54 protein-coding genes (2 of these 54 only partly in view) are annotated in these 56,350 nt (G+C 65.5%); 16 read left to right on the top strand and 38 right to left on the bottom strand.

What is annotated here, in order from left to right; all coding sequences use genetic code 11:
• The 6 genes from menD to ACIP90_RS09945 form a co-directional block, all read right to left on the bottom strand.
• Positions 1 to 373 carry the 5' portion of a 2-succinyl-5-enolpyruvyl-6-hydroxy-3-cyclohexene-1-carboxylic-acid synthase gene (gene menD, locus ACIP90_RS09920; protein ID WP_400579375.1) on the bottom strand. The gene continues 1,364 nt to the left of window position 1, outside the view, so 373 of the gene's 1,737 nt are visible here — the first part of the coding sequence; its start codon is at positions 371 to 373; its stop codon lies off the left edge, out of view.
• A 116-nt stretch (positions 374 to 489) separates the two neighbouring features.
• On the bottom strand, positions 490 to 2,580 hold the full coding sequence (locus tag ACIP90_RS09925) for a PhoX family protein (RefSeq protein WP_400579019.1): 2,091 nt from the start codon (positions 2,578 to 2,580) through the stop codon (positions 490 to 492).
• Between the two features lie 139 nt (positions 2,581 to 2,719).
• Positions 2,720 to 3,766: an o-succinylbenzoate synthase gene (locus ACIP90_RS09930; RefSeq protein WP_400579021.1), complete on the bottom strand. Its 1,047-nt coding sequence runs from the start codon at positions 3,764 to 3,766 to the stop codon at positions 2,720 to 2,722.
• 73 nt (positions 3,767 to 3,839) lie between these two features.
• The gene (locus tag ACIP90_RS09935; RefSeq protein ID WP_400579023.1) at positions 3,840 to 4,499 is read right to left on the bottom strand and encodes a class I SAM-dependent methyltransferase; all 660 of its coding nucleotides are present in this window, start codon (positions 4,497 to 4,499) and stop codon (positions 3,840 to 3,842) included.
• A 135-nt stretch (positions 4,500 to 4,634) separates the two neighbouring features.
• Complete coding sequence (locus ACIP90_RS09940; protein ID WP_400579025.1) at positions 4,635 to 6,083, bottom strand: sensor histidine kinase; 1,449 nt, start codon at positions 6,081 to 6,083, stop codon at positions 4,635 to 4,637.
• A complete protein-coding gene (locus tag ACIP90_RS09945) occupies positions 6,076 to 7,656 on the bottom strand; it encodes a response regulator (RefSeq protein ID WP_400579027.1) in 1,581 nt (526 codons plus the stop codon). Before ACIP90_RS09945 ends, ACIP90_RS09940 begins: the two co-directional genes overlap by 8 nt.
• A gap of 535 nt (positions 7,657 to 8,191) precedes the next feature.
• Between ACIP90_RS09945 and ACIP90_RS09950 the strand changes: the two genes are divergently transcribed.
• The 4 genes from ACIP90_RS09950 (at position 8,192) to ACIP90_RS09965 (ending at position 11,544) form a co-directional block, all read left to right on the top strand.
• Positions 8,192 to 9,790: a sensor histidine kinase gene (locus ACIP90_RS09950; protein ID WP_400579029.1), complete on the top strand. Its 1,599-nt coding sequence runs from the start codon at positions 8,192 to 8,194 to the stop codon at positions 9,788 to 9,790.
• The gene (locus ACIP90_RS09955) at positions 9,787 to 10,533 is read left to right on the top strand and encodes a response regulator transcription factor (RefSeq protein WP_400579031.1); all 747 of its coding nucleotides are present in this window, start codon (positions 9,787 to 9,789) and stop codon (positions 10,531 to 10,533) included. The genes ACIP90_RS09950 and ACIP90_RS09955 overlap by 4 nt, the downstream gene beginning before the upstream one ends.
• Positions 10,534 to 10,676: 143 nt before the next feature.
• Entirely contained in the window at positions 10,677 to 11,174 is a 498-nt protein-coding gene (locus ACIP90_RS09960; RefSeq protein ID WP_400579033.1) for a hypothetical protein, read from the top strand.
• Between the two features lie 49 nt (positions 11,175 to 11,223).
• Positions 11,224 to 11,544: a hypothetical protein gene (locus tag ACIP90_RS09965; RefSeq protein WP_400579035.1), complete on the top strand. Its 321-nt coding sequence runs from the start codon at positions 11,224 to 11,226 to the stop codon at positions 11,542 to 11,544.
• A 36-nt stretch (positions 11,545 to 11,580) separates the two neighbouring features.
• On the opposite strand, the gene ACIP90_RS09970 is transcribed toward ACIP90_RS09965, so the two are convergent.
• The gene (locus tag ACIP90_RS09970; RefSeq protein WP_400579036.1) at positions 11,581 to 11,976 is read right to left on the bottom strand and encodes a hypothetical protein; all 396 of its coding nucleotides are present in this window, start codon (positions 11,974 to 11,976) and stop codon (positions 11,581 to 11,583) included.
• A 62-nt stretch (positions 11,977 to 12,038) separates the two neighbouring features.
• A complete protein-coding gene (locus tag ACIP90_RS09975) occupies positions 12,039 to 12,251 on the bottom strand; it encodes a hypothetical protein (protein ID WP_400579038.1) in 213 nt (70 codons plus the stop codon).
• Between the two features lie 182 nt (positions 12,252 to 12,433).
• Between ACIP90_RS09975 and ACIP90_RS09980 the strand changes: the two genes are divergently transcribed.
• The 3 genes from ACIP90_RS09980 to ACIP90_RS09990 all read left to right on the top strand — a co-directional run bounded on the left by ACIP90_RS09980 (position 12,434) and on the right by ACIP90_RS09990 (position 15,636).
• Entirely contained in the window at positions 12,434 to 13,354 is a 921-nt protein-coding gene (locus tag ACIP90_RS09980; protein ID WP_400579039.1) for a phosphatase PAP2 family protein, read from the top strand.
• Positions 13,355 to 13,480: 126 nt separating this feature from the next.
• Positions 13,481 to 14,362 carry a class I SAM-dependent methyltransferase gene (locus ACIP90_RS09985; protein WP_400579041.1) on the top strand — a complete coding sequence of 294 codons (882 nt, stop codon included), beginning with the start codon at positions 13,481 to 13,483 and terminating at the stop codon, positions 14,360 to 14,362.
• Positions 14,362 to 15,636 (top strand): aminotransferase class I/II-fold pyridoxal phosphate-dependent enzyme, encoded by a 1,275-nt coding sequence (locus ACIP90_RS09990; protein ID WP_400579043.1) that lies wholly within the window; start codon positions 14,362 to 14,364, stop codon positions 15,634 to 15,636. Before ACIP90_RS09985 ends, ACIP90_RS09990 begins: the two co-directional genes overlap by 1 nt.
• A gap of 36 nt (positions 15,637 to 15,672) precedes the next feature.
• Here ACIP90_RS09990 and ACIP90_RS09995 read toward each other — a convergent pair whose 3' ends face one another.
• The 6 genes from ACIP90_RS09995 to ACIP90_RS10020 all read right to left on the bottom strand — a co-directional run bounded on the left by ACIP90_RS09995 (position 15,673) and on the right by ACIP90_RS10020 (position 23,606).
• Positions 15,673 to 17,016 carry a GntP family permease gene (locus ACIP90_RS09995; RefSeq protein WP_400579045.1) on the bottom strand — a complete coding sequence of 448 codons (1,344 nt, stop codon included), beginning with the start codon at positions 17,014 to 17,016 and terminating at the stop codon, positions 15,673 to 15,675.
• 103 nt (positions 17,017 to 17,119) lie between these two features.
• A complete protein-coding gene (locus tag ACIP90_RS10000) occupies positions 17,120 to 18,880 on the bottom strand; it encodes an ATP-binding cassette domain-containing protein (RefSeq protein ID WP_400579047.1) in 1,761 nt (586 codons plus the stop codon).
• The gene (locus ACIP90_RS10005) at positions 18,873 to 19,718 is read right to left on the bottom strand and encodes an ABC transporter permease (RefSeq protein ID WP_400579048.1); all 846 of its coding nucleotides are present in this window, start codon (positions 19,716 to 19,718) and stop codon (positions 18,873 to 18,875) included. The genes ACIP90_RS10000 and ACIP90_RS10005 overlap by 8 nt, the downstream gene beginning before the upstream one ends.
• Positions 19,711 to 20,652, bottom strand: coding sequence for an ABC transporter permease (locus ACIP90_RS10010; RefSeq protein WP_400579050.1), 942 nt, complete (start codon positions 20,650 to 20,652; stop codon positions 19,711 to 19,713). The genes ACIP90_RS10005 and ACIP90_RS10010 overlap by 8 nt, the downstream gene beginning before the upstream one ends.
• A gap of 43 nt (positions 20,653 to 20,695) precedes the next feature.
• Positions 20,696 to 22,243 carry an ABC transporter substrate-binding protein gene (locus ACIP90_RS10015; RefSeq protein ID WP_400579052.1) on the bottom strand — a complete coding sequence of 516 codons (1,548 nt, stop codon included), beginning with the start codon at positions 22,241 to 22,243 and terminating at the stop codon, positions 20,696 to 20,698.
• Between the two features lie 148 nt (positions 22,244 to 22,391).
• Positions 22,392 to 23,606: an MFS transporter gene (locus ACIP90_RS10020; RefSeq protein ID WP_400579054.1), complete on the bottom strand. Its 1,215-nt coding sequence runs from the start codon at positions 23,604 to 23,606 to the stop codon at positions 22,392 to 22,394.
• A gap of 263 nt (positions 23,607 to 23,869) precedes the next feature.
• Between ACIP90_RS10020 and ACIP90_RS10025 the strand changes: the two genes are divergently transcribed.
• A complete protein-coding gene (locus tag ACIP90_RS10025; protein WP_400579056.1) occupies positions 23,870 to 24,127 on the top strand; it encodes a hypothetical protein in 258 nt (85 codons plus the stop codon).
• A gap of 2 nt (positions 24,128 to 24,129) precedes the next feature.
• Positions 24,130 to 24,558 (top strand): hypothetical protein, encoded by a 429-nt coding sequence (locus tag ACIP90_RS10030; protein ID WP_400579057.1) that lies wholly within the window; start codon positions 24,130 to 24,132, stop codon positions 24,556 to 24,558.
• Between the two features lie 13 nt (positions 24,559 to 24,571).
• On the opposite strand, the gene ACIP90_RS10035 is transcribed toward ACIP90_RS10030, so the two are convergent.
• The 4 genes from ACIP90_RS10035 to ACIP90_RS10050 form a co-directional block, all read right to left on the bottom strand.
• On the bottom strand, positions 24,572 to 25,249 hold the full coding sequence (locus ACIP90_RS10035) for a DUF6766 family protein (protein WP_400579058.1): 678 nt from the start codon (positions 25,247 to 25,249) through the stop codon (positions 24,572 to 24,574).
• Between the two features lie 81 nt (positions 25,250 to 25,330).
• Positions 25,331 to 25,756 (bottom strand): hypothetical protein, encoded by a 426-nt coding sequence (locus ACIP90_RS10040; protein WP_400579059.1) that lies wholly within the window; start codon positions 25,754 to 25,756, stop codon positions 25,331 to 25,333.
• Positions 25,757 to 25,877: 121 nt separating this feature from the next.
• Entirely contained in the window at positions 25,878 to 27,074 is a 1,197-nt protein-coding gene (locus ACIP90_RS10045; protein ID WP_400579061.1) for a type II toxin-antitoxin system HipA family toxin, read from the bottom strand.
• Positions 27,074 to 27,271: a helix-turn-helix transcriptional regulator gene (locus tag ACIP90_RS10050; protein ID WP_400579063.1), complete on the bottom strand. Its 198-nt coding sequence runs from the start codon at positions 27,269 to 27,271 to the stop codon at positions 27,074 to 27,076. Before ACIP90_RS10050 ends, ACIP90_RS10045 begins: the two co-directional genes overlap by 1 nt.
• Before the next feature lie 490 nt (positions 27,272 to 27,761).
• Here ACIP90_RS10050 and ACIP90_RS10055 point away from each other — a divergent pair, with 490 nt between their 5' ends.
• Both ACIP90_RS10055 and ACIP90_RS10060 read left to right on the top strand, forming a co-directional pair.
• Positions 27,762 to 29,135: a TrkH family potassium uptake protein gene (locus ACIP90_RS10055; protein WP_400579376.1), complete on the top strand. Its 1,374-nt coding sequence runs from the start codon at positions 27,762 to 27,764 to the stop codon at positions 29,133 to 29,135.
• Positions 29,128 to 29,820 (top strand): potassium channel family protein, encoded by a 693-nt coding sequence (locus ACIP90_RS10060; RefSeq protein ID WP_400579065.1) that lies wholly within the window; start codon positions 29,128 to 29,130, stop codon positions 29,818 to 29,820. The genes ACIP90_RS10055 and ACIP90_RS10060 overlap by 8 nt, the downstream gene beginning before the upstream one ends.
• A 3-nt stretch (positions 29,821 to 29,823) precedes the next feature.
• On the opposite strand, the gene ACIP90_RS10065 is transcribed toward ACIP90_RS10060, so the two are convergent.
• Complete coding sequence (locus ACIP90_RS10065) at positions 29,824 to 30,150, bottom strand: hypothetical protein (protein ID WP_400579377.1); 327 nt, start codon at positions 30,148 to 30,150, stop codon at positions 29,824 to 29,826.
• Positions 30,151 to 30,306: 156 nt separating this feature from the next.
• On the bottom strand, positions 30,307 to 30,720 hold the full coding sequence (locus ACIP90_RS10070; protein ID WP_400579066.1) for an SRPBCC family protein: 414 nt from the start codon (positions 30,718 to 30,720) through the stop codon (positions 30,307 to 30,309).
• 311 nt (positions 30,721 to 31,031) lie between these two features.
• On the opposite strand from ACIP90_RS10070, the gene ACIP90_RS10075 reads away from it, so the two are divergent.
• On the top strand, positions 31,032 to 31,259 hold the full coding sequence (locus ACIP90_RS10075; RefSeq protein ID WP_400579068.1) for a hypothetical protein: 228 nt from the start codon (positions 31,032 to 31,034) through the stop codon (positions 31,257 to 31,259).
• 51 nt (positions 31,260 to 31,310) lie between these two features.
• Here ACIP90_RS10075 and ACIP90_RS10080 read toward each other — a convergent pair whose 3' ends face one another.
• Entirely contained in the window at positions 31,311 to 32,345 is a 1,035-nt protein-coding gene (locus tag ACIP90_RS10080) for an NAD(P)-dependent alcohol dehydrogenase (protein WP_400579069.1), read from the bottom strand.
• Positions 32,346 to 32,446: 101 nt separating this feature from the next.
• Here ACIP90_RS10080 and ACIP90_RS10085 point away from each other — a divergent pair, with 101 nt between their 5' ends.
• Entirely contained in the window at positions 32,447 to 33,148 is a 702-nt protein-coding gene (locus ACIP90_RS10085; protein ID WP_400579071.1) for a TetR/AcrR family transcriptional regulator, read from the top strand.
• A gap of 314 nt (positions 33,149 to 33,462) precedes the next feature.
• On the top strand, positions 33,463 to 35,055 hold the full coding sequence (locus tag ACIP90_RS10090) for a phytase (protein WP_400579073.1): 1,593 nt from the start codon (positions 33,463 to 33,465) through the stop codon (positions 35,053 to 35,055).
• A gap of 157 nt (positions 35,056 to 35,212) precedes the next feature.
• Here ACIP90_RS10090 and ACIP90_RS10095 read toward each other — a convergent pair whose 3' ends face one another.
• The 8 genes from ACIP90_RS10095 to ACIP90_RS10130 form a co-directional block, all read right to left on the bottom strand.
• A complete protein-coding gene (locus ACIP90_RS10095) occupies positions 35,213 to 36,097 on the bottom strand; it encodes a hypothetical protein (RefSeq protein WP_400579075.1) in 885 nt (294 codons plus the stop codon).
• A 331-nt stretch (positions 36,098 to 36,428) separates the two neighbouring features.
• On the bottom strand, positions 36,429 to 37,232 hold the full coding sequence (locus ACIP90_RS10100; RefSeq protein WP_400579077.1) for an SRPBCC domain-containing protein: 804 nt from the start codon (positions 37,230 to 37,232) through the stop codon (positions 36,429 to 36,431).
• On the bottom strand, positions 37,229 to 37,807 hold the full coding sequence (locus ACIP90_RS10105; RefSeq protein WP_400579078.1) for an ArsR/SmtB family transcription factor: 579 nt from the start codon (positions 37,805 to 37,807) through the stop codon (positions 37,229 to 37,231). Before ACIP90_RS10105 ends, ACIP90_RS10100 begins: the two co-directional genes overlap by 4 nt.
• 403 nt (positions 37,808 to 38,210) lie before the next feature.
• Positions 38,211 to 40,376: a S8 family serine peptidase gene (locus ACIP90_RS10110; protein WP_400579080.1), complete on the bottom strand. Its 2,166-nt coding sequence runs from the start codon at positions 40,374 to 40,376 to the stop codon at positions 38,211 to 38,213.
• A 187-nt stretch (positions 40,377 to 40,563) separates the two neighbouring features.
• Complete coding sequence (locus ACIP90_RS10115) at positions 40,564 to 41,007, bottom strand: hypothetical protein (RefSeq protein ID WP_400579082.1); 444 nt, start codon at positions 41,005 to 41,007, stop codon at positions 40,564 to 40,566.
• 69 nt (positions 41,008 to 41,076) lie between these two features.
• Entirely contained in the window at positions 41,077 to 41,688 is a 612-nt protein-coding gene (locus ACIP90_RS10120; RefSeq protein ID WP_400579084.1) for a signal peptidase I, read from the bottom strand.
• A 78-nt stretch (positions 41,689 to 41,766) separates the two neighbouring features.
• Complete coding sequence (locus tag ACIP90_RS10125) at positions 41,767 to 42,387, bottom strand: hypothetical protein (RefSeq protein WP_400579086.1); 621 nt, start codon at positions 42,385 to 42,387, stop codon at positions 41,767 to 41,769.
• Between the two features lie 513 nt (positions 42,388 to 42,900).
• Positions 42,901 to 46,698 carry a S8 family serine peptidase gene (locus ACIP90_RS10130; RefSeq protein ID WP_400579378.1) on the bottom strand — a complete coding sequence of 1,266 codons (3,798 nt, stop codon included), beginning with the start codon at positions 46,696 to 46,698 and terminating at the stop codon, positions 42,901 to 42,903.
• 398 nt (positions 46,699 to 47,096) lie between these two features.
• Here ACIP90_RS10130 and ACIP90_RS10135 point away from each other — a divergent pair, with 398 nt between their 5' ends.
• The gene (locus ACIP90_RS10135) at positions 47,097 to 47,606 is read left to right on the top strand and encodes a GNAT family N-acetyltransferase (RefSeq protein WP_400579088.1); all 510 of its coding nucleotides are present in this window, start codon (positions 47,097 to 47,099) and stop codon (positions 47,604 to 47,606) included.
• 55 nt (positions 47,607 to 47,661) lie between these two features.
• Here ACIP90_RS10135 and ACIP90_RS10140 read toward each other — a convergent pair whose 3' ends face one another.
• The 8 genes from ACIP90_RS10140 to pdhA form a co-directional block, all read right to left on the bottom strand.
• Positions 47,662 to 47,874 (bottom strand): hypothetical protein, encoded by a 213-nt coding sequence (locus ACIP90_RS10140; RefSeq protein WP_400579090.1) that lies wholly within the window; start codon positions 47,872 to 47,874, stop codon positions 47,662 to 47,664.
• A 45-nt stretch (positions 47,875 to 47,919) separates the two neighbouring features.
• Positions 47,920 to 49,158 (bottom strand): MinD/ParA family protein, encoded by a 1,239-nt coding sequence (locus tag ACIP90_RS10145; protein WP_400579092.1) that lies wholly within the window; start codon positions 49,156 to 49,158, stop codon positions 47,920 to 47,922.
• A 220-nt stretch (positions 49,159 to 49,378) separates the two neighbouring features.
• Positions 49,379 to 49,525 carry a hypothetical protein gene (locus ACIP90_RS10150; RefSeq protein ID WP_400579094.1) on the bottom strand — a complete coding sequence of 49 codons (147 nt, stop codon included), beginning with the start codon at positions 49,523 to 49,525 and terminating at the stop codon, positions 49,379 to 49,381.
• A gap of 409 nt (positions 49,526 to 49,934) precedes the next feature.
• Positions 49,935 to 50,216 (bottom strand): hypothetical protein, encoded by a 282-nt coding sequence (locus ACIP90_RS10155; protein WP_400579096.1) that lies wholly within the window; start codon positions 50,214 to 50,216, stop codon positions 49,935 to 49,937.
• Positions 50,217 to 50,303: 87 nt separating this feature from the next.
• Positions 50,304 to 51,119: an MBL fold metallo-hydrolase gene (locus ACIP90_RS10160; protein ID WP_400579098.1), complete on the bottom strand. Its 816-nt coding sequence runs from the start codon at positions 51,117 to 51,119 to the stop codon at positions 50,304 to 50,306.
• A 125-nt stretch (positions 51,120 to 51,244) separates the two neighbouring features.
• Positions 51,245 to 52,678, bottom strand: a complete 1,434-nt coding sequence (locus ACIP90_RS10165) for a dihydrolipoamide acetyltransferase family protein (RefSeq protein ID WP_400579099.1) — start codon at positions 52,676 to 52,678, stop codon at positions 51,245 to 51,247.
• A gap of 4 nt (positions 52,679 to 52,682) precedes the next feature.
• Positions 52,683 to 53,795: an alpha-ketoacid dehydrogenase subunit beta gene (locus ACIP90_RS10170; RefSeq protein ID WP_400579101.1), complete on the bottom strand. Its 1,113-nt coding sequence runs from the start codon at positions 53,793 to 53,795 to the stop codon at positions 52,683 to 52,685.
• A complete protein-coding gene (gene pdhA / locus ACIP90_RS10175; RefSeq protein WP_400579103.1) occupies positions 53,792 to 55,054 on the bottom strand; it encodes a pyruvate dehydrogenase (acetyl-transferring) E1 component subunit alpha in 1,263 nt (420 codons plus the stop codon). The genes ACIP90_RS10170 and pdhA overlap by 4 nt, the downstream gene beginning before the upstream one ends.
• A 159-nt stretch (positions 55,055 to 55,213) precedes the next feature.
• Between pdhA and ACIP90_RS10180 the strand changes: the two genes are divergently transcribed.
• Positions 55,214 to 55,678: an Lrp/AsnC family transcriptional regulator gene (locus ACIP90_RS10180; protein WP_400579105.1), complete on the top strand. Its 465-nt coding sequence runs from the start codon at positions 55,214 to 55,216 to the stop codon at positions 55,676 to 55,678.
• A gap of 50 nt (positions 55,679 to 55,728) precedes the next feature.
• Here ACIP90_RS10180 and ACIP90_RS10185 read toward each other — a convergent pair whose 3' ends face one another.
• Positions 55,729 to 56,350, bottom strand: the 3' portion of a protein-coding gene (locus tag ACIP90_RS10185) for an SGNH/GDSL hydrolase family protein (protein ID WP_400579107.1). It continues 215 nt past the right edge of the window; only the last 622 of its 837 coding nucleotides appear in the window; its start codon lies off the right edge, out of view; the stop codon is at positions 55,729 to 55,731.

The following is a 56,350-nucleotide window of genomic DNA, read 5'->3' on the forward strand; positions in this document are numbered from 1 at the left end:
CGTCCGGCCGGTCGGCGGACAGCACCACGAGCGGGACGGCGGCGTGATTGGCTTCCATGACGGCCGGCAGAAGATTCCCGACGGCGGTCCCCGAGGTGGTCAGAACCGCCACCGGAGCGCCGGTCACGAGGGCCAGGCCGAGCGCGGTGAACCCGGCGGAGCGCTCGTCGATCCGGACCAGCAGCTCCACCCGTCCCGCCGCCGAGGCCTCGGCCAGTGCGTATGCCATGGGCGCCGACCGCGATCCCGGGGCCACCACCACGTACCGGACCCCGGCGGCGAGCAGTCCCGTAACGGCGATGCGTGCGGCCGCGATCGAGGTCAGCGTTCCCTCTGGATCAGGGCCCGCGGGGGCGGGCGCCGGGGCTGACACGGTGTGGAAAGCAGGCACGGAAGGCTTGGTCGGGTCCTCGGAAGTCACCGAACCAGTCTGCCACCATCCAGCCCTCCCTCACCTCCGGCAGAAAGGTGAGGGAGGGCTGGTGAGACTTAGGCGTCGGCGCGGAAGACCTGAATGACGGACGGGCGCGGCGCGCGGGCCTGGCCGCTCTTCACCGGGGCTCCGGCGCGCACATAGTCCGGGAAGTACGAGTTCGGCGCCTCGAAGGTGCCTTCCTCGCCCGGGTGCTGGACGGAGACGAACACGTGGCCTTCGGTGTCGTGGACGATCGGCCCGCACGTCTCCGCGTCACGGGGAACCGCGAGGAACTGCTCCACGCGGCCGCGCTCGGCTCCTTCGAGGGTGACCTTGAACAGGCCGTCGTTCTTCCCGATGCCCGAGGGGGCGCCATCGGTGGAGATCCAGAGGTTGCCCACGGAGTCGAACGCCAGGTTGTCCGGGCAGGAAATCGGCGAGACCTGGTCCGCCGGGAAGCCGGAGAAGTAAGTGACATCTCCCTGGGCAGGATCGCCGCAGACCATGAGGAGGTTCCACGTGAACCTCGTGGACGTCTGGTCGCCTGTCTCGGTGATCTCCACAATGTGTCCATCGCGGTTTAGGTTGCGGGGGTTGACCTCGGTGGCGCCTTCCTTGCCCACCTTGCCGCGGTCCGAGTTGTTGGTGCAGGCCACGTACACCTTGCCGGTGTGCAGGCTGGGCTCCACGTCCTCACAGCGGTCCATCTTGGTGGGGCCAACCTTGTCCGCGGCCAGGCGGGTGTAGACCAGGACCTCCTCGACGGACATGCCGCTGACCTTCGACTTGCCATTGACCACGAGAGGCAGCCATTCGCCCTTGCCGTCGAACGACCCGTCGGCAGGCACCTTGCCGGATCCGTCGATCTCGGCGGCGGGTGAGTCGCCGGTGAACTTAGCCACGTAGAGGTCGCCCTCGGACAGGAGAGTCATGTTGTGCTTGCGGTCGCCCTCGCGGTACTTGCCCTTGGAGACGAACTTGTAGAGGTAGTCGAAACGCTCGTCGTCGCCCGAGTAGGCCACCACGTGTCCGGACTTCGCCACGATGACGTTGGCGCCCTCGTGCTTGAAGCGTCCCAGGGAGGAGTGCTTTTTCGGAGTGGAAGTGGGATCGAACGGGTCGACCTCCACGATCCAGCCGAAGCGGTTGGCCTCGTTCTCGTAGCCGGGGTTGTTGGTGTTGAAGCGGGGGTCGTCCAGTTCCCACTGGCGTGCGGTGGGCTTGCTGGTGAGGCCGTAGCGCTTGTCCTCGGCGGAGGTTCCGGGCGCAACGAAGTAGCCGTTGAAGTTCTCTTCGCCGGACAGGATGGTGCCCCACGGGGTGGTGCCGCCGGCGCAGTTGCCCAGCGTGCCGTTGATCCAGCGGCCGTCGGGATCGGCAGTGGTTTTGACCAGCGGGGAGCCTGCAGCAGGCCCGGTGAGTTCGTAGCGCGTGCTGTTCAGGTAGCGGCGGTTCAGCGTCGCGCCCTGCACGTACTTCCACGGCGAGTTCTTGTTCGCGCGCTCCAGTTCGACCACGGAGAGCCCGTGGGCTGCCTGGCTGACGGCGCGGACGTCAGCGGCAGGCATGGACGGCGGGAACATGATGGCGTCGTTCGTGTACTCGTGGTTGGCGAAGAGCACCGCCCGGCGGCCCTTGCTGCCGGGGATTTCCAGGATGTCCGTGTAGTCGTTGTTGTAGCCGAACTGGCGTTCCTGGGCCGCGGCGGTCTGCTTGGCGAGGTCGAACGCGGGGGCATCCTTGAAGATGGGGTCGCCCCAGCGGATGACCGGCTGCCAGGTAAAACCCGCGGGCACGGTCACGGCATCGACGTCGGCTGGCACCGAGGGGATGGCGGTGAACTGCAGCTTGGAGGCGCCAGGGACGTAGCCGGTCTTGGCTGCGGCCGAAAGGCCGGTTCCGCCGTCCGCTACCGCGCTTTCCGGGGATGCCAGGGAACCGCCGAGGACGACGGCGAGGGCACCGGCGGCGCCGAAGCCCAGGGCGGCGCGGCGGGACAGCGTGGTGGACGCGATGTCGCGGAAGTAGCTGTTGGCGCTGGTGTTGCAGACGTCGCCCGAGCAGGCGTTGTCGCACTTGAGTGCGCAGGTGACGGGGCTGCGCTTGCCTTTGGTATGGCCAAGCATGGGCAGCAGGGCAAACTTGCGCCCGGGGGTTTCAGACATGGAGGGACCTTCCAAGGGGTGTGATGCGGTCCCGCCCACCCTGTCAGCGACACCTAAAGACGAGAGGTCACTCCGGTTAAGATCCCGTGAACTTACAGGCCTGTAAGTTCACTTGGCGACCCACGTGGAGATGCAGGCCCTACGGCAGCTCCGCGTAGACCCGGCGCAGCCGGGCCAGCCACCACTCCTTCCGCTCGGCCGGAGCGGCATACTGCTCCAGCAGCCCCTCGTCGGCGACGGCATCGCGCAGCCGGATGGCGCCGTCGTCGGGGACCAGCGGATCGGCCGTGACGTCCCCGGCGAGCAGCGACACGGTGCCCAGCCCGCAGGCGAAGGGCAGCTCGGGCAGGGCTGCGGCGAGCGCCAGCCCCGCGCGGATCCCGACCGACGTGTCCAGCGCGGAACTCACGACGGCGGGCAGCCCGGCCTGAGCCACGATGTCCAGAGCCCGCCGGACTCCGCCAAGCGGCGCCACCTTCACCACGATCAGGTCGGCGGCACCGGCGCGGGCCACCCTGAGGGGATCGTCCTCCTTGCGCACGCTTTCGTCGGCCGCAATCAGTACAGGAATGCCGGCCCTTCGCAGCTGCCGGCGCACTTCCGCCAGGCCGTCAATGTCCGGCACCGGCTGCTCCGCGTATTCGAGCCCTGCACCGGCCAGCCGGGTGAGGGCTTCCACCGCTTCCGGGACGCGCCAGCCTCCGTTGGCGTCCACGCGGATGGCGGCGTCCGGCAGTTCGGCGCGGACGGCGGCGACCCGGGCGGCGTCGTCGTCGAGGGACTGTCCGCGTTCCGCCACCTTGATCTTGACCGCATCCACCCGGCCAAAGCGGGCCAGGATTTCCGGCACGCGCCCAGCGGGGACGGCCGGCACCGTGGCGTTGACAGGGATGCTGGTCCGGAGCGGCTCAGGGAATCCGTGCCAGCCGGCCTCGATGGCGGAGGCGAGCCAGCGGGAGGCCTCCGCATCGCCGTATTCCGGGAACGGACCAAACTCTCCCCAGCCCGCGGGACCCTTGAGCAGCAGGGACTCCCGTTCCAGGATGCCGCGGAACTTCACCCGCATGGGCAGCGCCACCACCCGCGCGGCACCGAGCAGCTCCTCGACCGGCGGCAGACCGCCCCACAGCGTCTGCCCTGAAGATGTCGGAATCTCGGAAGCCACGGGAGGCGGTTCGGCAGGCATGACTTCACTGTACCGGCGCCTGCACAAGCCCGGGCGGCAGGGGTCCGGCTATGTGGACAACCCGCCCCGGCGATCAGTCGGGACGCGTGGCATGCCCCAGGATATGCGCCACCGGCGGCGCCAGCGCGTGGGGCGCGAAACCGAAGCGCTCGTTGTCGGTCACTTGGAATCCTGCGGCCCGGACGGCTTCCAGAGTGTCCCTGTTGAGGTGGCAGCCGCCAGCCATCCGCTGCCAGACCGGCGCCATCACATCCTCCGCTGCGGCGAGCAGGCGGCTGGCCGAGCGGACATGCTCGTAGTAGGCCAGCGTTCCGCCGGGGCGGAGGACGCGGAAGATTTCCGCGAGCGTCGCGCCCTGATCGGCAACACTGCAAAGAACCAGGCTGCAGACCACTGCATCTGCGCTGGCGTCGCGGGCCGGGATCCGCTCGGCCGAGCCCGCCACCACCACCACCGGGACAGGGGCCGACTTGGCCCGGAGATCGGCAAGGCTGCGCAGGTAGTCATCCGGCTCAACGGCCAGAACGTCGGCCACCGCGGCGGGATACAGCGCGAACGACGATCCCTCGCCGGCGCCGACCTCGATGACGTTGCCCCGCAGACCCGACAGCAGGCGGCGGCGGTGTTCAGCGCCGCCGCGGCGGTTCATGCCGACGATGGCTCGTGCGTAGGCGCGGGCGAACCGCGGGTGCTGCAGTGCGGCGGGTCCTTCAGGGCTCTGCGGTGACGTCACGGTGTTCTCCCTTAAAGGACGCCGGCCCCTACGTCATTGGAGGGGCCGGCGGTATTGGGGGCGGCACCTTGAGGTACCGCCGGTTTTGTCATAGAGGTCGTGGCGGCGGACCGCCCGGACCTGTTCCTCCGTTCGCTAGCGTACCGGCTGCGGCACTTCCTGAGCGCCGCTGAGCTCGCCACTGCCCGAAAGCTGACGTGCAGCGCGTCGTGCGCCGCCGCGGGGCTCGTCGTCAACCTTGTCATCCTCGATCCCGGTCCCGAACCGTGCAATCACGGTTGTCCCCTGCCCAGGCGTCGAGAGGACCTGCAGGGATCCGCCGGCTTCACTGATGGTGTCCTTCATGATCCGCAGACCGAAGTGCCCTTCAGGCGATCCCAGGCTCTGGTCGAAGCCGCAGCCGTCGTCCGAGATGCGTATTTCAGACCGCTTCCCCGACTGTCGCAGCAGCAGCTCCGCCCTGGTCGCCTTGGAATGCTTGGCCGTGTTCGCCAGGGCCTCCCGCGCCACCCGGTAGAACAGGGCGGCACGGTCGCGGTCCAGCTCGAACGTGGGCGGGAGGTCCAGGGTGAGGCTGATCCCGCGCTCCTCCAGCGGATCGCCCAGCCTCGCCAAGGCCCCGGACAGGCCCAGCCGGCTGAGATCCGGAGGGTACAGTTCGCTGGTCATGGCGCGCAGGTTCCGCACGTTGTCCTGCAGGATCCGCCGGGCCTCAGAGAACAGCCGGCGCTGGCCCACGGGGCGGTGCAGCTCCTCGGACTCCAGCACATAGGAGAGTCCGGAGAGGTCCTGGATCACTTCGTCGTGCAGGTCGCGGGCGATCCGCTGGCGCTCCAGCTCCGAGGCCTCGATGGCACGGTGGAGCAGGCGGGTCCGGCTCGCCTCATAGGCCTGGATCCTGCGGGCCAGCCGCACTGCCGGCAGGAGCTGCGCCAACTGCAGGACGGCCAGCGCCAGGAGGAAGGGCGGAACCATGTCCAGCAGGACCGCAGCCTGTTCCTGGCGGACGGCGTCGTCGTCGTAGTACGCCTCGAAGGCGAGCCGCTCGCCGTTGGGCGCCGTGACCGGGACGTAGACTTCGACCAGCTCGCCGGTGTTTACCCCTTCCTGCACCTCGTCTGCCTGCAGTTCCAGCGTGGCTTTGACGGGCTTACCGGCCAGAACCTCCAGAGCGTCATGGGGCAAAGTGAACTTCTGACCGATGAGTTTCTCGTCGTCGGAGTAAACCATGCGCCCGTCCGCATCCCAGAGCCTGATCTCGAACACGGACCGTTCCCCAACCCAGGGGAGCAGCCGCTCGTCCAGCCGTGCGATGCCGGCCGGATCCCCGGACAGCACAGCCTCGTCCAGAAGCGGCGCCACCACGTTTTGGGCCAGGTTCTCGGTGGCCAGCTGCGAGTTCTCCAAGGCATGGTGTTCCGCCTCAGACCAGATCCAGAAGGCCACCGGGGTGGTAACCACTACCAGAGCCGCGAGACCCATGACCAGGAACTGCCGCACCGCATTGAAGACCTCGGAACGCTCGGCCTGCGCGAGATCAAATGCGTAGAACAGGGCCGGCCTCCGGAAAGACGGCCTAGCCATCGGACGGCTGCTCGAGCATGCCGCGCCGTGAAGCTTCCATGACCGATTCGAGCTGCGAGTGGGTTCCGAGTTTGGCGAAGATCGCTTTCACGTATCCCCGGCAGGTGTTGAGCGAGATGTCCAGCTTGCTGGCCACTTCCTTGGATCCGTGGCCGCCCGCCATCAGCCGGAGGACATCCAGCTCCCGCGGCGTAAGGACCGGACCGCCGGGCTCGACTTCCCGGACGGCAGGTGCCGGCTTCGGGGTGCTCATGCCCAGCTGTGCCACCAGGGACGGGTGGACCACCATGTTCCCGGCCCGCGCGTACCGGAGTGTGTCCAGCAGCGTGGACAGCGAGCCGCCCTTGGGAAGGAAGGCGCAAATGCCCATCGAGGCGGCGGTGCGCAGGGCTTCCGGAGTCGGATCTCCGGTGAGCATCACGATCCGCGTCTGCGGGGCATCCGCCAGGATCCGGGCGGCTGCGGTGAGGCCGTCGCCGTCAGGCAGGTGGTAGTCCATGATGACGACGTCGGGCTTGAGCGCCATGCTCTGTTCCACGCCGCTCTTGGCGGTGGTGGCCGACGCGACACTGCGGAGGTCCGGCTCGCGGTCCAGGGCGGCGGTCAGCAGTTCCGTGAAGGTGCTGTGGTCGTCGATGGTCAGGATGCTGATTTCGCGCATGCTTTGTGAACTAACGGGAGGAAGCGGTGAGTCGGTGTCGGACAGCTCGGCCGCTTCGTCGTCGCTGGCGGCCGTGGCCTGAAGCAGCCTGGCGTGTGCGTCGCGGAGCGCCCGGCCGGGAAGGCAGCCGATCTCCTGGTCCATGACCCGGCGGCACCGTCCGTAGGCGCGCAGCGCCTCCATGTACTGTCCGGATTCTTCGAGCCCGAGCACCAGGGCGGTCCAGGCCCGCTCGTTAATGGGATCGTCAAGCAGCAGCTCGCTGGCCAGGGCCACGGCGCGTTCCGGCTGTCCCACGGCGACGGCGGCTTCGGCGGCGCGGGCCTTGATGCCGGCCACCCGGGCTGCATGCAGTGCCCGTTCTTCTTCGGCCCAGCCGGCCAGGAGTTCGTCGCCGAGCAGTGGCACGGATGCGATCTCCAGTGCCTTCTCGAGCATCTTGTAGGATTCCTGCGGGCTGGCGTGTCCTGCCTGCTTGAGGAGGTCGTCGAACCGGTCAAGGTCCAGGTCAACCATGCTGCGGTCCATCATGTAGCCGCCGGTGACCGTCCGGAGGGCGCCGCCCTTGCCGGAGCCGGGCTGCAGGTGGCGGCGCAGCACGCTGACGTAGCTTTCGAGGGTGGAGAGCGCCTCGGCCGGAGGCTGCCCGTTCCACAGGACATCGATCAGGTGGTTTTTGGAAACCGGTGTGCCCAGCTTGAGCAACAGGATCTCCAGCACCTGGCGTGGCTTGGGGCCGCCCAGCTCGTGTGATCCGATGACCACGTTTCCGCGGCGGACCTTGAGCGGACCCAGGATGCTGATGGAGAGCTTCGTCGCCGCTCCACCTGCACCATCTCTGGCTGTCGGGAGGAACTCGTCGTCTTGTGCCCTGCGCGACCAGCGAGTGTCCTCTGCAACTGTCTGAACCATGTGTGCACCTACTATCCCCATGAACTGCATTCCCCATGAATGGCGTGACCCTCATATTTGTCACTTGTGCAAGTACGGGCACGAGTAGCGAGTACTCGATTTTTCGGGGAAGGACTACTTGGATGCGTCGCAGTTCGGGGCGGCCCACCCGGCTCGCCGGCCCGGCGGTCATGCCACGCCACCCCTCCAACCGCGGGGAGGAAGCCCCATCGACGGAGGACATCACCAAGTTTTTCCCAAGAATGCAGGCCTATCTTGGTATTGCCGCAGTTCCCAGCGGCTTTATGCGATCCTCGCCCCCCTGAGGACCGCCGGATAAGCATGGAATGAGTGACCCGATGACGCGGAGCGTGGCAGTAGAGGGTGCAACCAAGTACTCCGAGTACCCCGCTGTGAGTATTGTGGCCGGCGCGTCAGGGAACCAAAAATTTTTTGTGGCCGGCGGGAAAATGTGTGCTGCGTTACACGAACGGTGTCGGAACGTAGGGCGGCCAAGTCACTTGCGGCGGCCATGGCACCTGCGACGGGCAAGGCAATGAAGTCTGCCAGTGTCCTGCGGGCGGAGCTGCGGAGTGAAATCCGTTCCGTCCGGTTCCGGGTGCTGGCCACACTCCTTGTTTTCATGGCGGTGGGCCTTATGGTCTCCGGTGCAGTCACGTATGCGGCCCAACTCAGGAGCCTCGATGACCGTGTTAATGAGGAGCTGCAGCAGCCGAGGAAGAACCTGAACGCCCTCGTTCAGCCGGCCCCGGGTCCTGGGTTCAGGTCGCTGGACGAACTATTCACACTGTTCCTGAGATCGGAGACGCCCGGCGGGCACGAGTCGCTGATAACACTGATCCGGGATGGCAACACGATCCTGCCGGGCGGCCAGCAGGCCACCAACCTGGGCTCGCTGGCGATCAGGGAGCAGATCTGGGCCTGGAGCCGCCCTGACCGGACCGTGGTGCAGGACACCGTGATCGATGGCCGGGAAGTGCGCCTGTCCATCACGCCGGTGAAGCTGCAAGGCAAGCCGCAAGAGGGGCTCCTGGTGGTGGCCAATGAGATCGGCCGCCAGCGCGACCAGATCGTCAATTCCATGTGGACCTACGCCCTGGCGGCCCTGGTGACACTCGCCATCGCCGGTTTCATGGGGTACGTGTTCATCGGGCGGCTGCTCAGCCCCATCCGGCGCTTGCGGGAAGCCACCCAGAACACCACGTTCGAAGACCTGACGAAGCGCGTGGATGTCACAGGGAGCACGGACGACGTCGCCCAGCTGGCCATGAACTTCAACCACATGCTGGAACGGCTCGAGTCCGGCTTCGAGAACCAGCGCCGCTTCGTCCACGACGCCGGCCATGAACTCCGCACGCCCATGACGGTCATCCGCGGTTATCTGGAACTGCTGCGCGCGGGCGACCCCGAGGACGTGGACCAGACCCGCATCCTGCTCCTGGATGAGCTGGACAGGATGCAGGTGCTGGTGGAGGACCTGCTGATCCTTGCCCGCAGCGGCCGGCCCGACTTCGTGTCCCCGGAGTGGATCGAAGCCGACATCTTCCTGGAGAACATCCTGAACCGCATCAAGGTCTTCGCTCCGCGCCGCTGGGAGCTGGAGGCCAAGCCGGGCGGCCTCATCCGCGCCGATCGGCACCGGCTCATGCAGGCGCTGGAACAGCTCGCGGTCAATGCCGTCAGGCACACGGCCGAGACGGACCGGATCTCCATCGGGGCCGCCTGGGCAAAGAACGACGACGGCGGCGCACCTTTGGGTGCGCGGCCGCACCAGTCGACGGACCTCGAAATCTGGGTCTCGGACACCGGCACCGGCATCCCCGCCGAGGATCACGAGCGCATCTTCGAACGGTTCGCGAAGGGCCGCAATGCCGCGGGATCGTCCGAAGGCTCCGGACTGGGCCTCTCGATCGTCAAGGCCATCGCCGAAGCGCACGGCGGAACCGTCCGGCTGGAATCGACCGTAGGCCAGGGAAGCCGGTTTGTGCTGACCATCCCGGCAGGGGGTGGGGACAGCGCCGAGGAGGACTCACCCGGCGCGGCGAAAAGAGCGGCCGGCCCGCACGCAAAATCCCGGCTGACCAAGCCGTCGTCGGGCACTGCCGTCCTCTCAGGTCACGGAGGCAGCCTGTGACCCGGATCCTCATCGCCGATGACGAGCCCCGCATTGCGGCCTTCCTCGTTAAGGGCCTCACGGCGGCGGGATACACCACCACCCAGGTCTCCGACGGCGTGAAGGCGCTGGACTACGCCACGTCCGGGGAGTACGACCTGCTCATCCTGGATATCGGAATGCCCCGCATGGACGGGCTTACCGTCCTTCAGAACCTCCGGGCCATGCACTCCGCCATCCCGGTGATCGTCCTCACCGCCGCGGACAGCCTGGAAAGCACGGTATCCGCGCTCGAGGGCGGCGCCGATGACTACATGACCAAACCCTTCAGGTTCGAGGAACTGCTGTCGCGCGTGAAGCTGCGGCTCCGGGGCACGTCGCCCGTCACGGCAGCACCCACGCTCGTCTGCGGCGATTTGACGCTCGACATCAACCTGCGGACCGCGCAGATCGGCGGACGCATCATTGACCTTTCGGCCAGGGAGTTCGTCATGGCGCGGACCCTCATGGAGAACGCCGGCCGGGTCCTCAGCCGGGAGCAACTGTTGAGCCGGGTGTGGGGTTACCACTTTGAAGGGTCCTCCAACGTGGTGGACGTCTACGTGCGGTATCTGCGGCACAAGCTCGGCCAGAACCGCATCCAGACAGTCCGGGGCGTGGGCTACCGCCTCGTGTGCCTGCCCGAGGAAGCGTCCCCCGCCGGCGACGCTCCGGACAGCCCCCGCAACGGGGACCCGAACGGCCAGGAGCCAGCCCCGGTCTGAGCTGTTCCGGATTAGGGCTGTTTTGGATTTAAGCAGCGGCGCCGTGCCCGCCGCGGGCTGGATGAGAGGATTCTCATCCACGTCTCATTTTTGCCTCACCTTCGCGCCTCAGAGTGGAATCACCAACGAGGGAAGGCAGGCCGGTGAAGAAGTTATCCGTGCTGAGCGTTCCCCTGATCGGACTTGCCGGTCTTGCGGTCTGGACACAGTCGCTTGCAGGTGCGCCTACGGACCAGCCTGCCGGTGTGGTGGTGGTCGATACCGTCCGGCAAGGCGCCGTGCCCGGGGCGAACGACGCGGCGTCGCCCGCCGAACTGTCTCCCCGCAGCAAGCCCCTGACGACTGCCGAGGCCACGTCCCCTTCCCGCAAGTCCATGCCCCTCAATACCGCCGCTCCCGCCAGTTCAGCGCCGGATGCGCCCGGTTCAGCGCTGGACTCCCCGCCGGTCCAGATGGCCCAGACCCAGGCCACCGACACGCCCGCCGGCGTATCCGTCGGTGATGACCCGGGCGCTGTCCAGCACGTCGCACCCACGCAGGTGACTTCTCCCGCCGTGGCAGCAACAGGAGATTCCTCATCCCTGGTAAAGCCCGACGACAAGGGCGGCCTGGACGGCAGCGGAGATGCCAGCGATGAATGAGCGCCAGCGGGACGGTACCCCAGAGATTTCCCCAAAGAAGGAGTCCGTGATGCACAGGAACTTCCGTGACCTGCATGAACCCATTCCGCCGGAACGCCGCGGTTACACAATCGGCGTGCCGAACAGCCAGCCCTCCACGATCACCATTGACGATTCCGAACTGCACCAGCAGGTCCTGGACATTATCCAGAACGTGCTTACCACAGCAGACCCGCGGTCAGACGTGCGGCGCCGGCTGCTCCGGCACCTTGCGGAGAACCCCGGACATCCTGAGCAGGCGCTGCTGGATCACCTGAAGGAACGGAACAAGCGCAGCGGCACTCCACAGCCGGCACGCGGGCACGCGGTCCGGCCCAGCCCGGGCCATTAGCCGGGCCTTTAGAAGGAGTCCGCCAGAGGGGGACCGTTAGAAGAGCAGCAGCACGAACCCGCCCACCGTGCACAGAAGCCCGAGCCCGGTGAAGATCCAGCCGAGGATCAGGACGGTGTTGTCGTGCTTGGGAGGCTCGAGGCCCCAGCGGGAAGGGTGGCAGAGGTCGTAGTGGAGTTTCACTTCGTTGCCTGCCACCAGTCCGCGCGCCACTTCCGCGTCCACGAGTGTCTGCCGGGGCACGTTTTCCTGGTCGATCCAGCGGAATCCGGTGAAGCCGCCGGCTGTGTACACCTCGCCGGACGTGCTCGTCCACTGGCACCGCCGTCTCCTGATGACCAGGCCCCACACGAGCAGCGGCACACCCGGAATGAACCCCACCCAGGACATCAGTTCCAGAATGGGGCCCAGAACATCTGCGAGTCCGGCCATGCTCAAACTCTATCCGCCTGCGGGCCACCGGATGGTCAATATGTCCTGGGCCGAAAAGCCGCTCAGCTGCCGGTTTCCTCCGGGTGCTCCCGGGTCCGTTCCACTTCGGGGGTATCGCCCTGCTGCGGGATGAAGTCGGGGTCCAGTTTGCTGCTCAGGTCACCTGCGGGCGAGCCGTGAGCGGACTCGTTTGCGCCGCGGTCGAGTCCATCATCTTCTCGGGCAGTGCCGGTGTCTTCGCGGGCAGTACCGGTGTCTTCCGGGTTTTCAGTCATACGCCCAACGTAATTCGCGCCCGGCAAGCTGTCGAGGGGCGCGCTGTCGAGGGGCGCGCTATCGAGGCGAACCGATAAAGGCGCACCGATTGCAGGCGTCCAAAACCAGGCATCCAAAACCGAGTGCCGGCGTCCACCCGGCAGTCAGGCGGCTCCCAGCAAACTGTGACACCCTTTATACGATGATTTCTCAGCCCAGGGACCCCAGACGCAAGCAGCCCGCGGGCCGGATGCGCCTCGCGAGGGGCACCGGCTTCCTCTTCTTCATGGCCACCCTGGCCTGCATGGCCGGGCTCGCGGCCACGTACTACTACTTTGTGCGCACCACCACCGGCCAGTTCATCGACGAGTCAGCGCTGGTGGAGGCCGTGGAAATCCATGGACCTGCGGGCAAGGTCACCACCCGGTTCCTGGACTGGCTGCCCACCATCTCCCTGGTGATGGCCGCCGTCGTCGTTCTGTTTGTCACGGTGATCCACCGCCGCTGGCGGGCGGCGGGCATCGCCCTCGCCGCGTGCGTGGCGGCAAACATCGCCACTCAGGTTCTCAAGCAGCTGCTGCCGGTGCGCCCGGACCGGGGTGTGGAGACGCTGGAGCTGAACTCGCTGCCGTCGGGGCACACCACACTGGCGGCGTCTGCGGCGGCGGCGGTGTTCCTCATGGCATCCCCGCGCTGGCGGCCTCTTGCGGGGTTCGTGGGCGGCAGTTTTGCGATCGCGTCGGGAATGTCCACGCTGGTGAACCAGTGGCACCGGCCCGCGGATGTGGTGGCCGCGTTCCTGCTGGTGGGCTGCTTCATGATTCCCGCCGGCTGGCTCATCATCCGCACGGGCACCCATGAGTGGAATGTGTGGGACGGCTTCAACGGTCACTGGGCGTCCGCGCGGCTTTGGCTGGGACTGCCGGTGGCGATCGGCCTGGCCTCCGCCGCGGTGGCGGTGTTTTCGTTGGTTACCATCGCACCGCCGGGCCAGGAGGGCAGCACCACCAATTACTTCTGGGCGGGAATTTCACTGATCGTGATCGCCGGATACCTGGCCACCGTGGCCACGACGTCGCTGTTCGCCTATGCCGCACGCCGCCGGGAAGCACCTGCCAGGTAGCGGCTCCTTCTTTACATCCCCGGCATCGAAGCCGAGAATAAGTCGCACCACAGCCTCCACTGGGCCAGCAGCGGGCTGTCCATGACAACCTGCACAGGCAATGATGCAGCACGCGGAGGGGTTCGGATGAATGACAAGGATGCAACCACGGCGGATGCCACCGCGGACCGGGCACTCAAGGAGAAGCACCGGGCCATGTGGGCGCAGGGGGACTATCCCGCCCTCGCCAGCGAGCTCATCCCCAATCTCGGCGCCATCCTCGTTGAGGCCTGCGGCATCAAACCGCGGCAGCGGGTGCTGGATGTCGGCGCGGGCGCCGGTAATGCCGCCATTCCCGCGGCCATGATGGGGGCCCAGGTGGTGGCCAGCGACCTAACTCCGGAGATGTTCGACGCCGGCCGTCACCAGGCAGCCGACCGCGGCGTCGATCTGGAATGGATGGAAGCGGACGCCGAGGCCCTCCCGTTCCCCGACGGCGAGTTCGATGTGGTGATGTCCTGCCTCGGCGTCATGTTTGCCCCGCACCATGAAAAGAGCGCCGGTGAGCTGCTCAGGGTCTGCCGCCCCGGCGGCACGATCGGCTTGCTGAGCTGGACGCCGGAAGGGTTCCTCGGGCAGATGTTCGCCACGATGAAACCGTTCGCTCCCCCGCCTCCGCCCGGCGCCCAACCCCCGACGCTGTGGGGCAGCGAGGACCATGTGCGCAAGCTCCTGGGCGGCAACGTCACGGACATCGATGCCCGGAAGCAGACGGTCACCATTACCAGCTTCCACCAGCCCAACGACTTCCTGCACTACTTCAAGTCCCACTACGGCCCCACGATCTCGGTGTACAAGTCCCTTGGCGGGGACGAGGAAAGAGTCAAAGCCCTGGACGAGGCCCTCACTGAACTCGCCGCGGCCTACAGCGATGCCCACGGCGACGCACCGTCCCAGATGGACTGGGAGTACCTGCTGCTCACCGCCAAGAAGGTGCGGCCAGGTGCCAACACCGGAGGCGCGCAGTGATGGACTCCGCTGCATCCCGGCGCGCGCTCAGCGTCGCGTCCATCCCGTCCTTCCAGCGGATCAGCGCGTTCCTCAACGACTCCACGTACTCCCGGCGGCACCTTCTGCCCGGGGTCTGTGACTTCACGTTGGGCAATCCGCACCAGATGCCCCAAACCGCGTATGTGGACGCGTTGCGGGATGCGGTCAACCCCCGTGACGACCAGTGGTTTGCCTATAAGTCCAACGGCGCCTATGCGCGGGAGGTCGCCGCGGAGTCCCTTCAAGGACTGCTGGACGTCCCGTTCGCTGCCGAGGACCTGTACCTGACCACCGGCGGATTCACTGCGCTCGCCATGGCGCTGAAGGCGGTGGCCGATCCGGGCGATGAAGTGATTTACAGCCTGCCGCCGTGGTTCCTGTACGAGCCGCTTGTCGTCGAGGCCGGTCTTGTCCCCGTGAAGGTCCGGATCAATACGGAAACGTTCGACCTTGACCTTGAGGCCATCGGGGCTGCAATCACTCCGCGAACCCGGGTGGTGATCGTCAATTCGCCGAACAACCCCACCGGCCGGATCTACCCGCCGGAGCTCCTGCAGCGCCTCGCCGACCTGCTGGAGGCCGCCTCCGCGCGCATCGGACGGCGGATCTATCTCGTGTCGGACGAGCCCTACAACCGAATTGTGTTCGACGGCGCCCGTTTCCACAGCCCTGCCGAGTTCTACCCCTACACGATGCTGGCCTACTCGTACGGTAAGACGCATCTGGCACCGGGTGAGCGGATCGGATACCTTGCCCTTCCTTCCGCCATGCCCGACCGGAGGGACCTCGCACCCGCCATGGGCGCGCTGCAGGTGGCGATGGGCTGGATCTATCCCAACGGCACGCTGCAGCATGCGCTGCCCAAGCTGGAACGGTTCACCATCGACGTCGATCAGCTCCAGCGCAAAAGGGACTGGCTCGTGCGGGAGCTGCGCGGGATGAGTTACCGGCTGCAGCCTTCCGAGGGCACGTTCTACTTGTTCGTCCACTCCCCCATAGCCGACGACGAGGCCTTCACCGAGGCACTCAGCCAGGAGGACGTCTTCGTGCTGCCGGGCGCCCTGTTCGAAACGCCCGGTTTCTTCCGCATCTCCCTCACCGCCAGCGAAGAGATGGTGGAGCGGAGCCTGCCGCACTTCCAGGCTGCCATCGAACGGGCCGAGCAGGACCGTCCCGAGGACTCGGAGTACCACCTGCCCACCGGCCTCATTCCGGTGACTCCGGCCAGTAAGGCGCACCCGCCGTCACTGTAGCAGCGGCCGTCACTGTAGCAGCAGGAGAAGCAGACCCTAGGCGATGAGCGCCACCGCCATGACCATCGGCAGCGAGACCACCGAGGCGATGGAGGTGACCATCGTTAGCGTCTTGAAAGTCCCCTGAGTCGACAGTCCGAGCAGCGACTTGAACATCCAGAAGAAGTTGCTGTTGACCTGAAGGGCGAACATCGCACCTGAGGCGATGGCAAGGCCGACGGCGATCGGCGAGACGTCGATCGACCCGAGTACCGGACCGATGATCCCGGCAGCCGCGATCGCCGCAACTGACACGGACCCGATCGCCAAGTGCAGCACCGCGGCGATGAGCCAGGCGAGCAGGATACTGAGGATGACCGGCGCCCCTGCGTCGGCAGTGAAGAGGTCGGCCAGGATCGTATCGAGCCCGGTCTCCCCGATGACGGCGCCCAACGACCCGCCGATGCCGGTGATGAGCAGGATCTCGCCCGTGGTGTGGAAGCCCTCGCTCATTGCCGTGTCCGTGCCCTTCGGACCCAGGGTGCGCCGGCAGAGCACGTAGGCGCCGAGCAGGCCGACGAAGAGCGCAAAGTTGGCGTCGCCGAGGAAGGCGATGAAGTCGTTGGAGAATTCCAGCAGTTCCGCGAAGGCCCCGAAGGCGATCATCACGAGCGGAACGAGGATGGGCAGCAGACAGACGAACAGCGGGGGCGTCGCGGTGTCCTCCTCGACCAGCTCGGTGGTCTCCAGCTCGACCATCGCTTCATCGACCTCTTCGTCCTTGGCCGCTTTCCAGTAGCGGCCCCGCAGGAGCAATCGGAAGATCAACGTCGTCGCGATCGCCGTCAACGGCCCGAGCACGAGGCCGTAGATGAGCCAGATGCCGAGTGGGATGTTTAGCAGGCCCGCGATGGAGACCGCGGCCAGTCCCGGGAGCACGAAGACGTAGCCGGCGAAGATCCCCGTCCCGAGCGCACCTGCCATGTGCGGCAAACCGGTCATGCCGATGAAGGGCCCGGTTGAGCGCGCCACTGGAGAGGCCAGCACGACCTGCACGTCCACGTAGATTGAGGGGAAGATAGTCGACATCGCAGCCGTCAACGCATAGGGGAGCCGACGCGCACCGACGCCGTTGACGAGCATTGTCACCATCTTCCGGAAGGCGCCCATCGCATGGAGCATCGCCCCAATGAGCACCCCGAAGCCGATGAGCAGGCCGACCTCGCCCATGATTTCGCCGAAACCGGTGGTGATCGCCATGATCGTCGCCGTGAAACCGACCCCGGTCGCGAGGCCGAGGTAGAGCGATCCGATGATCAGCGAGATCACCGGGTCGACCTTGACCTTGATGATGAGCAGGATGATGACCACGATGGCTATCACGGTGTGAAGGGCGATCATGGCCTGCTCCTGCCGACGGGGAAGTTGACCTAGTTCATACTTGGGCGGTCGGCACTGTCAAGGCTCAAAACCAACATGGGGTCTTCCGAGAAGGATCCCGTCGTCAAGGGCGGGCCGCGGCCACCAGCTGTTTGCTGTGCCCGTGTACCGGGTTCGCAAAGAAGTCGGTTGTGCGTGCCAGTTCCACGAGGGCGCCTTGGTACAGCACGGCCACCCGTTGGCTCATGTACCTGATGACGTTCATGTCGTGGGAGATCATGATCAGGGACAGCGGGCGGTCGCTGTGCAGGCGCAGCAGCAGATCGAGAATTTTGCGTTGCGTGACCGCATCCAGCGCCGAGGTGGCCTCGTCGCAGATCAGCACCGCCGGCTCCAGAAGAAGCGCCCGGGCAATGGTCATCCTCTGCAGCTGACCTCCCGAGCACTGGCCCGGATACCGGTCCAGCAGGTCCGGTTCCAGCTCAACATCGCGAACGGCCTTGTGGATGCGTTCACGGCGCTCGTCCGCCGGGCAGTCCCGGCGCCGCAGCAGCGGAGCTTCCAGGCTGGCACGGAGCTTCATGCGCGGGTCGAAGGCATCGTGCGGTTCCTGGAAGACGAGCTGCACCTCTGTGCCGTCGGCACCGGTGCCGTTCTCCCCCGTGCGGAGCGCCCGGGTGACGCTGCCCCGGTCCGCCGTCTCGATCCCGACGAGCAGTCGGGCCAGGGTGCTCTTCCCGCAGCCCGATTGGCCCAGGACACCAAGAATCTCACCCTCACGAAGGCTCAGCGAGACGCCATCCAGAGCCGGACGGGCACCGCGCCCCTTGGAAGGAAACCGTTTAGTGACACCGTCCAGCGCCAGAATTGTGCGCGGCTCTGGCGCCTCGGCTGCGGGTGCTGCGGGCTTGCGGACCGGAATGCGGACCGGGGTCCGCAGCGACGTCCGCGGCGCCGGCGTCCGGCCCGGAATGCTGACCGGAATCCCCAGCGGCATCCCTACCGTCACTGTCCGCACGGGAAAGCGGACGGGAATTCGCGCAGGAGTCCGGGCCGGGATCCGGGCAGTCGTGAGGGCCGATGCCGCCAGGAGGTCTCTGGTGACCGCGGTCCGGGGCGCCTCGAGGACGGTCCTGGCCGGTCCTGCTTCCTGGACGCGGCCGCAGTCCATCACCACCACCCTGTCAGCGAACGCGGCAACCGTGGCCAGGTCGTGGGTGATGTACAGGACTCCCAGTCCGTGGTCGCGACGCTGCCTGTCGATCAGCGCCAGGATTTGTACTTCCAGCACCTTGTCGAGTGCGGAGGTCGGCTCGTCGGCCAGCAGCAGTTCGGGCTGGCCGGCCATGGCAACGGCCATCATTGCGCGCTGCGCCATGCCGCCTGAGAGCTGGTGCGGATACGAGCGGACACACCGGACCGGATCCTCAAATCCGGCGTCCGCGAGCAGAGCCAGCGCCTGGTCCCGGGCGGCGCGTCCGTGCAGTCCGCGGTGAAGCTTCAGCGGTTCGGCCAGGTGCCCGCCAATCGTCATGCGTGGATTGAACATCCGCTTGGGCTGCTGGTACAGCATGCCGATCCGGCCGCCGCGGACCCGGTTGAGCTCCTTATCGCCCGCGCGGATGAGGTCGGTTCCGCCCAGCGTGACGGACCCGGACTCGACATGGATCTGCGGCGGCAGCAGCCCCATGACGGACAGGGCCGTCATGGACTTGCCGCTCCCGGAGGCGCCCACCAGGGCAACGAACTCCCCCGGAGCCACGGAGAGGTCGACGCCGGAGAGGATCGGGCGCGCGTCGGAACCGGCGCCGGAGGCGGGGCGGCGCCTGGCCAGCGGTGCCCGCTGGCTGACGTGCAGTTTTTCGATGAACAGGCCCTCAGGCATGGGTGACCGCCAAGTCAGGGGACGCCGCAAGCATCAGGCGGCTGCTGGACATCCGTGCCAGATGCTGGCCGATGAGGGTGACGCACAGAGCGACGGTGAAGATCACCAGGCCGGGGGCGAGGATCGTCATTGGTGCCCTCAGGGCGTAGGGCTGGGCCGCGGCGAGCATCGATCCCCAGTCCGACTGCGGCGGCTGTACCCCCAGTCCCAGGTAGGACAGGGCGCCGACGTTGATCAGGAACTGTCCGAACCTGAGCGTGGCCTGGCCGAGGAGGGGCCCGGCCAAGTGTGGCAGGATGTGCCGCAGCACAATGAACGACGGCGGGCAGCCCACCACGCGGGCTGCCTCGATGAACCCCCGCGCCGAGACGTCGTAGGCGAGTGCCCGGGCCAGCCGGGCAAAGGGTGTCCAGCCTGTCACGGTCAGGGCCAGGAGCAGGGTTGGGTACCCGGTTCCCATGGCGGCGACCAGGAACAGCGCCACAACCATCTCCGGCACGGCAAGCAGGACATCGTTCGTCCGGGTGAAGAACTCGTCGAGCCAGCCCCGCCGGCGGGCGCTGAGTACGCCGATCGCCGTGCCGATTATTGCCGTGAGGACGGTGGCCAGCGCCGCGATGGTCAGGGAGAACCCTCCGCCTTCGAGCAGCCGGCTCAGGGTATCGCGGCCCAAGTGATCGGTGCCCAGCCAGTGGGCTCCGCTGGGCGGGGCCATCCGGGCGGCAAGGTTTTGTTCGGCAGCCGGATAGGGGGTGATCCAGCCAGCCAGGACCACGCTCAGCAGGATGATGGCCAGGACCGAAGCGGCGGCCAGGACGTGCGGAGGCAGCTTACGCATGGAGCATCCTCACTTGGGGGTTGAGGAGGCCGTGGATGAGATCCGCGGCCGTGGTCAGCAGTACGGCGAGTCCGACGACCACCACCACCGCGCCCTGGGCGAGCGGAATGTCACTGTTCAGGACGCCGTCGAACATCAGCCGTCCCATGCCGGGGATGGCGAAGATGACCTCGACGATGACCGATCCGCCCAGCAGGCCCGCGAACCACACGGCTGCCAAGGTGGTCAGGGGCAGCAGCCCGTTGGGGATCACGTGCTTCCACACGGCCTGGGCGCGGCTGAGCCCGCGGCTCCGGGCAGCGACGACGTGCTCGGCGCCGAGCGCCTCGAGCATTCCCTCACGCACGGCGGACAGGAAATGGCTGGTCGGCCGCAGGGCGAGGACGGCCACGGGCAGGACCGCGGAGGCCGGGCCCTCCCACCCGGCGGAGGGCAGCAGGGAGAGCTGGATCGCGAAGACCAGCACGAGCATCGGCGCGAGCCAGTACTCGGGGATGGAGATCAGCGCCTGGTTAACCGCCGTGATGGCCCGGTCAGCCAGCCGTCCCTCGTTCAGGGCCGCCGTGATGCCCAGAACCACCGAAACCGCGGCCGCCACGGCCAGGGCCAGGACCACCAGGCTGAGCGTGATCCAGAGGGCGGGCAGCACATGGTCGACGACGGGCGTGCGGCTTGTGTAGGACAGGCCCATGTCGCCGCTGATGAACCGCCCCAGCCAGCGCAGGTACTGCAGCCACAGGGGGTCCTGCAGGCCCAGCTGAAGACTGAGAGCTTCCACGGCGGAGTCATCGATTGCGTCTCCGGTCACCCGTGACCGGATGATTTTCCGTACCGGATCCCCTGGAGTGACATAGGGGATGAGGAAGACAACGAAAGACGCCAGAAGAACGGCGACCACCAGGGCCGCCGTTCGCCGGGCGAGGAACTGCATCATGCCGGATCCGGCCGATGCTGGATACCGTCGGGAAACGTTCCGCTCACGATCCCGGCTTTGCCGTTTCCGCCCGGAGCACGTACCGGGCCAGGGGGTCCTGGACGTGGTTCTGAACGTCGGACCGGACGGCGTCGATGGCCTGCTCGTTGACGAGCCAGACGTTCACGGCCTGGTCCTGGAGGATCTGTCCGGCCTTGGCGTAGAGCCGGTACCGTTCCTCGGAGTTCGCCGTCGTGGAGGCCTGGGCGATCGTCTTGTCGTAATCGGCGTTGCAGAAGTGGCTCAGGTTGTAGGTGCCGTCGCAGGTGTAGTCCGCGGTGAGGAAGCCGATGGGGTCGGCGATGTCGATCAGGCGGTTGCGCTGGCTCAGCACCATGTCATAGTTGCCGGACAGCAGGTCCGGTTCCACCGCGGCATACTCCTTGGTCTGGATCTTCACCGGAACGCCCACGGCCTTCAGGTTCTCCTGGATGACGGTTGCCACGTCCGCGAACTCCGCGCGCTCGACGATCGCGATGATCTCCAGCGGCCGGTCGGCGGTGTAGCCCGCGGAAGCGAGCAGCTTTTTCGCGCCCTCGACGTCCTGCTTTGGCGCCGCAGCGCCCTCAATGGCCCAAGGCTCCGAAGGGGCAAAGGGACCGGTAGCCGGGAGGGCTGCACCTTCATAGACGCTTCCGGCGAGCGCATCCAGGTCAAGAGCCGAGCGGATCGCCTTGCGGAAGTCGACGTCGTCGAACGGGGCCCTTCCGTTGTTCATGTACAGCGTGGCGGTCCGCGGCGAATCGGCCTTGAGGACTTTGACCTTGGAATCCCCCTCCAAGGCGGCCAGGCCGGAGACGGGGATTGACATCGAAATGTCGGCTTCGCCGGTCTGGACCTGGGTGGTGCGGGTGGCGCCATCGGTGATGAACCGGACCTCGGCGCCGGCAAGCTGCACCTTTCCGCCCCAATAGTTCTCGTTGCGGTCCAGGGTCAGGGACTGCTTCGGCTTTTCGGAAACGGGCTTGAAGGGGCCGGTGCAGTGGCCGAACGGGTCAACGGTTTCACCCTTGAAGGCGGCGGGCGACAGTACGCCCGTGTTGACGCTTGCCAGCCGGTAGGGCACCAGCGGGCTTTCCGTCGGAGTAGTCACGCGGACGGTGCGGTCGTCGAGGGCCTTGACGCCGCTGACCACCTTTGGGCTGAATGCGCGGGCCGGGACCTTGGCGTCGAGCACGGTACGCAGGGAGCGCACCACGGCCTCGGCGTTCAGTGGGGTTCCGTCCTGGAACTTGACTCCCTCGCGGAGGGTGAAGTCCCATTCGAGGGCAGAGGCCTGCTTCCACTCGGTTGCCAGCGAGGGCACGATCTTGCCCTGCGCAGCGTCGTAGCGCGTCAGGGTCTCCAGGCATCCGGACAGGGACAGGATGTACGCGGCGTCGCTCTCGAGGGTCCAGCCGGCCACCGGGGGGCGGAAGTTGTCGACGACGATCCGCTGGTCGGTGTCGGCCGCTTTGTTTATTCCTCCTCCGGAGCCGCTGAAGCCGCAGCCGGACAGTGACAGGAGCGCCACGAGTCCCAGGGACACGGACGATGGGAGCGAAATGCGCAACGGAACCACCTAGAGTGTGGGTCTGCGGAAGCTGGCAGACGAAACTGATCGGCCGAAAACGGCCAGTCTGAGTGTAGGCTAACCTAACTTCACGGTTCAAATGGCGATTCCGGCCCCGCGTCATATTCAGGACAGGTAGCTGGGTAGCTCAGTAGTTCCGGCGGTGCTTCAGCCTGGGAAGAACGACGGCGAACACGGCTGCCGCCGCGAACCCCAGCATGCCGGTGGCCGTCACGCCCGCGCCGAGGGAGGCCACGGCCGTCACGGCGGAGAGCAGTACGGGGCCACCGGTTGATCCGGCGTCGGCGATGAACCGCCACAGGCCCAGGAAGTGCCCGCGGCCGTTGTCGGGAGAGAAGTCGGCGCCCAGCGTCATCACCAGCCCTGAACTGATGCCGTTGCCGAAGCCGATCAGCAGCGAGGCGAGCAGCAACCCGGTAAATCCGCCCGTCAGCGGAATCAGCAGCATCGCAGTGCCCATGATCAGCGTGGAGGGCAGGGCGACCCACAGCCGGCCCCGCCGGTCCATGACCTTCCCGGCCGGGTAGAACACCAGCATGTCGATCGCCCCCGACAGCCCGTACAGCAGGGAGGCGTGTGAGGCGTCGAGGCCCACATGGTCCGCCCAGAGCGGGATCACCACCTGCCGGGAGGCGCGCAGGGCGGACAGCAGCAGGATTCCGGCGCCGGCCGCCAGGAACACTCCGGCGTGCGAGACGGCCACACCGCGCAGCGTCGCGGCCGGGCCGGCGGAACCGGACGTGCCGCCTGGGACCTCAAGGTCCGGGATGGCCAGCGCAATCACGGCCGCAGCCGTCATTCCCGCCACACCCACCCAGTACGCCCCGCTGATGCCGGCGAACTGCATTACACCGGCGCCGATGAAGGGTCCAAGGAAGATGCCGATCCGGTTCGTGCCGCCCAGCGTGGACAGCGCCCGGGCCCGGAATTCCACCGGCACGGCTTCGGTGAGGTACTTCTGGCGGGCGAGGCTGAAGACACTGGCGGCCATTCCGACGACGGCCATCGCCACGGCGAGCAGCCAGAGTCCGTCGGGAATCACCGAGGACAGCCCTGCGGCCAGCAGCGCCAGTGCCCCGACGGCCGCCGCCCCCACGATGGACCAGCGCTCACCAAACTTCAGGGTGATCATCGAGGCGGGCAGGTTGAAGAACCACGAGCCCAGCCCGATCAGTGTGACAATCAAGGCGGCAACGGCCACGGAGGCGCCCAACTCCCGGGCGGACAGCGCCACGACGGGCAGGACCGCACCCTCCCCCACGGAGAACAGGAGCGCGGGCCCGAAGGCGGGAACAGCAATGCTGCGGAAGTTGAAGGGCTGCGGGCTGCCTGGCGGAGTCATCCCGTTCATCCTAGGCAGCGGGCCGCCGCAATCCGGCGCATACCGCCCGAAAGTAGGCCGACATCACACCTGCCCGGCGCATACTGAGTTTCCTTGGCGAATCAAATCTCTGGACAGCAGGGCCGGAAGTACGTACATTCAAGAGAGGAACCGGAGCCGTTTGATCCGGGCCGAACCCTTTCCGGTTATTGTGCAGGGCCGGTTAGCGTAGCTGCTGTAGCCCCATGGCGGCACATAATGCACAAAGGCGGAAAGAGCCTACGATGGCCACCTCGCACTTCGAGCAGTTTCTTGACCAAGCCACTTCCTTTGACCCAGAGACAGACTGCCCCTTGGGACGCGACTGTCTCTACGGTCTTTACACCAGCTGGTGCCTGCTTAACGGCCATGTTCCACAGCCGGACATGTCCTTCTGGGCGGCCATGCGACGGTGCGGCATCGATCTGGGCAACACCCGCCTCCAGATGAAGGGGCCGGCTGCCGCAGACTACATCCTGTCCAGCTATCCGGCCCTGGTCTGATCATGTCCATCAGTTCAAACGCGTACGTTCCCGACGGCGCGCACTTCCCGGGCGGAAAGCCGCTGCGGTGCATAGCCTGCCGGAACGACACTCATCTGGTTATCAGGGCCATTGAAGCCCACAAAGGGGCGGAGGATGCACTCGTGGACGTGTCCTACACCTGCACCGCCTGCGGACGGCACCACGCCCACGTTGCCGACGTCGCCCACGTGGCATTCGTCCTGAACCGGCAGGGGAACGTGTCCGACGTCTTGCTGTTCGGCGGACACTACATCCACTGTGGACGGCCCATGGAAAAGGCGGGGCACGAACTCCGCCGGCTTCACGAGCCCGTGAGCACCAGCCGCCAGGACGGCGGGGCATTGGACGTGTACCTGTCCACCCGCGTAATAAGGTGCGCCTGCGGCTTTCAGATGGAGCTTCCGGAATAGCTTCAGCCAAGTCTTAGTTGCTGGCTCCTGTTGCGTCGTGCGCTTCACCTACGGGTTTGGATTCCGGCGAGCCTCGCTGGCGCAGGTAGACGCTCAGGATGACCATGGACCACACAGCGAGGAACTCCGACTGCCAGTTCTGCAGGGTGCGGTTCCAGAATTCAGGGGATACCACATATTCTCCCCAGCTGCCGGGGTCCTGCAGGTTGGAGATCTGCTCCTCGGCAAAAGCGCTGAAGCCCGTGACGGACTGGACCAGCCAGGACAGGATGAAGACTGTCCCCATGACCAGCCCCAGCGAATTCGCGAAAATCCAAGTCTTCATGCCGCCGGCCTTGGCCCATTTCGGGGATTCGGGCTTGGCGTACTGTCCGATCAGCTGGTCCTTCTCCGACCCATGGCCGCGTTTTTCGATGGCTTTGGACTCAGGCGAGCCCTTCTGGACCAGCCACACGGTCAGGACGATGAAGAGCAGGAACTGAAGGTACTCGGACTGCCAGTTTTCGGCCACGTCCACCGCAAAGCTCGACGACGTCACGTATTGCCAGAAGCTGATGCCGTCCAGGTTCGCTGCCATTTGCTGTTCATTGAAATAGGCGAGCCCGCTGAACGCCTGCCCCGTCAGGGAGCCAAGAAACAGCACCGCGAACGTTATGCTCAGGCCGTTCGTGAGCCACGGGTTGTGCTTCATCGGCCCATCACCCCGATGAGGAACAGGTAGGCCAGTCCGACAGCGATGACGCCCAGACAAATCCAGAAAGCCCAGCGCATGTCAGCCACCCTCCACATCACAGTCGTAGGGACGTTCACCGCGGGAAGTGCATCCGGCTGCCGTGATCTTCCAACTGTCCCCGGATCTGGTCAGGAACACGGTGTCTTCATCGAGGAGAACCTGGGCGCTTGAACCATAGGCTTTGGCCTCGGTTGCCCGGGTTGCGGGCGGCAAATTCAGGGCAGACAGCTTCTCGCCGCAGGTACCGGCAGAGCCATTCTCGAGCTTCTCCACAACGGCCGGAGCGAGGAGGCCGCAGCCAGCCGAAGGATCCCCGGAGGACACCATCTTGTGGAATTCCACGGCGACCTGGGCGGCACCATCGGCCCCCGCATTGGAACCCGAACATCCCGCGATTACAAGGACCATGGATGCCAGCGCTGCCGCCGGCAGCGTGCCGGCCGTTCCGGCCATTCTCAAGCGCATGCGCTAAGCCCCCTTACGAAAACTGCCCTTAGCCTACATCCGAAGCGACCAGTACATCCCTGCAACACCCTCCCTCGCATCCCGCCGCCCAAAGCCCAACCCTCCCTCACATCGCGCGGCCCTAACCGTCCAGTTCGGCTCTTCGGAACCGCAGCTCACGTTGGCTGCCGCGCACGACAGAACCGCTGAACGGGAGGGTTTCGAGATCAACGCCGGCGGCTGCCGCCAGGGCGATTGCCTTGGCTGACGAGGCAGCGCGGGCTGGCAGGCCGATGCTGTCCGCAAATTCGGCCCAGTGCCGTGCCCTGAGGTTCTTGGTCTTACCCGCGAGGGGCAGCGCCATCGTGTCGTCCCCGTACAAAAGCGTGCATGGAACGTCGTAGATCGGGGCGGCTGAAAAGCCCTTGGTGCGGCTGCCCAGAACGGCAACGTTTTTCGCATGAAGGTCCCCGTTGCCGGTCAGCCAGGCGAAGAGGAATTGCAGATAGAGGTTGCGCACGGCTACGAGGGGCGCCCTGCAGTGTTCGGCCAGGGCCAGGACCACCTCCTCCGAATTGATCGCATACTTGGAGGCCGGCGGCAGGCCAAGAACCTGGGTCCCGTCTTCCAGCGGCAGGCGCAGCCAGGCGCCGTCCGGGGCCTGGGCCCGATCGAATCGCTCCACGAGCAGGCCGGGCAGTCCGTTCCTGTCGGCAATGACCGAGCTGACTGCCACCGGAATCTTCAGCGCCTTTGCCGCGGCCAGGTGGACGGCTTCGTTCTCCACCAAATGTGGATGCTCCGGCGGATCGAGCTTCAGTAAGTACCTGCGTCCCCGCATTGTCAGCGGCGTGGTCATCATCGAGGCGCTGGCCTTCGTCTGCACACCAGGCAGGCTGTGCTGGTCGACGGCGTTGGCCAAAGCCGAAAAATCCAGCTCACCGGGCTGCGAGGGGTCCGCCAGCGCCGGGGTGTCTTCCGGAACCTCGCCTGCGGGAACCACCTGGACGTCGCCGGGCACGTCCGAGCCGACCGCCAGGAGCAGGGTCATCTCATCGCTGAAGCTCGTCTTGGCCGCGTTCTTCAGCACGGTCAGCCGGTGGCCTTCAGGGAGCAGCCCCGCGAAAAAGGCGGGCACCGCACCGGCAGGGGTCTCGACGGCGGTCTTGGACAAGGGCAGGGAAAATGCCACCGCAGCGTTGCCCCCTGCCAGGTACTCCGGGAAGTACTGAAAGGCCACCCCTCCCCTCTCGGTGCGCGTCAGGCTCCCGGCCAGGATGCCGTCCTTGTACACGTCCGCGGCCTTGATGAACTTGAGGTCCTGCAGGTCAGCGGCCATCAGCGGACCGCCACATGCAGTCCCAGGACGTTCGCTGCCGCGACGACCGCTCTCAGTGACGGATTGCCGGTGCCGGTTTCAATCGCCCTGACAGTCCGCTGGGACGTCCCCGCCAGATGGGCCAGATCCTCTTGGGAAAGGCCTGCATCCTTTCGGGCGCTCCGGATGTCGGCACCTATTGAGGTGAAATCGTCCACGGATCTCCTTCCGGCAATATCCTGCCGTTACTGGCCTAACCCCAACCAAGGATCCCCGAAAGGAGGGCTTTAGGCAATATTCTGCCGGTTCACCGGATTTCGCCTGTTGCGACGTGCCCGGAGGACACCATCGGCAATATATCGCCGGTCCGGCTTTTGCAGCGGCCCCCTCCTGCGAGTGACCAGCGGCATCAGCGTAGAAGGTGTCACGCCCCCGAAGCCCAACCCCCCTCACACCGCGCCGCCCAAATTGGGGCCCCCAGAAGTGAGGGAGCGGCCGGGAAGAACCGGCAGGAACTGAGGGAGCGTCGGGGAAGAACCTGCAGGCGGCGAGGGAGGGTTAGGAAAAATGGTGGCGAAAAGTGCGGGGGTGTCGGGATTCACCAGTGATAGCGTGACGCGTATGCAGGACGTTCCCGGCCGCAAAGCCCGGCCCGCCGCCTCCGCTGCCGGTGGGGGCGGGCGGAACTCCCGCGGAGTTGTCGGCCGCATGGGCCTGGGGAAGAGCTCAAAAGTGTTCCCACGCATCCTCAACGTCTTCGCCCCGCAGCACCCGGCGCAGGTGATCGTCCTCGGGTTCGCCGCCGCGATTGCCGTGGGGACGGTGCTGCTGATGCTGCCCGTCTCCCGGAACGGCCCCGGGTCCGCGCCCTTCATGGATGCCCTGTTCACGTCGACGTCGTCGGTGTGCGTGACGGGGCTGGTCACCGTTGACACCCCCGTGTACTGGAGCGGCTTCGGGAAGGTGGTGATCCTGGCCCTGATTCAGATTGGCGGGTTCGGGGTCATGTCCTTCGGCACCCTGCTGGGTGTGCTCCTGGCCCGCAGACTGGGGCTCCGTTCCCGCCTCGCGTCTGCCGCCGAATCGCAGGCGACCGGCCTCGGTGCGGTCCGCCAGGTCATCCTGGGTGTCCTTGCCATCAGCCTCGCCGTGGAAGTGATCCTTGCCGGGCTGCTGGCGGCGCGGTACGTTGACGGCTACGGGTACTCCCCCGGCCGCGCCCTGTGGCATGGCATCTTCCACTCGGTGTCCGCCTTCAACAACGCCGGGTTCGCCCTGCACTCGGACAGCCTGATGGGATTCGCGGGGGACCCCTGGATCTGCCTGCCGATTGCCGCCGCCGCGATCATTGGCGGGCTCGGCTTTCCGGTGCTGTTCGAACTGCACCGGCAATACCGCCGGCCAATCCACTGGAGCATGAACACGAAGCTGGTCCTGGTGGGCACCGCCGCACTCCTGGTCGGCGGCGCCGGCTTCCTGACCGCCGTCGAGTGGTCCAACCCGGCCACGCTGGGTGGACTCAGGCCGGGTGAACGGGTGCTGGCCGGTTTCTTCCAGTCGGTCATCGCCCGCACGGCCGGCTTCAACAGCATCGACATCGGGCAGATGCATCCTGTGTCGTGGCTCGGCATGGACATCCTGATGTTTATCGGCGGCGGACCCGCGGGCACGGCAGGCGGCCTGAAAATCACCACGTTCGGCGTGCTGTTCTTCATTCTGGTCACGGAGCTGCGGGGCGGAACGAGTGTGAATATCTTCGGCAAGCAGCTGCCCCGCGCGGTGCAGCGCCAGGCGATCACCGTGGTGCTGCTGTCCATCGCACTGGTGGTCGGCTCCACCGTTTTCCTGATGCTCATCACGGACTTCGGCCAGGAACGGATCCTGTTGGAGGTGGTCTCGGCCTTCGCGACGGCGGGACTCTCCACCGGGATCACGGCGGCTTTGCCGCCGGCAGGGCAGCTGGTCCTGGTGCTGCTGATGTTCGTCGGGCGCCTCGGCCCGGCAACCCTGGGCGCAGCTCTGGCACTGCGGGAGCGCCCGGTCCTGTATGACTACCCGAAGGAAAGGCCCCTCATTGGCTAAGAACATGTTCTCCCGCAGCGGGGACCGGCCTGCGGTGGCGGGCTCCGTCGTCGTCATCGGCCTGGGCCGCTTCGGCGGCGCCCTGGCGCTGGAACTGGAGGCGCAGGGCACCGAGGTGCTCGGCATCGACGCGAACGAGGAAATCGTGCAGTCCTACAACGGGCGCCTGACCCACGTGGTCCGGGCGGACTCGACCAAGGAGGAGGTGCTGCGCCAGCTCTCCGTGCACGAGTTCGACCGGGCCGTGGTGGGCATCGGCAGCGACATCGAGGCGAGCATCCTGACCACGTCGCGCCTCCTCACGTTCCGCAAACCGCAGATCTGGGCGAAGGCCATCAGCGATCCCCATGCCGAGATCCTGGAGCAGCTCGGCGTTAACCACGTGATCCGCCCGGAGCACGATATGGGCAAGCGCGTGGCCCACCTGGTCCGCGGCACCCTGCTCGACTACGTGGAGTTCGAGGACGACTTCGTGATGATCCGCACCAGCCCGCCGTCGGAAGCGCAGGACCGCCCCCTCGGTGTGCTGGGCATGCGGGACAAGTACGGCATCACGATTGTGGCGGTCAAGCGCCCGGGCGGCACGTGGGGACACACCACCGCCCAGACCGTCCTATACGAGGAGGACCAGATCATCGTCCAGGGCAGCAAGACCCAGGCCGAATTCTTCAGCAACCTCCCCTGACGGTCACCCGGCCTCGACGAACGCCACCTGCCGCCACGCGCCGGGGCCCGGCTTGGGCACCGCCGGCTCCTGCTGGGCGGCGGGAGCACCGGGACTCCCGACGACGGCGGTGGGCCTTCCGGCCGGAACCCGCCGAACGCTGAGCTGCTCAAGGTCCAGCAGCCTCCGGGCACCGGTCCGGGCATCGATGATCCAGAACAAGTCGATGTCCTCCAACGTCCTGCTCACCCTTCCCCGGTGGGCGAGGCGCCCGCGGTGCCAGGCCTCGATTTCGTCCCCTGCCGCAAGCTCCGCCACCGAACGTACCTGAAGATCCCCATCCTCACCCATCACCGGGCCCCCCTTTCACGAAACTGCTTCAACAAGGCCACCCTGCACCATGGAGTTTTCTGCAGCGTTTCAGGATGGTGTTTCCGACGTGTCAGCTCTGTTTCCTGTTCCCACGGAAAACCGCACCGCGTGCTCCGATGGCAGCCGGCGGGCGGGTCAGCCGATTAGTTCGGCACGTTCCTTGACGGCGTTGATGTATCCGGTGCAGTCCTGTCCCATGGCCGGCCTCCACATCAGGTCCAGCAGCGGGCCGCTGAATTCCTCCGTCACACGCATGTGAGTCTTCCCTCCGTGAGGGGAAAGTGTGAACGTCCGGACGCCGTTGAAGAGGCCCAGGGGCATGCCGCCGGTCCAGGTCATCAGCTCTCCGGGGATCTGTTGGACACGCAGGCGGAAGGTTCGGTTTCCGCCGGTCCGGGTCCTGATTCTGATGGTGCCGCCGTTGCGCACCTGGCCTTCGATGCGCGTGATCCCGGAGTCCCAAACGGTGTAGTTGCCGTCATCGGTGATGATGTCCCACACAGTGGAGGACCGGGCGTAGATCGTTGCCTCTGCCTCAAAGAATTTCATAGCCGACAGAGTAGGGCGCGCAGTTGACGCCGGGCGGCTGGGTTGGAGGCGCCTGGGTGAACTTCACATGTCATGTCAGACTATTTCCGACTTCGTCTTGCGCCCGAGCCAACGATGCTCCACACTGACTACAGATCCGCAGGAAGATGCTTCCGCCGATCCAGCCCGCCGGAAACCACGGCCGGCACCGCCCCATCAGAAGATGCCGGGCACCCCCTCTCGAATCACCGCTTCCGCCTCCCCGGTATTCCCGGACCCGGAAGCCTGTGCGCGCTGAGAGCCCGTCACATCCCGTTGAGAAAGAGACCACGATGATTAAGCGCCACTCGGACCTCGTCCTGGAAATCACCGCCCACGACCCGGACACCGTCGAAAATGACCTGAACACCGCCGTCGAGATCGCCCGCGAACACGCCATGGAGGAACGCCGCCACGGCATCCTGGTCACGCAGCATGGCTACACAAGCTACACGGTCGCGGTCAGCCGCGATGTCCCGTACGGGCAGACACACGAACGGCGCGAACAAACGGAGAACTGACCGACCGAGACCGCGCCACTGAGCCCGCGGGGCGTGACAACCCCGCGGGGCTCAGACGGTGACGACGATCTTCCCGCGGACCTTGCCGGCGTCGAAATAGCGCATGGCGTCCGGAACCTGGTCAAGCGGGTAGGTCCGGTCGATGGCCGGGGCCAGGGATCCGGCCTCGAACAGGCCGGCAAGGTGCTCAAGGTCCTCGTGGCCCTCGCGGGCCGTGAGCATGGTCAGCCTCTGGCTGATGAACGGGGACAGCGCCAGCGCCCGGAGCTGCCGGTCCAGGCCGCCGGTCAGCGGGCCGCCCTCCTCCCCTCCCGCGATGACGGCCGTGCCCGACGGCGTGAGTGCGCGGCGCAGGCGCGCCAGGGAGGGATTTCCGGCGAGATCCAGGATGACGTCGTACTGCCGGCTGCCGTCCGCGAAGTCCTCCCGGGTGTAGTCGATGACATGGTCGGCGCCGAGGTCACGCACCAGATCCTTCTTCGACGTACTGCACACCCCCGTGACCTCCAGCCCCGAGGCCTTGGCCAGTTGCACCGCGTAGCTGCCCACGCCGCCGGAAGCACCCAGGATCAGCACCTTCTGCCCGGCCTTGATCCCGCCGGCACAAAGCCCCTGCAGGGCGGTACTCGCTGACACCGCCACCACCGCGGCCTGTTCGAAGGAGAGGCGTCCGGGTTTGTGGGCGAGCTTGTCCTCGCGAGCCACGGCGTACTGGGCGAACGAGCCACGGGCGAAGCCAAACACTTCATCGCCGGGGCGGAAACGGGTAACTGCCGATCCGACGGCGGAGACGGTCCCTGCCAGATCCAGTCCGGGAACCGGGTTCCTGGGCCGGCGGAGACCGAAGAAGAGACGGAGGAGGTACGGCTTTCCCGTCATCAGGTGCCAGATGCCGCGGTCCAGTCCGGCGGCGTGGACCCGGACGAGCACTTCGTTGGCCCTAGGCGTGGGCTTCGGGATGCTCGCCAGCCGCAGGACGCTGGCCGGGCCGTAGGCATCCTGCACGATGGCACGCATAGAAGTCCCATCGAAAGAGACATCCTCTGCCAGTGGGGCCTCGCTGACGCGCTGGCCGTCAGAATCCATGACCGTTTCCTTTTCGGGTAGGTGTGCAAAGGAACTTTTCGTACGCTGTACGACAAACGTTAGCGTACAGTGTACGAAAGAGCTAGAGGCAGGGAGGATAAATGTCGACGCCAGCGCAGGACCGTCCGCCGAAACGCGTTGCCCTCAGCCGCGAAAGAGTGCTGCAGTGCGCTGTGGATCTGGCGGACGAGTCGGGCATTGCGGCGCTGACCATCCGTTCGCTGGCCGAGAGCATGGGAACGAAGGCCATGTCGCTGTACCACTACGTTGCCAACAAGGATGAGATCCTGGACGGCATCGTGGACCTGGTCTTCAGCGAAATCGCCCCTCCGTCACCGGAGCGCGACTGGCGGGATGAGATGCAGCGCCGGGGGCATGACGTGCGGGCGGCGCTAGGGCGCCACCCGTGGGCGGTGGGCCTGCTGGAATCGAGGTCGTCCCCCGGACCTGCAACGCTGCGCCACCATGAGGCCACCCTTGCAACCCTGCGCGCCGCCGGGTTCTCCGTACAGATGACAGCCCACGCCTACGCTCTGCTGGACAGCTACATCTACGGATTCGCGCTGCAGGAAGCCGCCCTGCCGTTCCAAGGCCGGGACACCGCCGCCGAGGTCACAGCGCCGATCGTCGAGATGTTCTCCTCCGGCCAGTACCCGCACATGGTGGAGATCGCCACCGAGCACGTCCTCAAGCCGGGCTACGACTTCGGAGACGAGTTCGGCTTCGGACTGAACCTCATCCTGGACGGCCTCGGCCGCCTGCTCGAGGTGCCCGGCTCCGGGGCGCCTGACCCAGGTGCTTAGTTCCAGCCGCCGCCCATCTGACCCTGATCAGTGCGTGCACTTCAGTGCATTTCGGTGCCATTAGGGCGTACCTGCAAGTTCAGTTTTAAGTGGTTGACAGTGGCACTTTGCGCTCAGATAATTCGACTATTAGGCCTCAATTGTGAGTGCCTATTCGATATTTATTCTCAGAATTCAACTGGCGTCGTTCGACGCGCTGCTGCACAGATCGCTCAACGTATGATCGTCGCCTCCGAGACGGCTATGGCTGGGACGGCCGATTCACCCTCAACGCGGGTCTTCACCATATAGAGGCCCCCTTTCAGGAATGCGTCATGCTTAGTCATTTCCGCCTTTTCCTGGCGTCCTTGCTTGCCTTGGCAACAATAGGCGCTTTCGCTTTGCTCAGTGGCGTGCCCAAAACGGCCGTCGCCGCCCCCACCACAGTCACCCTCACGGCGGTGGCGGACACCTATGTTTCCACCGCCTCGCCCAACAGCAATTTCGGCCGCGCGACGTCCTTGGCGGTTTCACAGAACACCTACCGGGTATTGCTCAGGTTCGATGTTTCGCTGCCAGCGGATAGCAGCATTACCAATGCGAGCCTCAGGATCTATTCGAGAACCTCGGTAAACGGGAGCCTGATCGTGCACCCCGCCAGCAACGCCTGGGAGGAAACGACCGTGACTTCCGCCAACCAGCCTGCCTGGCAAACGGCCGAACTTGCCCGGACGGGAGTACTGCGCTCGAGCCAATACGCAAGTGCAACCTTGCCAACGAGTGCCGTCACAACGTCCGGCAGCGTTAGCTTCGGACTCAACACGACTGCCGGGGTGCAGGGCAGCCTGGCTTCCCGCGAGACCACGCAACGCCCCCAACTCGTCATTACCTACGACTCAACAACGACGCCAACCCCCACCCCCACCGTGACACCACCACCACCGCCACCGCCACCAGCCATTTCCACGGTGCTACCAGTGGTTGAGACCGTTGGCTTTTCAGGGTCGGGCGATATTTCAGATGACTCTGCCATTTGGGTCGACCAAGCAAACCCGGCCAACAGCGTGGTGATCGCCGATAAGAAGGCGACCTCTGGCGGCGGCATCGGAGTGTTCGGCATGGACGGCAAGCTAATCCAGTTCCGCGGCGACGGGATGATCGGCAACGTCGACGTGAGGACCAGTTTCCCCCTGGCAGGGCAATCGATAGTACTGGTCGGGGCCAATAACAGGACGAACAATACTCTCGTCCTGTATTCGTTGGATACGACGAGCAGAACCCTTGCACCGGTCGCCGCGCGCAGCATTGCAACGTTCGCTCCCAACGTGGGATCCTGCCTGTACCACAGCAGGATCAGCGGTAAGTTTTATGCCTTCGTGACACCCAACGGGGCGGGCTCGATCCAGCAGTTTGAATTGGTCGACAACGGCGCGGGCAGGGTCGACGCCGTGCTGGTCAGAACGCTGTCCATGAGCAGCATCACGGAAAGCTGTGTCGCTGACGATGAACTCGGCCACCTCTACGTGGGCCAGGAGGACGTAGCAATCTGGAAGTACGGGGCCGAACCGGGCGCCGGTGCCACCAGGGTGTCAGTCGACACAGTAGCGGCCGGCCGCCTTCGGGCCGACATCGAGGGGATGAGTATCGCCTATGGCGCGAACGGTTCCGGAAAGCTGTTCGTCTCCAGCCAAGGGGATTCAACGATAGCGGTCTATGAGCGGGCCGGTAGCAACCCGTTCATCAAGAAGTTCAGGGTCGGTTCCAACGGGACAATTGACGCCGTGACCGGAACTGACGGGATTGATGTCACCATCCACAATGCGGGACCGCAGTTCGAACAGGGCCTCCTCGTGGTCCACGACGAAACCAACACCGGCGGCACTACCTCCAACCTGAAGTATGTACCGCTGAGCGCAGTTCTTGGATGACGTCGACGAAGGTCCGCAGGCATTACCTCTCGGCGGCCGCCGGCGTAGGCTGACCCCGAGCCGAGGGTTTTAGCTGCCGGAGGCCCTGCGCCTGGCGGTGTGGTTGACCAGTGGTGAGGGAAGATGCCGCGGTTCCGCGGCACCCCCTCACCACTTTCTAACCGTGTGCCTTCCGGGATTGCACTCCGCTCCTCCAGAGCACCGCCGCAGCCACGCCTGCGAACAGGCACGTCAGGGACGCAGGCCACGCGGGAATTCCGGCGCCAGGCTTACCTCCGGCAGCTGTCTGAACGTTGTAGCCGACATTGCTCGCAGCAGTCCCGGTTCCTGTCCGTGCGATCGGCGCGGCCGGCGTCACCACCGGGGTTACGGGTACAACCAGGGTGGCAGCCGACGGCACAACCACCGCCGGGGCCTGGTCGACCGGATCCACCGAATTCACCACGGGATCAACCGGATCCACCGGATCAACCGAATTCACCACGGGATCCACCGGATCAACCGGAACCACCGGGTCAACCGGAACCACCGGGTCAACCGGATCCACCGGATCCACCACAGGATCAACCGGATCCACCGGATCCACCACCGGATCAACCGGGTCAACCGGATCAACCGGATCCACCACCGGGTCAACCGGATCAACCGGATCCACCACCGGGTCAACCGGATCCACCGGATCCACAACCGGGTCAACCGGAACCACCGGATCCACCGGATCCACCACCGGGTCAACCGGATCCACTACTGGGTCAACTGGCACCACCGCCACGCAACCGTTGTTGAGGAGTGCGATGTTCTCCGGTGTCAGGTTCTGCCCATTGGGCATGTCGTTCCCCGAGTTTGCTGGAACAATATCTGCGGTGTCCCCGACGTGTGCCGACAGGGCGCTGACACTAATGGTCTCAGCGATGTATGGGTTCGTTTCCGAGAAAGTGGCGTGGCAAATAGTGATCTTTCCAGGGGGCGCAGCATTCGCCGAGGCGGTAGCGCCGATCAATCCAAGGCCCACCACCCCGAGAGCGGCAATAGTTCGTTTCATTTCGGTTCCTCCATCAAATATCCGATTCAACTGATCAGACAGTGCGGAGTAACCTTTGAGACCCGGAAGAAACTGGTTGAGACCTCAATCAGCGAAAAGAATGGTGACAGTTACTCCCCACAAGTGTCATCAGTTCGCTTGCCTTTTCAGGCTAGGGCGCCGTCCGGTCCTGAGCCCGAGTAGTCAGTACGCGTTTACTGGGCTCTTTTGACAGCTCGAATACCTGCTCCACAGGCAACTACCCAACGAACTCGTCCCCCGGACCGGGAGGTCCGGAGTAACGCTGGAGTGGGCTGGGCGGTTGCATGCTGTTGTTCCTGTGCCCTGGCGTTCAGGCCGGGACGGTGAGCTCCTGCAGCCAGGCTTGCCACGCCGGTTCTTCGCGCCGCACGTAATCCGCTGCATCCGGAGAAAACAGGTAGGCTCGTACGCCTGCCATCGCCATACCCTCGCCCGCGCCCTCGCCCTCGCCGTAAGCAAAGATGCTGAGCATCCCGGGCACCGGCGCGGTGAGCCGGACCAGCGCCTGCCGCTCGCCGGCACGCTCGACCCTGCCGGTGGCACCGCGTATCTCGACCGTCGTACCCTCGTCGCCGAGCCGGAGGGCGTCGTGCAGGGTCGACCAGAGCGCCTGTGCGTCGCCGGGATGGGAGGCGGTGGCCTCGAGCTGTGTGGCCTTTTGACCTGGGAAGTGCGACAGGTAGAGGCGCAGGTTGTCGAAGTACGGCATCCAGTTGGCTCCCATGTCATCCCAGAACTCTGACTCCCAGTCAGCGCCAGTCCCAAAGCCGCTGGTAGTGACACGCACGATGCAGGTGCCGCCGGATTGCGCCTCGACGAGGAACTCTGATGTCAGCGGGCTGAGTTCATCCGGCTCTTTGCCCATCAGGGCCGCCCAGTCCTCCTCATATGCGAAGCGGCGCGGCGGATCCCAGCCGGTGACTTGGCCGTCGGAGCCCATCTCCGGGCCCATCGTGAAATGTAGGGAGCCTCCCTCGCGCTCCTCCATTTGGGTCGGCAAGAACCAGGCGCTCATGCCCGCTGCGGTGGCGATGGCCTGCCAGACCTGTTCCGGGGTCCCCGGAACCTGGACGCTGAACTCTAGGCGGTACGGGACGGTCGGGGTCGTGCTCATCGGTTCTCCTCAGGAAGGGGGTGTGCGGCGACGACGAGCCTGTGCGGGCGCCCGTCGTCATGGTGGTAGCGAGCGGCCAGGTCGAGCACCGCGGCGGTCAGATCGTCAGCGAAGGCAGCCCGGTCGGCGGCCGATTGGAAGCCGATTTGCGTGTCGATGGTCAGCGTTGGCAGGCCCTTGCCGGACGCGTCGGCCCGGCGCGCCAGGGCCCCGACCTCCCGCATCAGCCTGCCAGCCAGCGCAATGAGGTACCGCGCTGACAGGTGGTCGTCGTTGGCGTCCGGATCAGCCGCCGTCGCGCTCACAGCCGCTGGTGATACGACGAACGAGGCAGCCGAAGCCCGCAGCACCCGCTCCGTGATGCCCCCGTGCTGGCGCTCCTCAAACAGCTCCACGAGGCCGTGCTCCTCAAGCGCCTTGAGGTGGTAGTTAATCTTCTGGCGCGTGATGCCGACCCGGGCGGCGAGCCCCCCGGCGGAGGCCGGAACAGCCAGTTCGCTGAGCAACCTGGCCCGGACCGGATCCAACGCGGCGGCGGCCGCCTTCGTGCTTTCGATAACTTCAACGTCTTGCACGTCACTATCGTGGGCTTGACAATAAATCTTGTCAAGGGTAGTTGAACTCGTGTGACGAGGGGGACGAAAGGTAGGAGGATCCAGGGGCCGCTAGGGGACCGCGCGCGACCCTGATGTCATGGCCGTGCCGCATTACCTTGGCAAAGGGTGTAAGACACCTAATCCATGCCCGCATAGCCCGAAAACAATAACGAAGCCGGCCTCTCCCCTGTTGCCCCCGGGGAGCGCACGCACAAACGGTCCGGATCGAAGTCTTCCGGGACGCAAACGACACCGCACCGCAATTCGCGGCCAGGCCTTATAACGTTCGAGGACTTTACACCACAGTGGGAGGGAGCACCTGGATAGGGCAGCCCCATCCAGGCACTCGAAGGAAACCCCTGCGGAACGGTTACCGAAGGCCCTAGCTCCAGCCGCCGCCCATCCGGATCCGGCCCGTCAAGCCGGAGGAGCCGTTGCCGGTGTACAGCCAGAGCACACCGGCAGTATCCACGGCCAGCAGGTCGTTGCGGACGTCGCCGTTGAAGTCCCCGCGGCCGGCCATGACGGACATGTAGTTCCAGCCTGAGCCCATCTTCGCCCGGGTACCCCAGCCCGAGCGCCCGTTGCCGGGGTAGAGCCACAGGTTGCCGCTGGTGTCGCGCGCCATCAGGTCGGCACGGCGGTCGCCGTTCATGTCGCCGGCACCGACGAAGGCGGTCATCACGTTCCAGCCGCCGCCGGCGGGGATGCGCGGCAGCCAGCCGCTGCGCCCATTGCCCGGGTACAGCCACAGCATCCCGCTGGTGTCCCGCGCCAGCAGGTCCTCTTTGCCGTCGCCGTTCATGTCGCCCGGACCCACCATGGCTGTCATGGTGTTCCAGCCGGCGCCCACGCGGATGCGCGGCAGCCAGCCGCCGTTCCCGTTGCCCGGGTACAGCCACGATGTTCCGCCGGCATCACGGGCCAGCACATCGGCCCGGCCGTCACTGTTCATGTCGCCGGTTCCGACGACGGCGGTCATCCCGTTCCAGCCGCCCCCCACGCGGACGCGCGGCAGCCAGCCGCCGTGCCCGTTGCCCGGGTACCGCCACAGGGTTCCGCCCGAGTCGCGTGCCAGGACATCTGCCTTCCGGTCGGAGTTCAGGTCTCCGGCCGCGACGATCAGGTTGATGCGGACGCGGTCCGGCAGGACCGCGGCCGCGGCATCCACCAGGCCGGCGCCGCAGCCCAGCAGGCACCCGCCTGGCATGGGCCGTGCGGTGGCTTTGAGCCGTTCTTCCACGGCGGCGGGATCTGCGTTCGGTCCAAGCTTGGCCATCAGCAGCGCGGCTGCGCCGGCAACGTGCGGGGCGGCGGAGGATGTGCCCTGGGCGAAGTAATAGTCCGCCATAGCGGCAGTGGTTTCGCCAAAGTTGGAGGTGGAGACGATGCCGTCGGCCGCCGTCGTGGTCAGGTCTCCCCCGGGGGCCGTGAGGTCCACGGCGTCACCATAGTTGGAATAGGGTGCAAGCGAGCCGTTGCGGCTGCCGGCGGCAACGCTGATGACGTTCTGGCAGTTGGCGGGGCTGGAGGCTTCCGCCGGCTGGCCCTCGTTTCCGGCGGCCACTACCACGACGGCGCCGTGGCTGTTCGCGGTGTCGATGGCCGCCTGGAACTCCTGCGAGCAGGCCTCCTCGCCGCCCAGGCTCAGGTTGATGACGCGGGCGGGATTGGGGTTGATCCCCTCGACGTCTTTGGCAGGTGCGCCTGCTGCCCAACGGATGGCGTCCGTGATGTCCGAGACGTGGCCTCCGCACGGACCCAGGGCGCGCATCGGCAGGATTTGGGCGTGCGGGGCAACGCCCGCGACGCCTTCGGCATTGTCAGTGACGGCGCCGATGATGCCTGCCACGTGCGTGCCGTGCCACGAGGACGGCCACGACGGCGAGCCGGGGGCGCACTGGCCTGCCGCCGCCCAGTCCCCTTCGTCGGTGGGATCGGAATCCCGGCCGGGGTCGTCGTCGCGGGCTTCGGGGTCCTCGGAAATCATGTCATAGCCCGGCAGCACGTTCGGGTCCAGATCGGGGTGACCGGTGATGCCGGTGTCCACCACGGCCACCACCTCACCCTCGCCGCGGGTGACGTCCCAGGCGCCTGCGGCACGAACACCTGCGGGTTCCTGGAACAGGTTCCACTGGTAGGGCATGCCCGGATCGTTCGGCAGGGCTGCCTTCGCCTGCATGATGGAGTCCGGCTCGGCGTAGGCGACGGCGGGATCGGCCCGCAGCGAGGACAGGAGGATTTCTGCTTCGGCGGGAGCGAGCTTCTTCCCTGCGCGCAGCACCCGCGCGCCGCTGGCTGTGGACCGGACGTCCTTGACCTGGATGCCTAGCCTGGCGGCCGCGGCGCCGAAGGTTTTGGCCCGGTCCGCCGGCGCGGGGGTGGCCCCGTCCTTGTACTTGACGATGATCTGGTCGGTCGGGACCGCGCTGCGGGCCGGGTTGAGTGCGGCAGGAGCCGCCTTCGGCGCAGCAGGGAAGGGTGCGGGCTCATCCTGAGCCGCTGTGGCAGGCGGCGCGATCAGCACGGCCGCTACCAGGGCGGCCACGCCTGTCAGTGTCAGGGATGCGCGGAATTGAGATTGGCGCGGGTGAGGCATTAAGACCATCCTGTGCTGCATGCGTCCGGCCCTAAAGGCTCAGACATGATTAAGGCGCGACCCCCCGCCGCGTCCGAGACAAGTCTACCGGCGGGTGATGCCCGCCACCCTGTTCCACGAGATTTAGGAGATGGCTTCACAGACATTCCACGAGCTTCTCGTAGGGAAGGCCTCTCCACACGTTGGTGGCATTCGCGGTGTAAAGACCCCTGATGTGGATCTTCCACGTGCCTTTGGCGGCGCCGCTGTGCGTGTATGCAGTGCCGCCGGTGTGGACCACGACATTCCTTGGGTCTGTCACGGTGAGCTCCAGGGACGTGGCACGGGGGACCGTGCCGAAGCTGATGACAACGACGCTGAGTGTGCGCGGGGCAGGTGTGCAGGTTGCGGTGACGTTGGCGCCAATCGGCGCGGCCAGCGTCAGTGTCGAGGCTGCTACCGCTCCGGCTACCCGGCCGGTAAACACCGCCTGGGCGACGCCCGGAGCTGATATCAGCAGACCTGCTGTCAGCATGGCTACAGCTGCCCGCAGAAACCCGGACGTTGCCGTCTCGTGTGGGTTGCTTTGGCTTCTGCGCACGGTCTGCGGCTTCCTGTCGGTTCTTACGGTCTTGTTTGACTTTGCTTCACCAGCGGCGCGGGAACGCCGCTAGGAAGCCGACCGCCGGGCCGCCGTCGGCTTTCTCCAAATAGCGGCCAGGAGCACACCCACCAGCAGCGCCGGGGCCCCGTACGTCAGCGCCCCCTGGATGAGAGGGTCGCGCAGGGTGCGGATGGCCGTTCCGAGGTAAGGAACGGTGTTCGTGTGGACGGCGACGGTGTCGTCCTGCAGCGTGGCAGTCCACGGGTCGGCCCCGGGGTTGGCGTCCCCCTTGGTGCGGACGGTGACAGTTCCGTCCGCGCTGCGGTCCACCTCGATGACCCGGTGGGTTTCGACGCGGTGGTCCTCAACGGGGATTCCATAGGTGATGACATCCCCTGTCTTGAGCTCCGCTGCCGGCCTTGCGACGGAGACCACCACGTCCCCCGGATTGATCAGCGGGGACATGGAGCCGGTCAGCATCGTGCTGGTCTGGTACCCGAAGATACGCGGCCCGACGGCCAGAAACAGGAAGGCCCCAATCGCCGTCACCATCCCCGCGGTGGACAGAATCCGTACAAGGATCCGGGCCGCCTTGCGCCACACAGCCGGCGCCGGCACAGAAGGTTCTGTCACTCCCTCGGTGACCCGGGGGCTGTCGTGAAGCAGTGATGCGGTCACTGTGGTCTCCCTTCGGGGTCTGTGCTCCCCGCTGGCGTGCTGGTCAGCGGGGAGATGCAGGTGGCGGCGCGGAACTGCTTACTTGCTGGTGCCTGAGCGCTGGGTACCGGTGAACGCCAGCGAGATGGTGCTGCTCTTCGCCTGGAAGGTGTCGCCTGCCGTGGAGGGCAGCGTCAGGGTGGTCCGCAGGTAGTCTGTCGAGCCGGCTGCCGTAGACCTGAGGTTGGCCAAGGTGAGATTGGCGCCGGTGACGGGGCGGGTAGCGAGAACCTCGGTGGTGGTGCCGGTGCAGGTGTACGTGTAGGCGGGTGCGGTGCCGGCTTCCGTCCAGGGGACGGAGCAGTTGTGAATGGCCAGCTGGAGACCGTGGGTGGCGTCGGTATCCAGCAGCGAGGACGTGGTGGCCGACGAGGTCAGGGTGATGCCGGCGAGCGCCTGGTTGGCTGCAGCGTTGGACAGTGTCACGGCGCGCTGCACGGTGTCGCCAGGGACAAGGCCGCTGGCAGCGACGCTAAGCCGGTTCGCTGCGCCATCGGCACCAAGGGCGATGTTCACTGCGCCGGAGGCAACGGTGGTGTTGGCGGACGTGCTGGACGTAAAAGCGCCGTATGTGCCGAGGCCTGCGACGCCGGCGGCGGACCCGACCAGGGCCAGGGAAGCGAGGACCTTGCCGGTAGTGGAGTTGAGGTTGAGACCCATGATGAAGAATTTCCATTTCTTGAGAATGGGATCGCCCCTTTCGCGACCCGCTGGTTGCTGGCTTTCCCCCTGCCAGTACGCCAACAATGCAGGTTCATCCTCAAGAACCCACATCTCAATGAATCAAGATCCAGTCAAGATTGTTGCCGTGCGCAATTTACCTGCCCGACACCGGCCGTTTGCCTGCCTGGGGCGTCGATCAGCGTCATCGTGTCAGCGCCATCCAGACGACCGCCGCTGTCGCCACGGCCAGAAGACTTAGGGCAGCGTAGGAAAGAGGCTGTAGCCGGCGTTGCCGGACTTGTCGCTGGTGATGACGGTCAATATTCCGTTTCCCCACGCGGCCGATGCTAGTTGCGCGACCTTGGACCAACCTTGGAATGTTGCTGGAACCGTCGACTGCAAGCCGCCGGCTGCTGCACGTCGGAACGACTAACATCCGCCCCTTGAACGCGCGACGGCCGCTGCGTGAGATCGCGCAGCGGCCGTCTAAATCAATCGCAGTCGAGCCTGTCAGTTCCAGCCGACGCCCATCGAGATCCGGCCCAGCCAGTTGCCCGCACCGTTACCCTTGTACAGCCACATCACACCGGCGGCATCCACTGCCAGTGCATCGGTCCTGCCGTCGCCGCTAAAGTCCCCGCGGCCTGCGATAGTGGTCATGGCGTTCCAGCCGCCCCCAACCCGCACCCGGGCCAGCCAGCCGCCGAGCCCGTTGCCCGGGTAGATCCACAGCGTCCCGCCGCTGTCCCGCGCCAGCACATCAGCCCTCCGGTCACCGGTCAGGTCACCGGGACCGACGACGGCGGTCATCGCGTTCCAGCCGCCGCCCACCCGAATCCGGGTCAGCCAACCGCCACGCCCGTTACCAGGGTAGATCCACAACGTCCCGCCGCTATCCCGTGCCAAGACATCAGCCCTGCCGTCGCCGCTAAGATCCCCCGAACCGACGATCGAGTTCATCGCATTCCAGCCGCCGCCCACCCGAATCCGGGTCAGCCAACCGCCACGCCCGTTACCAGGGTAGATCCACAACGTCCCGCCGCTATCCCGTGCCAGCACATCAGCTTTCCCGTCACCACTCAGATCCCCAGCCCCCGCGATCGAGTTCATCGCATTCCATCCGCCGCCCAAGCGGACACGCGTCAGCCAGCCACCCTGACCGTTCCCCGGGGACAGCCACAGCGTCCCGGCGCTATCTCGGGCAAGCACGTCGGCTTTTCCGTCACTGTTCAGATCACCGGCGGCAACGATCATGGTCATGCGGAAAACTGCCTTGAAGGTCGCGGACCAGGTGGTCACGGAACCAGCTTTGAGCACGTAGTCCATTTTGGCCTTGGCAACAACACTGACGGTACCGGCGCCCGGGTAAGTACCTGCTGCTACAGTCTTGCCTCCAACCATGTACTCAACACCGTCGGTCGCGGGAATCACATAGGTGTCCTCGGCGGTGCCGTCCTTGTCCGTGAACACCACCGCTGCCGGAGTCACCTCATAGGGCGTCGCCTTGAACGTTGCCGTCCATTCTGCGACCGCGCCTGCCTTCAGGACATAATCGGCTTTCGCCCCGGCAGTCACCGTCACTGCACCAGTTCCCGGATAGGTCCCGGCCTCCACGACGTTCTCGCCCACCAGATACTCAACACCGTCGGTTGCGGGAATCATATAAGTGTCCTCGGCGGTGCCGTCCTTGTCCGTGAACACCACCGCCGTCGGGGTCACCTCGTAGGGCGTCGCCTTGAACGTCGCCGTCCATTCTGCAACCGCGCCGGCACGGAGGGCGTAATCAGCCTTCGCTCGGGCTGTCACAGTCACCGCACCGGTTCCCGGATGAGTGCCGGCCTCCACGACCTCGTCACCCACCAGGTACTCAACGCCCTCAACAGCGGGAACGATGTAGGTGTCCTCCGTGGTGCCGTCCTTGTCCGTGAACACCACGTCAGCCGGGATCACCTCATAAGGGGTCGCCCTAAACGTCGTCGTCCACGATGTAACGGCACCGTTCGTAAAGACATAATCGCTCTTCGCTCTGGCCGTCACCGTCACCTCGCCCGCACCCGTATAGGTGCCGGCTTCAACGACGTCCTCCCCCATCAGGTACTCCACTCCCTCGGCGGTGGGGATTGTGTAGCTATCCTCGGCGGTCCCGTCCTTATCCAAGAATGTGACGTCACGTGGCTGCACTTCTTGCACGACAGTAGACGTGGCTGCACTTGAACGAGCTACGGGTTCGTACCCTTGCTTTTCACCCGTTACCGTCACTGACAGGTTGTGGCCTCGATCTTCGGCGCCGAGATCATAAAACACCCCTGTTGCTCCGGTCACAGGAGTTCCGGAGCGGTGCCATTGAAAAGTGAGCTCCACCGGCGACGGGGCCCAGTTTCCGGCCTGGGCAGTAAGACGTTGTCCGACCATAGGTGTGCCAATGACGATCGGGGCCGGGGAGTTGATCAGCACTCCAGGCGTGACTTCAGACGTCGGCGGGGACGTGGCCCAAACACTGTCAGCTTTAGCACTGCTTCCAGTGACCGTGACTGCAAGAACGGCACCAAGGTCCGTTGGCGGGACGGTATACGTCGCTCCAGTAGCTCCTTCCAGGGCCACGCCGTTCCTGCTCCATTGATAGGCGAGTGAAACATCCGTCGGCTGCCAGTCCCCGGGTTGAGCTGCCACGGTCTCACCAACAGCTGCCACACCCGTAACTGTCGGCTGCCCGGCTGAAATCGAGAAGGACTCAATTGGCCCCACAGATGAGGACGTCCGCGATGCCGTCGCGTACCGGGCTTTTGTTCCCGTCACCTCGACTGCGATTAACTTGCCCAATTCTGATTTGGAGGGTGTAAACGATGTTCCTGTGGCGCCGGGAATAGGAGCCTCGTCGGCTAGCCACTGATAGCTGAGTGATACCAGCGCAGGTCCCCAAGCGCCCGCTTCCACAGTCAGCATGCGGTTCATGGCGACGACTCCGACAATAGCCGGCGACCCGGCGGTCAATTCCGGATCTGGCTGAACGGCGGCACTGGCATCAACCATAGGAACAGAAGGCAGGCAGAAGGTCGGATCCAGGCAGGTATGGCCAGTCCGAACTGTCGCTTTGAGCCGCTGTTCTATGTATGCCGGCGTCGCCTTTTCACCGAGGTTAGACACCAACATGGCCGCAACGCCGGCCACGTGCGGGGCAGCCATGGACGTCCCCTGCTGGTAGTAGTAGGCCTCCGCACCAGGCGTCGTCACGCCGTCGTTCAAGGTCGATGCAATGCCGTCGGCGGGGCGCCACCTGATATCCCCACCTGGTGCCATGACATCGACTACCGGCCCGTAATTGGAATAGGGAGCGCGCTGGGCATTGCGTGTGCTGGCACCAACGGTAATAACGTTCTGACAGTTGGCGGGGCTTGACTCAGCAGCTGGCCGGTTCTCGTTTCCGGATGCCACGACGATCGCAGCCCCTCGAGACGTAGCGAGGTTGATTGCCGACTGGTACGTGATTGAGCAGGCGCCGCTACCGCCGAGACTCAGATTGACAACGCGAGCAGGGTTAGCGTTGTCAGGTATCCCTTCAACTGAGCCTCCTGCGGCCCAGATAATGGCGTCGGCGATGTCTGAGGTGTATCCGCCGCAGGCTCCCAGGGCTCGCAGCGGCAGGATCTTGGCTTCAGGCGCAACCCCGGCCACGCCCTGGTTGTTATCCGTCAAGGCGGCCACCGTTCCGGCTACGTGCGTGCCGTGCCAGGACGACTGTCCGCCTCCCGATCCGTAAAAGCATTGGCCCGCACTGGTCCAGTCGCCCTCGTCCTGAGGGTTAGCGTCGCGTCCGTCGCCATCACGGGCTGCGTACGAGTTGGAGATCATGTCATAACCCGGCAGCACGTTGGCATTCAAATCGCTGTGATCCGTGATGCCCGTATCCACGACGGCCACGACAACGCCCTTGCCTTTACTGACCGACCAAGCCCCGGGCACACGCATGCCACCCTGAGCTTCAAAAAAATCCCATTGCAAGGGATAGTACGTGTCATTGGAACTGGGAAAGGACATGGGCTTCATGCGAAGGTCAACTTCCGCGTAGGCCACCTTGGGATCAGCGCGCAGGGTCTCCAAAAGACTGGAGGTGTCTGAAGGGGGCAGATTCCGTTCCGCGCGCAGAACTCGGGCGCCGGACGAAGTCCCGCGCACATCCTTAAGAACCGCGCCAACCTTAGAACCCGCGGCGGCATACGACCGTCCCCGCTCGACAGCACCCGTTCGCGCCTGCTCTTTGAATTTGACAATGATCTGGTCCGTCGGCGCACTCCCGGCCGCAGACGTCATCGGAACGGCCGGCAAGGTCAGGTCGTCCGCCACAGCCGGAGGGGCGAACAGGCTCCCCCAGATCAAAGCGGTAACAGCAGCCAGGGTTACATGTGAGAAATACCGTGCTCGCGGCAGGTCGAACAATCGAACCGTCCTATTGGTCGTGCGTCGACCAAAGACGGGCCTAAACGCGGTGGAGGCCGCGTCCCCCGCGTCCAGAATGAATTGTAGCCATAAACTTCAAGCTTCAATCACGAGACATTGAGGAGACCCACAGCTCAGTTTTCCTGGCATCAGCTGATTGAGCGGATCAAGGTCGCGCTCCGCCCCGCCACGCCGCCTACTCTTCCCCCGCAGCCCGGAATGCCCCACACTATGGGCAGGAGTCGTTCCTACCCGCGGAAGGCAGGTCAACCATGGTTCCTTTCATCTCCCTTGCGGCTCTCGTCGGCCCGCAGGAGCACAGGCCCGGCGCAAGCGTCCCCCGGCCCGTGGAGTCCACGGATCTGATGGAACTGACGGACCTGTATCTCCGGTCCTACCATCCCGAAGCCGACCGGCTGGACGCCGAGAAAGCGGCCGCCAAGATCAGCAGGATCTTCGCCGGGACGCACGGAAACCCCATCCCCCAGGCGTCCCTGGCGATAGTCAATGCGGTTGGTCAGATTATCGCGGCCATTCTCGTCACGGACCGCCATGTGGGCAGCGCCACCCCGGGAACAGCGTACATTGCCGAGCTTTTCACCCACCCTGACCACCGAAGGCAGGGCCTCGCCGAGGACCTCCTGCGCCGTGCCATGGATGTGCTGCACACGCTGGGACACAGGACCGTGGCCGTCACGGTGCACAGCGCCAACGCCCCTGCAATGGCCCTGTACCTCTCCAGGGATTTCCGCCGCCTCACGCAGCGGGCCGGGGACGACTGAGCGGTTCTGGGACCTAGGTCTGGGATCTGGGCGGCGGTTCATCGCCGCCCAGCGGTCATTCGGGGCTGGCGGCTGGTCCACTTTCACGGGAAAGCGGAAGGTCCATGAACTCGTACAGCTCACGCCATGCGTTATCCAGCCGCAGTTCCGCCAGGACCAGATCCTCTTTGCCCGGGCCTCCGGCCTTGGCGCCCTCCCGCAGCGCAACGACTTCGTGATACAGAGCGTCAACGCTATTTAACAGACTCTTGAATTGGTCGTCAGCCATGGCAAGAGACTAGCGGAGAGTCGGGCACTTATACACGGTTGATTCCTACCGGTATCCGTCCACAATCGCCGCCGCGATCTCCTTGTACGCCCGCCGTGTCTCCGGCTTCAGTACATCCAGAGTGACCAGGTCCCCGTCGGCCACTCCCCTGTCGTGCGGCACGGCGATGAGTTCGCGGCACATCCCGGCGAGGTGTTCCTCGATGGCGTCCTTGTCCACACGGGAGGAGACCTCGTCTTTGTCCGTAATCACCACGATCGCGTTGCGGGCGAGATCCTCATAGCCGTGGCTGGCAAGCCACTGCAGGGTGCTGCGGGCGCGCTTAGCGCCGCTGACTGCATAGCCGGCGGCGATGATCAGGTTGTCCGCCGACTGCAGGATGCCGCTCATTGCGTTGTGCGTCACGCCGGTGCCGCAGTCGGTGAGCGCCACCGAGTAGTAGCTGGCGATGAGCTTGCGGATCCGCAGATACTCTTCCGCGGTGAGGGAGTCGGAGACCTCCGGGTCCTGTTCGCCGGCGATGAGATGCAGACGACCTGAGTGGTGCATGTAGCGGGACAACCCCGTGAGGGAATCGATCGCATCGATGTTCTTGAGCAGGTCAGTGATGGTCCGCGGCGTGGCCTGCTGGTAGATGCCCTCGCCCAATGCGCGCTCCACGAGGTCGCCGGAATCCGGATTGGCGTCGATGGCGCAAGGCGGGTCGCCGCGGAATTCAGCGAGGGTGAGGCCGACGCCCACCGTTGTTGAAGTCTTGCCGATGCCGCCCTTGAGGCTGAGCACCGCGGTGTTGAAGCTGCCCTGCAGCTGGCGGGAGATGCGGCGGGCCAGCTCGTCCTCCTCGCGCTCCTGCGCGCTGGGGCCCATGTTCCAGGAACCGCCGGTCACCCGGTACAGGAAGCCACGGAAGCCGCGCTTGGGCCGGGGCTTCTGCTCGCGGACGAACGACGTCGGCAGCGCAGTCGCATCCGCCGTCGGCAGTTCCGGTTCGGGGTCAGCTTCCGCGACGGACGACGCCGGTGCTGCCGCCGGACTGCGGGCAGGCGCGGGCGGAGCGTCCGGTGTTCCAGAGAGCGCGTCCGCCGTGGCCGCCGCCTCGGCCCAGGATGAGCTGCGGACCGGGAGTACGGGGTCGGAACTGGTGTTGGGTGTCACAGCGTCAAAGGATCCTGTCCAGTCGTCGGAGTCGCTGCCGTCACGGCGGCGGACACGGCGGCGGCGCAGCTCGGGCTGCTCCGTGTCCGTGTCTGCTTCGGCTATCTGGTTATCCGCCGGTTTGGGCATGTTCAGTCCCCCCAGGGCTCACAGCAATATCCCGCTGCGCTTCTCGATTGGATAGGTTCAAATAGCAATTCTAGGTGCTGGCCGACCCGCCCCTGTCATTAGCCCCGGAGGAGGGCCGCCGCCACCACAGCGGCGGTGAGGACCAAGAGAATCCCCAGGATTACATAGCTCCACCACTTGGGGCGGCTGCGGTGGGGGTTAATGTCGATGTACGGCACGCCTACTCCACCCGTGCCGGGGCAGAGCGGGACACAGCCGGAGCCACCACTCGGCGCTTCAGGCGCAGCAGCGCGTAAAGGCCTGCGAATGGAATCAGGAGGCTGCCCAGCAGGGCGCAAAGGGCAAAGATGAAGTCGGGAAGTGCCACGTTAAACCTCCGAACGGTGAGACCTGCGACGCGACCGTATTCAAGGTCTTGGCAACGGCGACAGTAGCTGACAACGAGATCCCCCATAGATCTGCGGTCAGATTACTCAGCAGTCAACGTGGCTGTCCAACTGGACACGCAGTCGACACGAATTGTCTCTGCGTCAGCATGTCGCGGCAGCGCCCTCCCTTGTTCTACTTCTGGAGCGCCAGTAGCACCACCGTTGCCGTTCCCAGAGCCAGAATTGCCAGTCCCCCGTAGGCCAGCACTCGAAGCTGACGGCGGCGGTTCTCCCGCCGACTGTCCCTGCCGTATCTGTTGCCGCCATAAGCACTCATGCTGAGCGACGCTAGCGGCACAAGCTCAAGAAAAGCTCAAGTCACGAGGTTTGTGACGCACGCACTGCACGCTAGATCTTTTCGTTCACACTGGGCAGGCCGGCGGCATGATGGACACGCGCAGCGCGCCGTCCCTTCAGCCTGCCGAGGGACTGCAGGTGCGGTAGTGCGCTGTGCCGTCCTGGGAGGGGGGCCAGCGTAGCCACGGGCACCCCGGAAACGGGAGCGTCTATGCTCCGCTCTCGGCTGGGCATGTCCTGCTGGTCTAGCCAGGATCGCTGGGGCAGAGGGTCGTCGGCGATGATGTTCCGCTCGATGAACTGGCGGATCGAGCCGCGGATTCCGGTCTTCATGCACTCAAACTAGAGCCAGTGCGATGGGGGCCCCAGAGTAGCTGGTACCTGTTTTTTGGGCCCGGCCTCCACGGTGTGTACTCAGCCTCAGTGCTGCGGCCGCGTCTCCTGCAGGCGCTTGATGAACCAGCGGGACTGCTCCGGCCCGTACGGCAAGACAGGAATGGCCTTCGTGGCGTCCGACGGCATGTCCCGGATCGACTGCCGCGCCTGCCGGACAGCGGTAGACATGGTGTCCGCCATGGTCTTGACGAAGCGGTCACTGCATGGCTCGCCGTGACCGGGGATGAGGAACTCGTAGCGGTGGCGCAGTGCGGAGAGGTGCCGCAGGGCGTCCGCCCATTCCTCCGGATAGGCGTCCTCGAAGGAGGGGTGTGCACCCTGCTCCACCAGGTCCCCGGCGTATAGCGTGGTGGTGGTGCCCACGAGCAGGTCGCCGTCGGTGTGACCACGGCCAAGGTAGAACAGCGTGGCAGTCTGTCCGCCCAGATCCACGAGGACCGGCTGGTCCCGGACCAGCGCGTTCGGCACCACCAGCTCAACGTTCGTGCCTTCACCGGCGGCCATTTCCGGTTCCAGTTCGGCAACGGCGGGCCGCTGGGCATCCCCGTTTTCACCGATTTCCTCGGCGCAGTTCTCGTGGGCCCAGAATTCGGTGGCACCGTCCTCAGCGAACACCGCGTTACCGAAGAAGTGGTCGTAGTGCGCATGCGTGTTCACCACAACCAGGGGCAGTTGAGTCTTTTCCCGCACAGCGTCCAGAATCTCGCGCCCTTGCCGCGGCCCGCATCCGGTATCGATAACCATGGCCCGTTCTGTGCCGATAATCAGGCCGGTGTTGAGCTTTGAGCCGTCCGTCGTCAGCACGTAGTTGTCCGCGCCGACCTCGAGCCATCGTGACATTCGTTCTCCGTAAACCTTGGGAGCATCTGCGGTCTTCAGGCCTCGATTCTACCCACGAAGCTGGATGGTCCCCGGGATCGACGTACGGCTTCGCGGTCGGGAGGCGCGGTGGAGATCGAAAGTTTCTACAAGTCAGCCAGCAATGCCCCCGGGTTCTCCATCGCATACGCCACGTAGCGCAGGAATCCGCCGGCCGTTCCCCCATCGCACACGCGGTGATCGAAAGTCAGTGTCAGTTCGGTGACCTTCCGGACTGCTAGTTCGCCGTTGACTACCCACGGCCTGTCGATGATCCGGCCGACACCCAGGATGGCCACCTCCGGGTAGTTGATAATCGCTGCAGAACCGTCCACGCCGAACACACCGTAGTTGTTGAGCGTGAAAGTGCCGCTACCCAGTTCGGCAGGTGTCGCTTTACCGTCACGCGCGACGGCGGTGAGCCGCCTGATCTCCGCGTCGAGTTCGCGGGCGCTGAGCTTGTCCGCGTTGCGGACCGACGGAACCATCAGGCCCCGGTCAGTTTGGGCGGCAAAGCCCAGGTTGACTCCGTCGAAAGCGACGATCTCCTGCTGTTCGCCGCCTGACGTGTCCTCCGCAGTGACGATTCTCGTATTCAGCTCCGGATACTTTTTTAACCCGGCAGTGACAAATCGGGCGATGAACGCCAATAGCCCGGGAGTGTTGTGACCGTCTTTCTTCTTCAGCTCGGCCCGCAACTCAACGAGCGCCGTCGCGTCGACATCCACCCAGGCCGTTGCCTCGGGGATCTCCGAGCGGCTCCGGCTCATGTTGGCGGCGACGGCCTTGCGGACGCCCCGAACCGGCGTGCGGCTCACGATGCCGAGGCCGGTGCGGGAATCGACATTGGGCGTGCTGGTTTCAGCAGGCTCAACCAGCGGACGGGCAGGGGTCTCGCCAGGCTCAACCGCTGGAGCGTTGATCGCGGCTTCGACGTCGCGGCGCATGATCAGGCCACTTTCACCCGAACCCTGCACATGTCCGAGGTCCACGCCATGCTCCTTGGCCATCCGTCGGACCAGCGGGGAAATGACCGCCCCCAGCTTGCCAGGAACCCGGGTGCGCTTCAGGAGGAGGTCGTCGGCGGCAGTGGTCAGCTTCGGCTGGGTTCCAGTTTCGACGGTCTTGGTTTCGGCAGGCTCAACCAACGAGAGAGTGCGGCGCGGGCGGGTCCGGCGCACGGTTGCAGTGCCGCCAGGAGTGCCGTAGCCGATCAGGACGTTGCCGGAGCCCGCCTTTTCTTCCTCGCGGTAGGTTTCGGCCGTCACCTCAGCAGGCTGCTGCGCCATCGAGCCACCTACAGGTGTCACTGAAATCAAAGGCTTGCCCACGTCCAGGGTCTGTCCCGGTTCGCCGTGCAGCTCGGCGACGGTGCCGGCGTAGGGGGACGGGACTTCCACCATTGATTTGGCAGTCTCAACTTCGGCGATGGGCTGGTCGACACGGATTTCGTCGCCGACGGCCACGAGCCAGTTCACGAGTTCGGCTTCGGTAAGGCCCTCGCCCAGGTCAGGGAGGAGGAATACTTTGGTTTCGCTCATCTGATCAGTCTTCCCACTGGAGGTCGTCCACGGCGTCGAGGATGCGGTCCACGCCGGGCAGGTAATAGTGCTCGAGTTTCGGGGCCGGGTACGGGACGTCGAAGCCCGTCACCCGGCGGATCGGCGCAGCAAGGTAGTGGAAGCAGCGCTCCTGGACGCGGGCCACGATCTCGGAGGACACGGAGGCGAAGCCGTGCGCCTCGGCGATGACCACGGCCCGACCGGTCTTCCGGACGGAGGCGGCGACGGTTTCATCGTCGAACGGCACGATCGTGCGGATGTCGATGACTTCCAGGGAGCGGCCCTCCTCGGCCGCGGCGGCAGCGGCGGCGAGCGCCGTGGGCACGGACGGCCCGTACGCGATCAGCGTCGCGTCGGTGCCGGGACGCGCGACGGCGGCGCGGCCTTCCGTGGACGTCCCCTGTTCGGCATTGGCTTCGTGTTCGCTGCGGAGCGCTTCGAGGTCCACCAGGTCCTTGGACCAGTAGAGCTTCTTCGGCTCCATGAACATCACGGGATCGTCGGAGTCGATGGCTTCGCGGAGCATGCGGTACGCGTCTGCCACCGTGGCCGGGGTGTAGACCTTCAGGCCGGCGGTGTGGGCGTAGTAGGACTCGGACGAGTCGCAGTGGTGCTCCACTCCCCCGATGCCGCCGGCATAGGGGACGCGGATGACCATGGGCAGCTTGAGCGCGCCCTTGGTTCGGTTGTGCATCTTGGCCACGTGGCTGACGATCTGTTCGAATGCCGGGTAGGCGAACGCGTCGAACTGCATCTCGATGACAGGACGCATGCCGTTGATGGCCATGCCCACCGCCATGCCGACGATGCCGGACTCGGCCAGGGGCGTATCGAAGCAGCGCTGTTCGCCGAAGGTTTTGGTGAGTCCGTCGGTGATGCGGAAGACGCCGCCGAGCATGCCGACGTCCTCGCCGAACACCAGGACGGACTTGTCGGCGTGCATGGCGTCGGCCATTGCGGTGTTAAGGGCCTTGGCCATGGTGACCGGCTGGGGGCCGGCTGCCTCGGCGGACGCCGCAGCGGTGGCGGCCGCCCTGGCAGTGGCGGAACTGACGTTGCCGTTTGCCTCGGATGAAGTGGTGATGGTGGGGCTCATTGTGCGGCCTCCGTATCGGGTGAAGCGCCGGCGCTTGCGTCGCGGGCGAGTTCGTCGGCGAGCAGGGCGGACTGTTCCTTCAGCTGCGGCGTCGGGGTGGTGAAGACGTGGTTGAAGAGATCCTGCGGATCCACGGGAACATCCCCGCTGAGGCCGTCGCGGAGCTGCGTGGCAACTGCCTCCGCTTTCTCCGCGATCCTTGACTCGCCGTCGTCGTCCAGCAGCCCCTTGTCCGTCAGGTACTTCTTCATCCGCGTCAGCGGATCGCGGGCCACCCATTGGGCCACCTCGCTGTCCTGGCGGTAGCGCGTGGCGTCGTCTGCGTTGGTGTGCGCCTGCATGCGGTAGGTGTGGGCCTCCACGAGGAGCGGCCCGGAGCCTTCGCGGGCGAGCTTTACGGCACGGTCCAGGACCGCGAGGAGCGCAACGACGTCGTTCCCGTCCACGCGCTCTCCGGCCATGCCGTAGCCGACGGCCTTGTGGGCAAGCGATGGCGCAACGGACTGGTGGGCCAGCGGCACCGAGATGGCGTACTGGTTGTTCTGCACAAAGAAGATGACCGGCAGGTGGAAGACGGCGGCAAAGTTCAGGGCTTCGTGGAAGTCGCCCTCACTCGTGGCGCCGTCCCCGCACATGGCCAGGACCACGGTGTCCTCGCCGCGCAGTTTGGCGGCGTGCGCGACGCCGACGGCGTGCAGCAGCTGCGTGGTTAGCGGCGTGCACTGGATGCCGACCTTGTGCTCGGCGGGGTTGTAGCCGCTGTGCCAGTCACCGCGGAAGAGTGTCATCGTCTGCACGGGGTCCACGCCGCGGGCCATGACGGCGACCGAGTCACGGTACGTGGGGAACATCCAGTCGCCCTCCGACAGGCACAGGGCGGCTGCGACCTGGCAGGCCTCTTGGCCGTGGCTGGAGGGATAGACGGCCATGCGGCCTTGGCGGACCAGTGCTGAGTTCTGGTCGTTGACGCGGCGGCCGATGACCAGCTGCTCGTAGGCGGCCAGCAGTTCCTCGTCGCCGGGCAGCGGGTACTCGTGCCCGGGCTCGGTGCCCTGTTCGGAATGCGGCTTGAGGTTGCCGTCCTGGTCCACCATCTGGATCTGGCGGCGGGCCGGCAGCAAGTAGTCCTCAACCGTGATGCCGAACTTGCGCACGGCCTCGGCAACAGGGCCCTCTACGTGAAGGTCCTCATCTTGGTCCGGCATCTGCCGGTCCTGCGCTGCCCGGTCCTGCGCAGTGTGGTTTGCGGAGATCGTCATTGGTCCGTCCTTCTGTAGCCACTATTCGCTTTCAGTATCATCCCGGACGATGTTTCGTATCCAGCCTTACCGTGAATCGTGGAGAAGTTTTAGATGTTGCCCTACTCTGAAAGACAAATCGGAAGTGTGAGCTGGCTTACCAACGGGAGTAGTAGACAAATGGCAGGAGCCGAGCCCGGACAGGCCGCGGTGCCGCTGGATGATGTGGACCGCAACATCATCGCGGAGCTGACGCGGGACGGGCGGATGTCAGTGACACAGGTGGCCGAGAACGTCCACATCTCGCGGGCGCACGCCTACACGCGGATCGCCAGGCTGACGGGAGAGGGTGTGCTGACCAAGTTCACGGCCCTGGTAGATCCGATCAAGGCCGGCCTGAAGTCGTCCGCCTATGTGACGCTCAAGGTGCGGCAGCATTCTTGGCGAGAGCTCCGGGAGCTGCTGCGCGCGATCCCTGAGGTGCACCACATCGCTCTGGTGGGCGGGGACTTCGATGTCATTCTGCTGGTGCGGGCGGTGGACAACGTCGACCTGAGGCGCGTGATCTTCGACCAGCTGCAATCTATGCCTGGGGTGCTGGATACGCAGACGTTTCTGGTGTTTGAGGATGTGGATACACGGTAACCAGCCGGCACGCTAGTCAGCTAGACAGTGCCTTCACTCAATCACGCGACTCAGGAATTTTTTAATAAGTACTCCTGCACGACGCCTGCCCAGATTTTAGACCCGGCTTCGTTGAGGTGAAGCGGATCTACATAGAGAGATTTCTTGTCGGGCTGCTTGTCGATGGCTTCAAACACACTGACAGACGGGTACCCGTTGAAGTCCGTCCATGACATCATGTTGGCCACGGTAGCCTTCTGACGCTTTTCTCTGGCCTCAAGCGCAGGGTTCTGCCCCACAACAAGAATCTGAGCACCCGGCCAATTCCGTTCGATAGCCGCCGTAAAGGCATTCATGTCACGCGTAACGTTTAGTGGCAATTGGTTGTGGCCCACGGAAGTAATGATTAGATCCGGCTTCTCAGGGAAAAATAGACCAAACCGCTTAATCAAGTCTGTCACCGTAGCTCCAGGAACCCCGACGTTGTAGACGACCAGTGGCGCGGACGCGTTACCGTACACCCGTTTAGCTGCGTACCTGTCAATCTGGGCGTTGTAGTTGAAGAACTCCACCGTCCGCCCAGTCTCAGCCGACAGGGTCCTCGACAACTGCCCCACCCACTCCTCAGGAGCGTTCCCGGTGGAATCCCCCACAACACCGATCACGAGGCGCTTATCCTTGTTTGTCAGCGCC

The organism is Arthrobacter sp. NPDC093139 (genome assembly GCF_044754165.1).
Lineage (GTDB): Bacteria > Actinomycetota > Actinomycetes > Actinomycetales > Micrococcaceae > Arthrobacter.

Coding starts and splice junctions, on each gene's coding strand:
- ACIP90_RS09925 (WP_400579019.1), bottom strand. CDS start 2,580: ATGTCTGAAACCCCCGGGCGCAAGTTTGCCCTGCTGCCCATGCTTGGC.
- ACIP90_RS09930 (WP_400579021.1), bottom strand. CDS start 3,766: ATGCCTGCCGAACCGCCTCCCGTGGCTTCCGAGATTCCGACATCTTCA.
- ACIP90_RS09940 (WP_400579025.1), bottom strand. CDS start 6,083: ATGGCTAGGCCGTCTTTCCGGAGGCCGGCCCTGTTCTACGCATTTGAT.
- ACIP90_RS09945 (WP_400579027.1), bottom strand. CDS start 7,656: ATGGTTCAGACAGTTGCAGAGGACACTCGCTGGTCGCGCAGGGCACAA.
- ACIP90_RS09950 (WP_400579029.1), top strand. CDS start 8,192: ATGAAGTCTGCCAGTGTCCTGCGGGCGGAGCTGCGGAGTGAAATCCGT.
- ACIP90_RS09965 (WP_400579035.1), top strand. CDS start 11,224: ATGCACAGGAACTTCCGTGACCTGCATGAACCCATTCCGCCGGAACGC.
- ACIP90_RS09970 (WP_400579036.1), bottom strand. CDS start 11,976: ATGGCCGGACTCGCAGATGTTCTGGGCCCCATTCTGGAACTGATGTCC.
- ACIP90_RS09975 (WP_400579038.1), bottom strand. CDS start 12,251: ATGACTGAAAACCCGGAAGACACCGGTACTGCCCGCGAAGACACCGGC.
- ACIP90_RS09980 (WP_400579039.1), top strand. CDS start 12,434: ATGATTTCTCAGCCCAGGGACCCCAGACGCAAGCAGCCCGCGGGCCGG.
- ACIP90_RS09985 (WP_400579041.1), top strand. CDS start 13,481: ATGAATGACAAGGATGCAACCACGGCGGATGCCACCGCGGACCGGGCA.
- ACIP90_RS09990 (WP_400579043.1), top strand. CDS start 14,362: ATGGACTCCGCTGCATCCCGGCGCGCGCTCAGCGTCGCGTCCATCCCG.
- ACIP90_RS09995 (WP_400579045.1), bottom strand. CDS start 17,016: ATGATCGCCCTTCACACCGTGATAGCCATCGTGGTCATCATCCTGCTC.
- ACIP90_RS10000 (WP_400579047.1), bottom strand. CDS start 18,880: ATGCCTGAGGGCCTGTTCATCGAAAAACTGCACGTCAGCCAGCGGGCA.
- ACIP90_RS10005 (WP_400579048.1), bottom strand. CDS start 19,718: ATGCGTAAGCTGCCTCCGCACGTCCTGGCCGCCGCTTCGGTCCTGGCC.
- ACIP90_RS10010 (WP_400579050.1), bottom strand. CDS start 20,652: ATGATGCAGTTCCTCGCCCGGCGAACGGCGGCCCTGGTGGTCGCCGTT.
- ACIP90_RS10020 (WP_400579054.1), bottom strand. CDS start 23,606: ATGACTCCGCCAGGCAGCCCGCAGCCCTTCAACTTCCGCAGCATTGCT.
- ACIP90_RS10025 (WP_400579056.1), top strand. CDS start 23,870: ATGGCCACCTCGCACTTCGAGCAGTTTCTTGACCAAGCCACTTCCTTT.
- ACIP90_RS10030 (WP_400579057.1), top strand. CDS start 24,130: ATGTCCATCAGTTCAAACGCGTACGTTCCCGACGGCGCGCACTTCCCG.
- ACIP90_RS10035 (WP_400579058.1), bottom strand. CDS start 25,249: ATGAAGCACAACCCGTGGCTCACGAACGGCCTGAGCATAACGTTCGCG.
- ACIP90_RS10040 (WP_400579059.1), bottom strand. CDS start 25,756: ATGCGCTTGAGAATGGCCGGAACGGCCGGCACGCTGCCGGCGGCAGCG.
- ACIP90_RS10045 (WP_400579061.1), bottom strand. CDS start 27,074: ATGGCCGCTGACCTGCAGGACCTCAAGTTCATCAAGGCCGCGGACGTG.
- ACIP90_RS10055 (WP_400579376.1), top strand. CDS start 27,762: ATGGGCCTGGGGAAGAGCTCAAAAGTGTTCCCACGCATCCTCAACGTC.
- ACIP90_RS10065 (WP_400579377.1), bottom strand. CDS start 30,150: ATGGGTGAGGATGGGGATCTTCAGGTACGTTCGGTGGCGGAGCTTGCG.
- ACIP90_RS10070 (WP_400579066.1), bottom strand. CDS start 30,720: ATGAAATTCTTTGAGGCAGAGGCAACGATCTACGCCCGGTCCTCCACT.
- ACIP90_RS10075 (WP_400579068.1), top strand. CDS start 31,032: ATGATTAAGCGCCACTCGGACCTCGTCCTGGAAATCACCGCCCACGAC.
- ACIP90_RS10080 (WP_400579069.1), bottom strand. CDS start 32,345: ATGGATTCTGACGGCCAGCGCGTCAGCGAGGCCCCACTGGCAGAGGAT.
- ACIP90_RS10085 (WP_400579071.1), top strand. CDS start 32,447: ATGTCGACGCCAGCGCAGGACCGTCCGCCGAAACGCGTTGCCCTCAGC.
- ACIP90_RS10090 (WP_400579073.1), top strand. CDS start 33,463: ATGCTTAGTCATTTCCGCCTTTTCCTGGCGTCCTTGCTTGCCTTGGCA.
- ACIP90_RS10095 (WP_400579075.1), bottom strand. CDS start 36,097: ATGAAACGAACTATTGCCGCTCTCGGGGTGGTGGGCCTTGGATTGATC.
- ACIP90_RS10100 (WP_400579077.1), bottom strand. CDS start 37,232: ATGAGCACGACCCCGACCGTCCCGTACCGCCTAGAGTTCAGCGTCCAG.
- ACIP90_RS10125 (WP_400579086.1), bottom strand. CDS start 42,387: ATGGGTCTCAACCTCAACTCCACTACCGGCAAGGTCCTCGCTTCCCTG.
- ACIP90_RS10130 (WP_400579378.1), bottom strand. CDS start 46,698: ATGACGTCTGCGGCCGGGAGTGCGCCGACGGACCAGATCATTGTCAAA.
- ACIP90_RS10135 (WP_400579088.1), top strand. CDS start 47,097: ATGGTTCCTTTCATCTCCCTTGCGGCTCTCGTCGGCCCGCAGGAGCAC.
- ACIP90_RS10140 (WP_400579090.1), bottom strand. CDS start 47,874: ATGGCTGACGACCAATTCAAGAGTCTGTTAAATAGCGTTGACGCTCTG.
- ACIP90_RS10145 (WP_400579092.1), bottom strand. CDS start 49,158: ATGCCCAAACCGGCGGATAACCAGATAGCCGAAGCAGACACGGACACG.
- ACIP90_RS10155 (WP_400579096.1), bottom strand. CDS start 50,216: ATGAAGACCGGAATCCGCGGCTCGATCCGCCAGTTCATCGAGCGGAAC.
- ACIP90_RS10160 (WP_400579098.1), bottom strand. CDS start 51,119: ATGTCACGATGGCTCGAGGTCGGCGCGGACAACTACGTGCTGACGACG.
- ACIP90_RS10165 (WP_400579099.1), bottom strand. CDS start 52,678: ATGAGCGAAACCAAAGTATTCCTCCTCCCTGACCTGGGCGAGGGCCTT.
- ACIP90_RS10170 (WP_400579101.1), bottom strand. CDS start 53,795: ATGAGCCCCACCATCACCACTTCATCCGAGGCAAACGGCAACGTCAGT.
- pdhA (WP_400579103.1), bottom strand. CDS start 55,054: ATGACGATCTCCGCAAACCACACTGCGCAGGACCGGGCAGCGCAGGAC.
- ACIP90_RS10180 (WP_400579105.1), top strand. CDS start 55,214: ATGGCAGGAGCCGAGCCCGGACAGGCCGCGGTGCCGCTGGATGATGTG.